The sequence below is a fragment of the Micrococcus sp. KRD026 genome, assembly GCF_017168445.1.
GTDB lineage: Bacteria > Actinomycetota > Actinomycetes > Actinomycetales > Micrococcaceae > Micrococcus > Micrococcus luteus.
On the sequence record NZ_JABFBA010000029.1, the window covers coordinates 46,410 to 89,373 of the forward strand.

40 protein-coding genes and 1 pseudogene are annotated in these 42,964 nt (G+C 73.0%); 20 read left to right on the forward strand and 21 right to left on the reverse strand.

All coding sequences use genetic code 11. The features are described 5' to 3' along the window. Both J1M40_RS10395 and J1M40_RS10400 read left to right on the forward strand, forming a co-directional pair. The coding region (locus J1M40_RS10395) for an IclR family transcriptional regulator C-terminal domain-containing protein (RefSeq protein ID WP_342356902.1) at nucleotides 1-818 on the forward strand (818 nt) is incomplete at its 5' end. A gap of 117 nt (nucleotides 819-935) precedes the next feature. Next, nucleotides 936-1,457 carry an HPP family protein gene (locus J1M40_RS10400; protein WP_070709037.1) on the forward strand — a complete coding sequence of 174 codons (522 nt, stop codon included), beginning with the start codon at nucleotides 936-938 and terminating at the stop codon, nucleotides 1,455-1,457. 10 nt (nucleotides 1,458-1,467) lie between these two features. Here the strand turns inward: J1M40_RS10400 and pcaC are convergent, their stop codons facing one another. The 9 genes and pseudogenes from pcaC to J1M40_RS10440 all read right to left on the reverse strand — a co-directional run bounded on the left by pcaC (nucleotide 1,468) and on the right by J1M40_RS10440 (nucleotide 9,828). Beyond that, nucleotides 1,468-1,878: a 4-carboxymuconolactone decarboxylase gene (gene pcaC, locus J1M40_RS12805; RefSeq protein WP_230278112.1), complete on the reverse strand. Its 411-nt coding sequence runs from the start codon at nucleotides 1,876-1,878 to the stop codon at nucleotides 1,468-1,470. Nucleotides 1,879-1,929: 51 nt separating this feature from the next. Continuing rightward, a pseudogene (locus J1M40_RS12810) lies at nucleotides 1,930-2,709 on the reverse strand (alpha/beta fold hydrolase); the annotation flags it as partial. 105 nt (nucleotides 2,710-2,814) lie between these two features. Next, nucleotides 2,815-4,245 (reverse strand): lyase family protein, encoded by a 1,431-nt coding sequence (locus tag J1M40_RS10410; RefSeq protein WP_102708668.1) that lies wholly within the window; start codon nucleotides 4,243-4,245, stop codon nucleotides 2,815-2,817. After that, the gene (pcaG, locus tag J1M40_RS10415; protein ID WP_070709255.1) at nucleotides 4,245-4,892 is read right to left on the reverse strand and encodes a protocatechuate 3,4-dioxygenase subunit alpha; all 648 of its coding nucleotides are present in this window, start codon (nucleotides 4,890-4,892) and stop codon (nucleotides 4,245-4,247) included. The genes J1M40_RS10410 and pcaG overlap by 1 nt, the downstream gene beginning before the upstream one ends. Next, complete coding sequence (gene pcaH, locus J1M40_RS10420; RefSeq protein ID WP_070709253.1) at nucleotides 4,892-5,707, reverse strand: protocatechuate 3,4-dioxygenase subunit beta; 816 nt, start codon at nucleotides 5,705-5,707, stop codon at nucleotides 4,892-4,894. Before pcaH ends, pcaG begins: the two co-directional genes overlap by 1 nt. A gap of 39 nt (nucleotides 5,708-5,746) precedes the next feature. Then, the gene (locus tag J1M40_RS10425; protein WP_070709251.1) at nucleotides 5,747-6,955 is read right to left on the reverse strand and encodes a 4-hydroxybenzoate 3-monooxygenase; all 1,209 of its coding nucleotides are present in this window, start codon (nucleotides 6,953-6,955) and stop codon (nucleotides 5,747-5,749) included. A 131-nt stretch (nucleotides 6,956-7,086) separates the two neighbouring features. Next, entirely contained in the window at nucleotides 7,087-7,875 is a 789-nt protein-coding gene (locus tag J1M40_RS10430; RefSeq protein WP_036339040.1) for an IclR family transcriptional regulator, read from the reverse strand. 22 nt (nucleotides 7,876-7,897) lie between these two features. Further along, nucleotides 7,898-9,028 carry a histidinol-phosphate transaminase gene (locus J1M40_RS10435; protein WP_180971872.1) on the reverse strand — a complete coding sequence of 377 codons (1,131 nt, stop codon included), beginning with the start codon at nucleotides 9,026-9,028 and terminating at the stop codon, nucleotides 7,898-7,900. Between the two features lie 71 nt (nucleotides 9,029-9,099). Beyond that, a complete protein-coding gene (locus tag J1M40_RS10440) occupies nucleotides 9,100-9,828 on the reverse strand; it encodes an IclR family transcriptional regulator (protein WP_102708667.1) in 729 nt (242 codons plus the stop codon). Between the two features lie 197 nt (nucleotides 9,829-10,025). On the opposite strand from J1M40_RS10440, the gene J1M40_RS10445 reads away from it, so the two are divergent. Further along, entirely contained in the window at nucleotides 10,026-11,939 is a 1,914-nt protein-coding gene (locus J1M40_RS10445; protein ID WP_102708666.1) for an FAD-binding monooxygenase, read from the forward strand. A 34-nt stretch (nucleotides 11,940-11,973) separates the two neighbouring features. On the opposite strand, the gene J1M40_RS10450 is transcribed toward J1M40_RS10445, so the two are convergent. Further along, a complete protein-coding gene (locus J1M40_RS10450; protein WP_338401433.1) occupies nucleotides 11,974-13,473 on the reverse strand; it encodes a hypothetical protein in 1,500 nt (499 codons plus the stop codon). A gap of 29 nt (nucleotides 13,474-13,502) precedes the next feature. Continuing rightward, nucleotides 13,503-13,940: a hypothetical protein gene (locus tag J1M40_RS10455; RefSeq protein ID WP_170720771.1), complete on the reverse strand. Its 438-nt coding sequence runs from the start codon at nucleotides 13,938-13,940 to the stop codon at nucleotides 13,503-13,505. 259 nt (nucleotides 13,941-14,199) lie between these two features. Here J1M40_RS10455 and paaA point away from each other — a divergent pair, with 259 nt between their 5' ends. From paaA to J1M40_RS10490, 7 genes are all read left to right on the forward strand, one after another. Then, the gene (gene paaA, locus J1M40_RS10460; RefSeq protein ID WP_170720769.1) at nucleotides 14,200-15,207 is read left to right on the forward strand and encodes a 1,2-phenylacetyl-CoA epoxidase subunit PaaA; all 1,008 of its coding nucleotides are present in this window, start codon (nucleotides 14,200-14,202) and stop codon (nucleotides 15,205-15,207) included. Between the two features lie 3 nt (nucleotides 15,208-15,210). Next, complete coding sequence (paaB, locus tag J1M40_RS10465; RefSeq protein ID WP_020624884.1) at nucleotides 15,211-15,513, forward strand: 1,2-phenylacetyl-CoA epoxidase subunit PaaB; 303 nt, start codon at nucleotides 15,211-15,213, stop codon at nucleotides 15,511-15,513. After that, on the forward strand, nucleotides 15,510-16,343 hold the full coding sequence (paaC, locus tag J1M40_RS10470) for a 1,2-phenylacetyl-CoA epoxidase subunit PaaC (RefSeq protein ID WP_036316649.1): 834 nt from the start codon (nucleotides 15,510-15,512) through the stop codon (nucleotides 16,341-16,343). The genes paaB and paaC overlap by 4 nt, the downstream gene beginning before the upstream one ends. Next, a complete protein-coding gene (paaD, locus tag J1M40_RS10475) occupies nucleotides 16,340-16,849 on the forward strand; it encodes a 1,2-phenylacetyl-CoA epoxidase subunit PaaD (RefSeq protein ID WP_338401432.1) in 510 nt (169 codons plus the stop codon). The genes paaC and paaD overlap by 4 nt, the downstream gene beginning before the upstream one ends. Beyond that, nucleotides 16,849-18,018, forward strand: coding sequence for a 1,2-phenylacetyl-CoA epoxidase subunit PaaE (gene paaE / locus J1M40_RS10480; RefSeq protein ID WP_170720766.1), 1,170 nt, complete (start codon nucleotides 16,849-16,851; stop codon nucleotides 18,016-18,018). The genes paaD and paaE overlap by 1 nt, the downstream gene beginning before the upstream one ends. A 31-nt stretch (nucleotides 18,019-18,049) precedes the next feature. Continuing rightward, nucleotides 18,050-18,835, forward strand: coding sequence for an enoyl-CoA hydratase/isomerase family protein (locus J1M40_RS10485; protein ID WP_049146507.1), 786 nt, complete (start codon nucleotides 18,050-18,052; stop codon nucleotides 18,833-18,835). A gap of 226 nt (nucleotides 18,836-19,061) precedes the next feature. Next, nucleotides 19,062-20,420 (forward strand): MFS transporter, encoded by a 1,359-nt coding sequence (locus tag J1M40_RS10490; RefSeq protein WP_070709171.1) that lies wholly within the window; start codon nucleotides 19,062-19,064, stop codon nucleotides 20,418-20,420. A 100-nt stretch (nucleotides 20,421-20,520) separates the two neighbouring features. Here the strand turns inward: J1M40_RS10490 and J1M40_RS10495 are convergent, their stop codons facing one another. From J1M40_RS10495 to J1M40_RS10515, 5 genes are all read right to left on the reverse strand, one after another. After that, complete coding sequence (locus J1M40_RS10495; RefSeq protein WP_170720764.1) at nucleotides 20,521-21,138, reverse strand: flavin reductase family protein; 618 nt, start codon at nucleotides 21,136-21,138, stop codon at nucleotides 20,521-20,523. Nucleotides 21,139-21,261: 123 nt separating this feature from the next. Next, nucleotides 21,262-22,683, reverse strand: coding sequence for an aldehyde dehydrogenase family protein (locus J1M40_RS10500; RefSeq protein ID WP_170720760.1), 1,422 nt, complete (start codon nucleotides 22,681-22,683; stop codon nucleotides 21,262-21,264). Nucleotides 22,684-22,738: 55 nt separating this feature from the next. Then, entirely contained in the window at nucleotides 22,739-24,268 is a 1,530-nt protein-coding gene (locus J1M40_RS10505) for an APC family permease (protein WP_081374418.1), read from the reverse strand. Between the two features lie 133 nt (nucleotides 24,269-24,401). Next, nucleotides 24,402-25,367, reverse strand: a complete 966-nt coding sequence (locus J1M40_RS10510; RefSeq protein ID WP_170720757.1) for a helix-turn-helix domain-containing protein — start codon at nucleotides 25,365-25,367, stop codon at nucleotides 24,402-24,404. 109 nt (nucleotides 25,368-25,476) lie between these two features. After that, entirely contained in the window at nucleotides 25,477-26,070 is a 594-nt protein-coding gene (locus tag J1M40_RS10515) for a TetR/AcrR family transcriptional regulator (RefSeq protein WP_170720754.1), read from the reverse strand. Nucleotides 26,071-26,255: 185 nt separating this feature from the next. Between J1M40_RS10515 and J1M40_RS10520 the strand changes: the two genes are divergently transcribed. Continuing rightward, nucleotides 26,256-28,223 carry a primary-amine oxidase gene (locus J1M40_RS10520; protein WP_073116990.1) on the forward strand — a complete coding sequence of 656 codons (1,968 nt, stop codon included), beginning with the start codon at nucleotides 26,256-26,258 and terminating at the stop codon, nucleotides 28,221-28,223. A 147-nt stretch (nucleotides 28,224-28,370) separates the two neighbouring features. Continuing rightward, a complete protein-coding gene (locus J1M40_RS10525; protein WP_127446119.1) occupies nucleotides 28,371-28,715 on the forward strand; it encodes a hypothetical protein in 345 nt (114 codons plus the stop codon). Between the two features lie 57 nt (nucleotides 28,716-28,772). Here the strand turns inward: J1M40_RS10525 and J1M40_RS10530 are convergent, their stop codons facing one another. After that, nucleotides 28,773-30,326: a GMC family oxidoreductase gene (locus J1M40_RS10530; RefSeq protein WP_256598148.1), complete on the reverse strand. Its 1,554-nt coding sequence runs from the start codon at nucleotides 30,324-30,326 to the stop codon at nucleotides 28,773-28,775. Nucleotides 30,327-30,349: 23 nt separating this feature from the next. Further along, the gene (locus J1M40_RS10535; protein ID WP_073116987.1) at nucleotides 30,350-31,996 is read right to left on the reverse strand and encodes an amidohydrolase; all 1,647 of its coding nucleotides are present in this window, start codon (nucleotides 31,994-31,996) and stop codon (nucleotides 30,350-30,352) included. 268 nt (nucleotides 31,997-32,264) lie between these two features. Here J1M40_RS10535 and J1M40_RS10540 point away from each other — a divergent pair, with 268 nt between their 5' ends. The 5 genes from J1M40_RS10540 (at nucleotide 32,265) to J1M40_RS10560 (ending at nucleotide 36,152) form a co-directional block, all read left to right on the forward strand. Continuing rightward, nucleotides 32,265-33,482 (forward strand): thiolase family protein, encoded by a 1,218-nt coding sequence (locus tag J1M40_RS10540; protein WP_036383428.1) that lies wholly within the window; start codon nucleotides 32,265-32,267, stop codon nucleotides 33,480-33,482. A 4-nt stretch (nucleotides 33,483-33,486) separates the two neighbouring features. Then, entirely contained in the window at nucleotides 33,487-34,272 is a 786-nt protein-coding gene (locus tag J1M40_RS10545; RefSeq protein ID WP_144862426.1) for an enoyl-CoA hydratase/isomerase family protein, read from the forward strand. A gap of 8 nt (nucleotides 34,273-34,280) precedes the next feature. Then, on the forward strand, nucleotides 34,281-35,168 hold the full coding sequence (locus J1M40_RS10550; RefSeq protein ID WP_170720752.1) for a 3-hydroxyacyl-CoA dehydrogenase family protein: 888 nt from the start codon (nucleotides 34,281-34,283) through the stop codon (nucleotides 35,166-35,168). A 121-nt stretch (nucleotides 35,169-35,289) separates the two neighbouring features. After that, a complete protein-coding gene (locus J1M40_RS10555; protein WP_144819555.1) occupies nucleotides 35,290-35,673 on the forward strand; it encodes an MmcQ/YjbR family DNA-binding protein in 384 nt (127 codons plus the stop codon). Then, nucleotides 35,673-36,152 carry an SRPBCC family protein gene (locus J1M40_RS10560; RefSeq protein WP_206450778.1) on the forward strand — a complete coding sequence of 160 codons (480 nt, stop codon included), beginning with the start codon at nucleotides 35,673-35,675 and terminating at the stop codon, nucleotides 36,150-36,152. Before J1M40_RS10555 ends, J1M40_RS10560 begins: the two co-directional genes overlap by 1 nt. A 38-nt stretch (nucleotides 36,153-36,190) precedes the next feature. Here J1M40_RS10560 and panD read toward each other — a convergent pair whose 3' ends face one another. Beyond that, a complete protein-coding gene (gene panD / locus J1M40_RS10565) occupies nucleotides 36,191-36,628 on the reverse strand; it encodes an aspartate 1-decarboxylase (RefSeq protein ID WP_070708802.1) in 438 nt (145 codons plus the stop codon). A gap of 185 nt (nucleotides 36,629-36,813) precedes the next feature. Continuing rightward, nucleotides 36,814-37,806 (reverse strand): DUF559 domain-containing protein, encoded by a 993-nt coding sequence (locus J1M40_RS10570; protein ID WP_073116981.1) that lies wholly within the window; start codon nucleotides 37,804-37,806, stop codon nucleotides 36,814-36,816. A 277-nt stretch (nucleotides 37,807-38,083) separates the two neighbouring features. Here J1M40_RS10570 and paaZ point away from each other — a divergent pair, with 277 nt between their 5' ends. The 3 genes from paaZ to J1M40_RS10585 all read left to right on the forward strand — a co-directional run bounded on the left by paaZ (nucleotide 38,084) and on the right by J1M40_RS10585 (nucleotide 42,341). After that, nucleotides 38,084-40,204 (forward strand): phenylacetic acid degradation bifunctional protein PaaZ, encoded by a 2,121-nt coding sequence (paaZ, locus tag J1M40_RS10575; protein WP_073116980.1) that lies wholly within the window; start codon nucleotides 38,084-38,086, stop codon nucleotides 40,202-40,204. A gap of 138 nt (nucleotides 40,205-40,342) precedes the next feature. After that, nucleotides 40,343-41,275, forward strand: coding sequence for a 3-hydroxyacyl-CoA dehydrogenase (locus J1M40_RS10580; RefSeq protein WP_036313915.1), 933 nt, complete (start codon nucleotides 40,343-40,345; stop codon nucleotides 41,273-41,275). 115 nt (nucleotides 41,276-41,390) lie between these two features. Beyond that, entirely contained in the window at nucleotides 41,391-42,341 is a 951-nt protein-coding gene (locus J1M40_RS10585; protein ID WP_073116979.1) for a hypothetical protein, read from the forward strand. A gap of 14 nt (nucleotides 42,342-42,355) precedes the next feature. On the opposite strand, the gene J1M40_RS10590 is transcribed toward J1M40_RS10585, so the two are convergent. Continuing rightward, on the reverse strand, nucleotides 42,356-42,964 hold a 609-nt coding region (locus J1M40_RS10590; RefSeq protein ID WP_241252222.1), incomplete at its 5' end, for a TetR/AcrR family transcriptional regulator.

The following is a 42,964-nucleotide window of genomic DNA, read 5'->3' on the forward strand; positions in this document are numbered from 1 at the left end:
GCACGGCCAGTCCGGTGGCCAGGGCGCGCCCGGAGGCCCCCGTGCGCGCCCTGGCCACCGGACTGGCCGTGCTGCGGTCCTTCACCCCGGGCCGTCCGGCGCTGACCGTCTCCTCCGCCGCAGAAGCCGCCAGCATCACGCGCGCCACGGCGCGCCGTGTCCTGCACACGCTCGTCCACGAGGGCTTCGCGGTGCAGGAGGGCCGCGAGTTCCGACTCACTCCGCGGGTGCTCGAGCTCGGCCACGGCTACTGGACGGGCACATCGCTGGCGGAGCTGCTGCGGCCGGTGCTGGCCCGGGCTTCCCAGGCCCTCGAGCAGTCCTGCTCCGCCGCGGTGCTGGACGGGGCCTTCCTGCTCTACATCGCCCGCGTGCACACCGAGCGGATCATCCGGGTGAACCTCGACGTCGGCACGCGGCTGCCGGCGTTCCTCACCTCCATGGGCCGGGTCCTGCTCGCCGACCTGCCGCCGGCCGCCGCGCGTCGTCTGCTCCAGGGCACCCCGCGGACCCCGCGGACGCCGGAGACCGTGACGGACGTGTCCGCGCTGCTCGCCGAGCTGGCGCGGGTGCGGGAACAGGACCACGCCGTGGTCACGGCCGAGCTGGACCCCCATCTCAGCTCCGTGGCCGTGCCGGTGCGCGGGCCGGACGGCGCCGTGGTGGCCGCGATCAACACGGCCCTGCCCCACCGCTCCCCCGGTGCGGCCGGACCGAGCGCGGCCGAGCAGACGCGGGCCGCCGTCGACGCCGCCCTGCCGGTGCTGCGCGAGGCCGCGCGGGACGCCGAGGACGCCCTCGTGGCGCTGCGCCGCTGATCGGCCGTCACAGACCCGGCCTCTCCGCCCCCGGGCGCCCCCGGACCCCGCCCGCGGCCTACCCTGGAGGAGCCCGACCCGGGCCGCGACCGAGTCACGAGGAGATGAGACGAGCGCATGACCCGCCTGCCCGGTCTGCGTCCCCCGCGGTTCCTGGACCCGTGGCGTCGCCCGCTGGCCCCCCGTCTGCCCTGGCACGTGGTCCTCGCGGCCTCGATCGCGGGGGCACTGACCATCGCCACCCTCAGCCTCGGCGAGGACCTGGCCTCCGTGCCGCTGCTGGTGGGCGCCTTCGGCTCGTCCTGCGTGCTCGTGTTCCTCGTGCCGCACGGCCCGCACTCCCACCCCGCCAACGTGCTCGTGGGGCACGTGGTCTCGGCCGCATGCGGGATCGCCGTGATCTCCGTGCTGCCTCTGGCCTGGTACTCGCTCGCGGCCGGCATGGGCCTGGCCATGGCCGTCATGGCCGGGCTCCGTGTCATCCACGCCCCCGCGGGCGCCACCGCTCTGACGGTCATGCTGAGCAACGCGGACTGGCACTACCTGGTCACCCCGGTGCTCGCCGGGGCGCTGGTCCTCACCGCGTGCGCGCTGCTGTACCGCCGCCTGATGTGGCGGGTGATCGGGCCGGCGGAGTGAGCCTCCAGGCTCAGAGCGGCCGGCCGGCCGCCAGGTCCTCGTCCACCTCCGCGAACACCCGCTGGGCCAGTGCGAAGGCGATGTTCGCGGCCGGGACCGAGGCGTAGATCGCGGTCTGCAGCAGGATCTCCCGGATCTCCTCCCGGCTCAGCCCGTTGCGCAGGGCGGCACGCAGGTGCATGGCGCACTCGTCCCAGTACCCGCCCGAGACCATCGCCGTGATGGTCACCGCCGAGCGCATCCGCCGGTCCAGGCCGGGCCGCGTCCAGATGGTGCCCCAGGCGTACCGGGAGATGAGGTTCTGGAAGTCCTCCGTGGTCTCGTCCTTCTTCGCCTCCGCGCGGTCCACGTGGGCGTCCCCGAGCACCTCCCGGCGCACGGCCATGCCGGCGTCGAGGACCTCCTGCGCCGTGCGGTCCATCTGGTGCCCGATCGGGGCCTGGCCGCCGCTCACCGCACCCGCCAGGAACGCGCGCAGGGCCTCGGCCGTGGCCTCCGGCTGCTCGAGGGGGGCCTGGTGCGCGGCGTCGTCGAACGTGACCACCGTGGTGCCGTGGACCGCCGCGGCGATCTCCTCGCCGGCCGCCGGCGGCGTGACCGTGTCGTGGGCGCCGTGCACGGTGAGCACGGGGACGGTGATCGTGGCGAGGCGTTCGCGCACGTCGAAGTCGCCGAGCGCCTCGCACAGCCGGGCGTAGGAGTGCCGGTCGGCCTCCTGCAGCGTGTGCAGCAGGGCCGTGGCGCGCTCCGGATGGCGCTCGATGAACCCCGGGGCGAACCAGCGCTCGGCCGAACCGGCCACCATGGTCGGCGTGCCGGCCCGCTCGACCAGCTCGGCACGCTCCCGCCAGGCCTGCGGCTCGCCGATCCTGGCGGCCGAGCAGATGACGGCCACCCCGGCGATCTCGTCGGCGTGGTCGAGGGCCAGCTGCAGCGCCACACAGCCGTTGAGCGAGACACCGGCGAAGAACACCGGCACCTCCGCCGGGATCGAGCCCTCATCCCGCAGGCGGGCCACGGCGGCGACGACGGCGTCCGCCAGCTCGGCGATCGTGCACGGCTCGGCCTGGGGGGCGGAGGCGCCGTGGCCGGGCAGGTCGTAGCCGACGACGAAGGTGTCCTCGCCCATGCGCTCTGCGGCGAGGGACCACAGCGCGTGCGCGCCGGTGCCGAGGCCGGCGCCCACCACGAGGACACGGGCGGGCGACAGCGCGGCATGCAGGAGGGTGGTGGTGACGGTGGGCTGGCCCATGCGACATCCTTCCGGTCGGGGTCGGGCTCCCCGCGGCGGGCGGGGCTCTGCTGATCGATCCTGGCAGGGCGGTCCGCCCGACGCAGGGGGGTGACGTCTCGCGGCTCAGTCAGCCGCGAGGTCGGTATGGGCGGCCACAATGCGGTCCACCAGCGCGGCCGCCTCGCCGGTGTAGCCGGCCGGATCGCACAGCTCCGCGAGGCGGTCGTCTCCGACGGACGCGGGCACGGCGGCGCGCAACAGCGCACCGAACTCACCGCGGCCGGCCAGGGCGTCGTCGACGACGGCGTGGATCGCGTCCCGGCCCGCGCCGGGCCGCCCCGCGGCCGCGTCGATCATGGGGGCGAGCTCGGCCACGAGCCGCTCGGAGACCAGCGCCGGTCCCGTGCGGCCGAGGTTCTGCCGCATCCGGTCCTCGTCCACGCGCAGACCCGCGGTGAGCTCACGGGTGAGCGCGGCGGCCCCGCCGGCCAGCCGGAGCAGCTGCCGCAGCGCGGGCCACTCCGCGTGCCACGCGCCGGACGGGCGGTCGTCATCGGCGGCGCCGGCGGCCGTGTGGACCTGCGCGAGCACGCCGGGCGCGGACAGGGCCGCCGAGCGGACCAGCACGGACAGCACCGGGTTCTGCTTGTGCGGCATCGCCGAGGAGCCACCCCGCCCGGGGGCCGTGGGCTCGCCCAGCTCGCCGATCTCGATGCGCGCCGCGATCAGCACGTCGTTGGCGATCCGGCCACACGCGGCGACGACGTCCGCGAGCGCGGCGGCCACGCCCGTGACGGCCATCCGGTTGGTGTTCCACGGGGCGGGCGGAGCGCTCAGGCCCAGCTCCGCGGCCAGGTCCTCGACGAGGTCGAACGCGGTGACCTCGTCGGCGAGCCCACCGGCGCGGCGGGCTCGCTCGACGTGACCGGCGAGCGAGGCCAGCGTGCCGGCGGCCCCACCCCACTGGATCGGCAGGTCCGTCGTGGCGCGCTCGAGGCGCCGGGTGGCCTGCGCGAGCCCGTCGAGCCAGGTGGCGGCGCGCAGCCCGAAGGTCGAGGGCAGGGAGTGCTGCGTGAGCGAACGGGCGACCATGGGCGTCGTCCGGTGCGTCAGTGCGAGCCGGGACAGGGCGCCGGCGGCGGCCCGCAGGTCCGCCGTCAGGTCGCGCGCGGTGCGGGCCACCATCAGCATCAGGGCCGTGTCGACCACGTCCTGGCTGGTGGCCCCGAGATGCACGGTGGCGGCAGCGCCGGCCGGCAGTCGTGTGCGCAGCGCCCGCAGCGTGGGGATCAGCGGGTTGCCGCCGCCCTGCGCGGCGCGGGCGATCGCCGCCGGGTCGTACTCCGCCGGGTCGCAGGCGGCTCGCACCTGCTCGGCCTCGGCGGTGGAGGCGAGCCCGCGCCGGGCGAGGACGTCCACCCACGCCGCCTCGACCTCCAGCAGGTGGCCGAGGACGGCGCGGTCCGACGTCGTCTCCGCCACCGTGCCGGCCGCCCAGACGGGGCTGAGCAGGCCGATGTCGGCGGTGGGCCCCAGGGGGTCGACGGCCGCCATCAGCCGTGCCTCGGGTACTCGATGCCGGGGAACTGGAGGAAGACCGTCTCCTTGTCCGCGTGCTCGCCGCGGCCCTGGATCCAGATGTCGAACTTCAGGGAGCCGTCGTCGAGGCGCTCGGCCACGAGGGTGCGGCGCCGCTCCTCGGGCAGGGAGGCCAGCAGGGGGTCCCGCTCGAGGGCCTCGGCGTCCTCGGGCAGGTAGACGCGCGTGTGGAGCTTGTTCAGCAGGCCCCGGGCGAACAGCACGAGGTGGATGAAGCGCGCCGTGCCCTCGCCGGTCGCCCCGGGTTCGACGGTGGAGAACGTGTACGTGCCGGCGTTGTCCACGGTGGCCCGGCCCCAGCCGGTGAACGTGAAGCCGTCGCGCAGGAGGGAGCCCTCCTCCTGGGCGATGGCGCCCTCGGCATCCGGCTGCCAGATCTCCAGCATCGCGTCCGGGATGGGGTCACCGTTGCCGTCGTAGACCGTGCCGGTCAGGCGCAGCGCGTCCGCGCGGCCGGGCGGGACGAGGTTCTGGCCGTCGCGGAAGGGCAGGTGCACCTGCTCATAGCCGTCCGCGTACCCGAAGAACGGGCCGATGGTCTGGCCCGGCGTCGGGATGAGCGTGCCGTCCGGGGCGCGTTCGGTGTTCTCGTCGATCCGCATCAGTGATCGCCCTCCTCGTCTTCCATCCACGTGCGCTGGCTGCCGGTCAACACGATGTCCCACCAGTAGCCGGTGTTCCACTCGTGGCTGGTCACGGAGTGGTCGTAGGTGGCCACGAGGCGGTCGCGTGCCTTCTGGTCCGTGATGCCCTGGTAGATCGGGTCCAGCGGGAACAGCGGGTCGCCCGGGAAGTACATCTGGGTGATCATCCGTTGCGTGAAGTCGGTGCCGAAGAGGGAGAAGTGCACGTGGGCGGGGCGCCACGCGTTGTGGTGGTTCTTCCACGGGTAGGGCGCCGGCTTGATGGTGGTGAATTCATAGCGGCCCTCGGCGTCGGTGAGGGTGCGGCCCACGCCCGTGAAGTTGGGGTCCAGGGGGGCCGGGTGCTGGTCGCGCTTGTGCACGTAGCGGCCGGCCGCGTTGGCCTGCCAGATCTCCACGAGCTGGTGACGGACCGGCCGGCCGGCGCCGTCCAGCACGCGGCCGCGGATCTTGATGCGCTCGCCGATCGGCTCGCCGTTCTGGCCGACGGTCAGGTCCGCCTCGAGCGGGTGCACGTCGCGGTGGCCGAAGGCCGGGGACCACAGCTCCACGGTCTCGGGGTCGGCGTGCACGAGCGACTTGGTGGGGTGGCGGAACACAGACGAGCGATAGGGCGGGAAGTCGAGCCGCGGCTGGGTCTCGCCCTGGGCCTGGGCGTGGGCCACCGCGATCTCCTCACTGATCTGCCCCTGCGAATCGCGGGTGGCGGCTGGGTCGAGCACGTGGGCGCTGTCGAACGTGTCGTCGTCCTTGGCCTGGGCGGCGATGCTCACGTCGGCTCCTTTCTCTGCGGGGTCGGGGATCGGTCGGGCTCAGGCGGAGGGCCAGCCGGTGTACTGCTCGGCGAGGAACTGCCGTCCGTAACGGGACTGGACCACGTTGCGGAGCTCACCGCGCACGCGCATGTCCTCGAACTCCGAGGCGTCCGGGCGGGCGTGGAGCATGGTGGTCATCCAGTAGGAGAAGTTCTGGGCCTTCCACACGCGGGCCAGCGCCGTCTCCGAGTAGGCGTCGAGCAGGTCGCGCGAGCCCGTGGCGGCCCACGACTCGAGCGCCTCGGCCAGGACGCGCACGTCCGCGAAGGCGAGGTTCAGGCCCTTCGCGCCGGTGGGCGGGACGGTGTGTCCGGCGTCGCCGGCGAGGAAGACGTTGCGGTGACTCAGCGGTGTGCGCACATAGGAGCGGAACCCGAGCACCGTCTTGTCGATGATGGGGCCGGTCTTGAGGGTGAAGCCGTCCGGCCCGGCCACGATGCTCTGCAGCCGGTCCCAGATCCGGTCGTCGGACCAGTCCTCCACGCGGGTCGAGGGGTCGCACTGGAAGTACATGCGCTGCACGGTCTCCGAGCGCTGCGAGATCAGGCCGAAGCCATGCTCGGAGCGGGCGTAGATCAGCTCCGGCGAGGACTTGGGCGCCTCGGCGAGGATGCCGAACCAGGCGAAGGGGTACGCGTGGAAGTGGTCCTCGCCCTCGGTGTCGCGCTGGAGGGCCTTGCGCACGGTGGAACGCGAGCCGTCGGCGCCCACGAGGATGTCGCAACGCAGTTCCTCGACCGGCCCCTCCTCGCCACCGGCCACGGAGCGGAACCGGACGCCGGGGGTGTCCGAGTCGACGTCGAGCACCTCGAGCACCTCGGTTTCGAAGCGGACGTCGCCGCCGTCGCGCCGCCGCGCCGCGGCCAGGTCGACGAAGACCTCGTTCTGCGCGTACAGGGTGACCGTGGCACCCACGAGCTCCGGGAAGTCCAGGGCGTGCGACTCGCCGTCGAAGCGCAGGATGATGCCGCGGTGCTCGTCGCCCACCGTCCTCACCCGGCCGTCGACGCCCATGTCCGTCAGCATCTCCACGCTGGGCTGCTCGAGGATGCCCGCGCGGTGGGTGTGCGCGATGGTCTCGGGGTCACGGGACTCGAGGACGACGTTGTCGATCCCCTGCCGCGCGAGCAGGTGGGAGAGCATCAGGCCGGCGGGCCCGCCGCCGACGATGCCGACGCGGGTGCGGGTCACGGGGGGCTGGGTCATGGCGTCCTTTCCGGGGGACGTCACCGGGTCACCGGTCGGGCCGGGCGGGTCGGGCCGCGCTGCCGGGGCCGGCGGCGGAGGTCCCGACCATCCTGTGGCGCAGGACACGGCCCGCGCCCGGCCGTTCTCACTCAGTGAGAATGGCCGCCGAGTCCGCGGGCGATCCCCCGGGCGGCCGTCATCAGCAGGGGCGGCACCCCCGGGGTGTACGGCGCCTCGCGGGGGACGACGACCCCGAGCGCGGCCGCCGCCACGCCGTCGGCCCCGCGGACCGGCACGGCGACCCCCCGGGACTCCTCGTCCAACGCGCCGTCCACGGCCGCGTACCCCTCCCGCCGCACATCCGCCAGAAGCGCTCGCAGCCGCGGCTCGCTGGGCGTGGCCACCCGCGCCCGCACGCCCGCGGGCACCGCACGCCCCGACTCGAGGGGATGGTGATCCACGACGGCGCCGAGCCGGTCCCGGTGCCGGGCGATGAACCGCTCCGCCGTCTCGACCGGGGCGTGGGCGAGCAGCACGAGTCCCAGGGCGGTGGTGAACGGCGGCAGCCGACCCGCGACGTCCGCCTGGTTCACCACGGCCCCCTGGGAGGAGAGCCGGGCGAGCACGAGGACGCCGTCGTCGTCGAGGACCGCGAGCTGCGTGTGCTGCCGCAGGACCGACTGCACGTCCACGAGGAACGGCATGGCCGTCCGGGCCAGGGACATGCTCGGCGCGCTCCGGGAGGCCATCTCCCACAGCCGCAGGCCGGGCCGGACCACGCCGTCCTCGTCCTTCTGCAGCAGCTCGGCGCGCACCAGCCGGTCCACCCACCGATAGGCGGTGGCCAGGGGCAGCTCGGTGCGCCGGGCCAGGGCCGCCACGGTCAACACCGGACGCTCCGCGTCGAACGCGAAGCGGACCCGGATCAGCCGGTCCAACGTGCCGCTCGCGCCGGCCCGCTCACGTCAGGAAGTCGCGCGCGACCTCGAGGAAGCGGTCGTTGGCCTCCTTCTCGCCGATGCTCACGCGCACGCCCTCGCCCGCGAACGCCCGGACGGACAGGGCCTGGGCCTGGGCGGCCTCGGCGAACGCCTGCGTGCGCTCGCCGAGCGGCATCCACACGAAGTTGGCCTGCGAGGAGGGCAGGTCCCAACCGGCCTCGGCCAGGGCGGCGGCGACGCGCTCGCGCTCGTCGACGACGACCTGCACGCGCTCGAGGACCTCGTCCAGGTGCTCGAGCGAGGCGATCGCGGCCTCCTCCGCCACCGTGGACACCGCGAACGGGGTGGCCACGGTGCGCAGGGCCTTGGTGATCTCCGGCTGCGAGACCGAGTAGCCCACGCGCAGATTGGCGAGGCCGTGGGCCTTCGAGAAGGTGCGCAGCACGACGACGTTCGCGTGCTTGCGGTACATCTCCAGGCCCTTGACCGCGTCCTCGTCGCGGACGAACTCCACGTACGCCTCGTCGATGACCACGAGGATGTGCGCGGGCACGCGCGCCAGGAAGTCCTCGACCTCGGCGGTCGTGAGCACGGGGCCGGTCGGGTTGTTGGGGGTGCAGAGCAGGATCACGCGGGTCCGCTCCGTGATCGCCTCCAGCATGGCCGGCAGGTCGTGGCGGTGGTCCGCGGTGAGCGGCACCTGCACGTCCACGGCACCGGCGGTGCGGACCACGATCGGGTAGGCCTCGAAGGAGCGCCACGCGAAGATCACCTCGTCGCCCTCCCCCGCCTCGCCGTGGCCGGCGAAGGCGGTGATGACCTGGGCCAGGGCGCCGAGGGAGCCGGCACCCGTCACGACGTCGTCCGCCGGGACGTCCAGGTGCGCGGCCAGGGCCTGGCGCAGGCCGGTGGAGAGGGTGTCCGGGTAGCGGCAGAGGGTGCTGGGCGCGCCCTCCGGGCCGGTCACGACCTGACGCACCCGGTCGATCACGCCGGGCACGGGCGCGTAGGGGTTCTCGTTCGAGGAGAGCTTGTAGGGGTGCAGGCCCGGGACGGCGACCGGCGGCTTGCCGGCGGCGTACGGCGGCAGCATGCCGACCTTCTTGTGGGGCGCGACCACGGCGGGCGTCTGCTGTGCGTCATCAGTCATGGCCACCAGGGTAATGCGGGCCGCGGACGCTGTGATCCGCCGCACGGGCCCCGGACGCGGCGCCCCGGGGTTCAGGCTGCGCCGAAGGCGACGGCGACGGCCCGGGCCGCCTCACCGAGCCGGTCTCCGAGGCGCGCGGGGTCCTCCGGCCGCGTCGCGTAGACCACGGCGAGGGCGGCGGGCAGCTGGCCCGGGACCCGCAGCGGCACGGCGACCGAGGAGACGCCGGTGATGACCTCGTCGGAGCTGACGGCCCAGCCGCGCTCCCGCACGTCGTCGAGCTCGGGCCGCTCGGGCGGGGCCCCGCTGGGCAGCCGCGCCCACTCCTGTCCGGTCAGGGCGACGGCGATCGCCATCCCCGGCGCACCGACCCCGAGGGGGTGCCGGGTCCCCGGCCGCTGCGTGACGAGGTTGCCGCTGGGCGGCTCGGCCGTGGCCAGGGTGAGGCAGTGGGCCCCGTCCCACACCACCAGGAACGCGGTCATGCCCAGGTCGGTGGAGACGGCGGTCAGGTGCGGCATGGCCGCCGCGCGCAGATCCTGCTCCACCCGGCGGGCGAGGACGGCCAGGCCGGGGGCGGCGTGGACGCGGCCGAGGCCGTCGCGGCGCAGCAGGCCGTGGGCCTCGAAGGTGCGCAGCATGCGGTAGGCGACCGAGCGATGGACGCCCAGGCCGTCGGCGAGGTCGGCGATGGTGGGCGGCTCGGGCGCTTCCACGACGGTCTCGAGCAGGGTGAGCGCGCGGGAGAGCGTCTGGGAGGGTGCGCCCTCCCGGACCGGGCCGTCGTCGTGCTCCGCCATCCGTGCTCCTCGCCTCGCGTGCCGGACGTGACGCACCCGGGGCGCGGTCGGCCCGCGCGCCGGTTGTGAACCCGATCACGTCCGCGTACAGTCTGGCACACATGTGTTCCCAGGGAGAACACCGTGTTCTCTGAGAGAACACACCGTCGGGTGGCACGTGCCGCGCAGCGACATCCCCCCGCAGCGAAAGGACCCCCATGCTCTTCCACCACCACGGCTACGTCTCCACGAACCCGCGCGTCCAGGTGGCGGCCGGCATCGGCCTGGACCGCCCCGCCGAGCTGCCGGACGAGATGGACGTGCTGATCGTCGGCTCTGGCCCGGCCGGCATGATCGCCGCCGCCCAGCTCGCGATGTTCCCGGACGTCCACACCCGCATCATCGAGCGCCGCCCCCACCGCCTCGAGATCGGCCAGGCGGACGGCATCCAGGCCCGCTCCGTGGAGACCTTCCAGGCCTTCGGCTTCGCGAGCGAGATCATCGACGAGGCCTTCGACCTGACCTCCATGGCGTTCTGGAACCCGGCCGAGGACGACGCGGACACGATCGTGCGCACCTCGCTGGCCGAGGACGACCCGGAGGGCGTCTCCGAGTTCCCGCACCTGATCGTGAACCAGGCCCGCATCCTGGACTGGTTCGCCGAGTACATGAAGAACTCCCCCACCCGCGCGCGGCCGGACTACGGCTGGGCCTTCGAAACCCTCGAGGACACGAACGACGGCGAGCACCCCGTGCTCGTGACCCTGCGCCGCACCGTGGACGCCGAGGGCAACGCCCTCGAGGACCCCGCCTCGGGCCCGACCCGCCAGGTGCGCGCCAAGTACGTGGTGGGCGCGGACGGCGCGGGCTCTCGCGTCCGCAAGGCGATCGGCCACACCCTGACCGGCGACGCCGCGAACCACGCGTGGGGCGTCATGGACGCGCTGGCCGACACGGACTTCCCGGACATCCGCACCAAGTGCGCGATCCACTCGTCCAGCGGCTCGATCCTCCTGATCCCCCGCGAGGGCGGCCACCTGTTCCGCATGTACGTGGACCTCGGCGAGGTCCCGGCGGACGACGACCACAGGGTGCGCCAGACCCCGCTCGAGGAGATCATCCGCCGGGCCCAGCAGATCCTGCGCCCCTACACGCTGGACGTGAAGGAGGTCGCCTGGCATTCGGTGTACGAGGTGGGCCACCGCCTCACCTCGGGCTTCGACAACCGCGAGCGCGTGGCCCACCCCAACGTGTTCCTGCTCGGCGACGCCTGCCACACCCACTCCGCGAAGGCCGGCCAGGGCATGAACGTGTCCATGCAGGACGGCTGGAACCTCGGCTGGAAGCTCGGCCAGGTGCTCTCCGGGATGGCCCCGGTCGAGCTCGTGCCGACCTACTCGGAGGAGCGCAAGGAGATCGCCAAGAACCTGATCGACTTCGACAAGGAGTGGTCGACGCTCATGGCCAAGCCCACCTCCGAGCTGGGCGACCCGAACGAGGTGGCCGAGTTCTACACGAAGACCGCCGAGTTCCCGGCCGGCTTCATGACGGAGTACCGGCCCTCCCTCCTCACCACGGACGCCACCGGTCAGGCGCTGGCGCAGGGCTACCCCATCGGCAAGCGCTTCAAGTCGGCGCTGGTGGAGCGCTCGTGCGACACCAACGTCAAGCACCTGGGCCACCTGCACCGCGCGGACGGCCGTTGGCGCGTGTACGTGTTCGCCGACGCCGCCTCCCCGCGCGCCGAGGATTCGAAGGTCGCGGCGTGGGCGAAGGCGATCGTGGAGGACCCGCGGTCCTTCCGCAACCGCCACACCCCGTCGGACGGGCCGGAGGACGCCTGCTTCGACATCAAGGTCGTGTACCAGCAGAAGCAGACCGAGTTCGCCCACCCGGACGTGCCGTCGATCTTCCGGCCGACCACCGGCTCCCTCGGCCTGCACGACCTGAACAACATCTTCGCCACGTGCCGGCCCACGCACGGCGAGGACATCTTCGAGGCCCGCGGCATCAGCCGTGACGGCGCCGTCGTCGTGGTCCGCCCGGACCAGTACGTCTCCGGCGTCTTCGGCCTGGACGAGGTCGACCGCCTGAACGCGTTCTTCGCGGGCGTGCTGCTCGACGCGAACTGAGCGGGCGGCGGCGGGCGCCCCGCCGCCGGCGCGCTCACCGGGATCCCGGGGGCAGGTGGTCCCGCTCGGGCGGCGTGCGGCGCAGGCGCACCGCCCGGCTCGAGGCCACGGTGCCGGCGGTCAACCCGGCCAACGCGGCGGAGAGCCCGGCGACCTCCGCCCGGGACGCGGGCTCGGCGGCCTCGAACTGCCGGATCAGGTCCACCTGGGCGTCGAAGTCGTGGGCGGCGCCCAGGTCGTCCTCGACCGCCAGCGGAGAGGCGGTCCGGAAGCCACCCCCGGGCGCATCCCATCCGTGGCCGGCCGGGTGGAAGACCACCTCGGCCCGGCGCGACGAGACGGGGGTGGGCGCCCCGTCCGCGGCGACGGCCAGGTCCCCGTCCGAGGAGAACTCCAGCACCGCGGTCCGCCCGGTCTCCACCGCGTTGCCGGACGGAGCCCCGATCGTCATGACGCCGGCCACGGGATACACGGACGTGAAGTCCTCGCGCCCGGCCAGGTTGACGGCGTGCACCCCGCCCTGGGAGTAGCCGGCCAGGACGAGCGGGGCGCCGTGCGGGACGCCGGCCGCCTCGAGCGCCGCCCGCACCGCCGGGGCCGTGACCTCGGACCCGGAGCCGAGGGCGTCCAGCAGCCCGCCGGCGTCCCACGGGTCGGTCGACTCGGGATCCGGGATCAGGCCGCCGCGGGTGCCCGGCAGGCCCACCACCCAGGCGCGGCTCCCGTTCTCTCGCACCACCTCCGTGACCGTGAGGTCGCCATCCCCCTCCTCTCGCGGGATGAGCGAGGCCAGCCCCGTGGCCGAGCCGTCCAGCAGGGCGGGCGCCGTCGGCCGGTCCTGCGGCGCCCCGTGCGGGGTCACCGCGCCCCGGGGCGCCGCGCCGGCGAGGGTCAGGGCGTCCGCCGCCACGGTCCACGCCTCGTCCGGGGAGACCCGCAGCGCCTCGGTGAGGTCCGACGCGGCATCCGTCCCCTTCTTCGCCGCGGAGGAGACGGGCCGTTTCAGCACCCGCTTCTGCGCCCTCGTCAGCATCTTCACGTCGATCCGCGCCAGGGCCGCGAGCAGGGGGAACCCGGCGGCCGTGAGCAGGGCGGCCACGATGGCCTCGGGCACCGCCTGGGCGAGGTCCTGCACGAGCCGCTCCGCCTCGCGGGTGGTGAGGCCGTCATGGCCGTCCCGCCAGAGCAGCGCCGGCAGCTCTCCCAGGGAGGCGTCCTCGGCGGCCGTGATGCCGGCCGCCGCGCGCTCGGCCTCCTCGTAGCGGGCCGCCGCCGAGAGCAGGTCACGGTGCAGCTCGGCGCACTGCTCCGACAGGCTCCGCACCCGGCCGACCGCCTCCACCAGCCGGTCCTGCAGCAGGGCGGCGGAGGCGAGCCACGTGGCCGTCCGGCCCAGCCCGAAGGCGGCCGCGTCGACCTGCCACGAGGCTCCGGCCGCCTCGTCGGCGGCGTGCTCGTGCCGCCCGGCCACGACGCGCATCTCCTCGACCTCCGCGTAGATCGAGCCCGGTCCGCCGTGCGTGCTGAAGGCCACCGCCCCCGGGCCCGCACCTCGCCCGCCGGTCACGCCGCCACCGCCAGCGAGCGCAGGACGGCCAGCGCGGTCTCCTCGGCCGCGCGCTGACGGGCCTCCGCGTCCCGGCGTGCGTCCTCCGCCTCCCGCTCGGCGGTGGCCCGCAGGGCGAGCCACTCCCCGGCCTCCCGTTCGAGCTCCGCCGCCAGGGTCGCCGCCCGCCGCACGGCCTCCCCATAGGCGCCGGCGGCCTCCCCGCGCCATGCCGTGTGCATCGCCGAGCGCACGTCCGTGGCGGCGCTGACCAGCCCGCCCAGCGCCGTGCGCAGCTGCGTCTGGGCCACGGCGAGGTCGGCGAGGGCCTGCTCGGCGGTCTCCCGCTCGCGCCGGGCGGGGTCGGCCCACGCGGCCAGGCGGGCGGCGTCGTCGTCGAGTCCGGCGGCCCGCAGGGCCGTGGCGATCTGCTGAGGTCCGATGAGGGGTGACATGCGGCCACCGTAGGGAGGGCCCGGGTCCCGCGACCGCGGCAAGGGGCGATCCGGGGATGGGGGACGCCGTGGGGACGCCTGTGCAGGAGCGAACCGTCCCGCACCGTCCCGAGGGCCGCGTCGCACCCGGGTCGTGCCGGCTCCGGTGTGTTGACCGAGGTCACACCCTGGCCTATCCTGAACGAGCGGTCAGTAATTCGATGCGCCCCGGCGTGCCCTGACCACGGAACCAGCCCGCACTCAGCGTGAGGTGATCCCCATGACGCAGACCAGCTCCCCCCAGCACCTGGCCTCCGTCCCGTCCCCCGAGGATGCGGCCGGCCAGGAGAACTTCGATCGCCTGATCGCGGAGGACTCGCGCATCGAGCCCCGCGACTGGATGCCCGAGGCGTACCGCAAGTCCCTGACCCGCCAGGTCTCCCAGCACGCGCACTCCGAGATCATCGGCATGCAGCCGGAGGCCAACTGGATCACCCGCGCCCCCTCCCTGAAGCGCAAGGCGATCCTGATGGCCAAGGTCCAGGACGAGGCCGGCCACGGCCTGTACCTGTACTCCGCCGCCGAGACCCTCGGCACCCCGCGGGACGAGCTGAACGAGCAGCTGCTCTCCGGCCGCGCGAAGTACTCCTCGATCTTCAACTACCCGGCCCGCACCTGGGCGGACATGGGCGCGATCGGCTGGCTCGTCGACGGCGCCGCGATCTGCAACCAGGTGCCGCTGTGCCGCGCCTCCTACGGCCCGTACGGCCGCGCGATGGTGCGCATCTGCAAGGAGGAGTCGTTCCACCAGCGCCAGGGCTGGGAGATCCTCTACGAGCTCTCGCACGGCACCCCGGAGCAGAAGCAGATGGCCCAGGACGCCGTGGACCGCTTCTACGGCCCGGCCCTGCAGATGTTCGGCCCGCCGGACGAGGACTCCCCCAACTCCCGCCAGTCCATGGCCTGGAAGGTCAAGCGCTTCTCCAACGACGACCTGCGCCAGCGCTTCGTGGACATGATCGTCCCGCAGGCCGAGGCCCTCGGCCTCACCCTGCCGGACCCGGACCTGAAGTGGAACGAGGAGCGCGGCCACTACGACTTCGGCGAGCTGGACTGGGAGGAGTTCATGTCCGTGATCAAGGGCGACGGCCCCATGAACACCCAGCGCATGGCCCGCCGCATCCAGGCCCACGAGGAGGGCGCCTGGGTCCGCGAGGCCGCCGCCGCCTACGCCCGCCGCCAGGCCGAGCAGAACGCGCCGGCCGAGACCCACCTGATCGGAGCCTGACCCATGAGCGAGACCACCGCCGCCTCCCACGCCTGGCCCCTGTGGGAGGTCTTCGTCCGCGCCAACCGCGGCCTCTCCCACGTGCACGCCGGCTCGCTGCACGCCCCGGACGCCACCCTGGCGCTGCGCAACGCGCGTGACCTGTACACCCGCCGCAACGAGGGCACCTCCGTGTGGGTCGTCCCGGCCGAGGCCATCGCGGCCTCCGACCCGGACTCCAAGGGCGGCTTCTTCGAGTCCGCGCAGGGCAAGTCCTACCGTCACGCCACCTACTACCAGCAGTCCGAGGGGGTGCCGCACCTGTGAGCTTCGCGACCAACGACTCCGCCACGAGGCACTCCGCGGGCGTGGCCATCACCGCCGAGGAGATCGCGGCGGGCGAGCAGAAGGCGAGCGACGACGTCGCCCGCTACGCCCTCGCCCTCGGCGACGACGCCCTGATGCTCGGTCAGCGCCTGTCCTGGTGGATCTCGCGCGCCCCGGAGCTCGAGGAGGACATCGCCCTGGGCAACATCGCCCTGGACCTCGTGGGCCACGCCCGCTTCCTCCTCTCCTACGCCGGCACCGCGTGGGGCAAGACCGAGGACGAGCTCGCGTACTTCCGCGACGAGGAGGAGTTCCGCTCCGTCCGCCTCGTGGAGGCCGAGAACGGCGACTTCGCCAAGACCATCGCCCGCCAGCTGTACTACTCCTTCTACTCGTACGAGCTGTACACCCGCCTGCGCGAGTCCACGGACCCCACGCTCGCCGCCATCGCGGACAAGGCCCTCAAGGAGGTCCTGTACCACCAGGACCACGCCGCCCTGTGGCTGCAGCGCCTGGGCCTGGGCACCGAGGAGTCGAAGCGCCGCATGCAGCGCGGCCTGGACGAGCTGTGGCCCTACGTGGCCGAGCTCTTCCACGACGACGACGTCGTCCGCGCCCTCGCCGAGCAGGGCGTCGCCGTGCTGCCGTCCTCGCTGGAGGAGCCCACGATGACCCGCATCCGCGCGGCCATCGAGGAGGCCGGCCTGACCGTGCCGACGACGGGCACCGCCCGCGGCGGCGACCGTTCCGGCGCCATGAGCGAGTACCGCGGGTACATCCTCGCGGAGATGCAGTCCCTGGCGCGCCGTCACCCGGGAGCGACCTGGTGACCACCGCCAGCGAGCTGCGCCCCGCCGATCCCGCCGACGCGCGGGTCTGGGATGCGGCCTCCACCGTGCACGACCCGGAGATCCCCGTGCTGTCCATCGCGGACCTCGGGATTCTCCGGGAGGCACGGGTCGAGGGCGAGAGGGCCGTCGTCGTCATCACGCCCACCTATTCCGGCTGCCCCGCCATGGACACCATCACCACGGACGTCACCCGCGCGCTGGAGCGCGCCGGATTCCCCGACGCCGAGGTGCGCCTGGTGCTCCAGCCGGCGTGGACCACGGACTGGATGACGGAGGAGGGCAAGGCCAAGCTCAACGAGTACGGCATCGCCCCGCCCGTCGCGCGCGCCACGGACGGCCCGATCAGGATCGGCATGGCCGTGAAGTGCCCGCGCTGCCACTCCCTGAACACCCGCGAGATCACCCGCTTCGGCTCCACCTCCTGCAAGGCCCTCTACACCTGCCGGGAGTGCCTCGAGCCCTTCGACTACTTCAAGGTGCACTGATGACCGAGACCACCGACGCCCCCACCACAGGCAAGCGCCGCGCCACGTTCAACACCCTCGAGGTGTCCGAGCTGCGCCGCCTGACCGACGACTCCGTGGAGGTCACCTTCGCGGTGCCCGAGGAGCTCGCCGACGACTACGACTACGTGCCGGGTCAGTACGTGGCCCTGCGCAAGGAGCTCGACGGCGCCGAGGTGCGCCGCTCCTACTCGATCTGCGCCGTCCCGAAGCGCGGCGAGATCCGCGTGGCCGTGAAGAAGGACATCGGCGGCAAGTTCTCCACATGGGCCAACGAGAGCCTCGAGGTCGGCGAGAAGATCGACGTGATGAACCCGCAGGGTGCGTTCACGTCCCGCACGCACGTCACCTCCCTCAACGACGCCCAGAAGGTGGCCGCGGAGAAGGTCGCGGAGAACAAGGACACGCACCTGGTCGCGTTCGCGGCCGGCTCGGGCATCACCCCGATCATGGCGATCGCCAAGGCCGTGCTCGCGGCCTCCGAGTCCTCGCGCTTCGACCTGGTCTACGCGAACCGCTCCGCCATGGACGTGATGTTCGCCGAGGAGATCGGCGACCTCAAGGACAAGTACCCGGCCCGGTTCACGGTGCACCACGTGCTCTCCCGCGAGCAGCGCGTGTCCCCGCTGCTCTCCGGTCGCATCGACGAGGACAAGCTCACCACCCTCCTGGACCGCGTGATCGACGTGCAGGGCACCGACGAGTGGTTCCTCTGCGGCCCGTTCGAGCTCGTGCAGCTCACCCGTGAGACGCTCGCCGCCCGCGGTGTGTCAGAGGACGACGTGCGCTTCGAGCTGTTCACCACCGGCCGCCCGGAGAACCCGCAGGGCCACTCCGGCCGTGTGGTGGAGGTGGACCCGAAGGGCGACAACGTGACCATCGAGTTCAACCTCGACGGCCTCACCGCCAAGGTCGAGTCCCCCAAGTCCGCCCACGAGACCGTCCTCAACGCGGCGCTGCGCGTCCGCTCCGACGTGCCCTTCGCGTGCGCCGGCGGCGTGTGCGGCACCTGCCGCGCCAAGGTCGTCGACGGCGCCTACGAGATGGACGAGAACTACGCGCTCGAGAAGGACGAGGTGGAGAAGGGCTACGTGCTCACGTGCCAGACCCGCCCGACCTCCGACTCGATCACGCTGGACTTCGACGCCTGAGCGCCCGCCCACGAGACCGAAGGAGCCCCCGATGATCGAGATCACCGTCGAGAACGGCGTCGCCGAGATCGTGCTGGACGCCCCCCAGAGGATGAACGCCCTGGACGAGGCCGCGCTGGCCGAACTCCAGGCCGCCTACGAGCGGGCCGCCGCCGGCGTCGAGTCCGGCGAGGTCCGGGCCGTGCTGCTGCGCGGCGAGGGCCGCGGCTTCTGCGCGGGCCGCGACATCTCCGCCGTGGTCCCGGCCGAGGACGACGCCACCGCCTACCTGCGGGACAGGGTCACCCCGGTGCTGCGGGCCATGTCCGAGATCCCGGTGCCCACCTTCGCGGCGGTGCAGGGCGCCTGCCTGGGCGTGGGCCTGGGCCTCGCGATCGCCACGGACGTGGTGTACGTGGCCGAGGACGCGAAGATCGGCTCGCCGTTCGCGAACCTCGGGGCCACCCTGGACTCGGGCGGCCACTGGCTGTTCACCGAGCGCCTGGGCGCGCACCGCACCCTGGACCTGATCTACACGGCCGAGCTCCTCTCGGGCGCCGAGGCCGTCCAGGCCGGGCTGTTCTCCCGGGCCCTGCCCGCGGACGAGCTGCTCGAGTTCACCCGTGCCAAGGTCGCTCAGGTGGCCTCCGGCGCGACCCTCGCGTTCCGCGCGTCCAAGGAGCTCGTGGCCCAGGTCCGCGACCACCGCGTGGGCCTGTGGGAGTCCCTCGACGCGGAGAACATCGCCCAGGGCGAGCTCTGCGGCACTGCGGACTACGCCGAGGGCTTCCAGGCCTTCCAGGAGAAGCGGAAGCCGGAGTTCACCGGCCGCGGCTGAGCCGCCGCACCCCGCCACCGACGACGGCGCCGCACCCTTCGCGCGAGGGGCGCGGCGCCGTCGTCGTCCCGGCCTCGTCACATTCCCGTCATCAGCTCGGACCGTGGCGTGAGTCACAGAGGATCGTATACGGTGACGGGTGTCACTTCCCGACCGATCGGTCGGGCACCACACCGTCCCGCCGCCGTCTCACGGCCGGCCGCCGCCCCGCATCCCAGGAGCATCCATGAGCCACACCGTCGCATCCCCCGCGGCGCCCGCCCCCGCGCGCGATCGCCGCGAGGAGCGCAAGGTCATCGCCGGCACCGTCGTCGGCACCACCATCGAGTGGTACGACTTCTTCATCTTCGCCCAGGCCACCGCACTCGTCTTCGCCGCCCTCTTCTTCCAGCCGATGGGCGAGAGCGGCTCCCAGATCGCCGCATGGGTCACCCTCGGCATCTCCTTCCTCGTCCGCCCGCTCGGCGCGATCATCGCCGGCCACCTCGGCGACCGCTTCGGCCGCAAGCTCGTGCTGTCCCTCACGCTGATCGGCATGGGCCTGGCCACCACCCTCATCGGCCTGCTGCCCACCTACGCCCAGATCGGCGTGTGGGCCCCGATCCTGCTCGTCGCGCTGCGCCTGCTGCAGGGCCTGTCCGCCGGCGGCGAGTGGGGCGGCGCGGCGCTGCTGTCCGTGGAGCACGCCCCCCACGGCAAGCGCGGCCTGTTCGGCTCCGCCCCGCAGATCGGCGTGCCGCTGGGCATGATCCTGGCCACCGGCGTGCTGTTCATCGTGCGCTCCACCATGTCCGAGGAGCAGTTCCTCACCTGGGGCTGGCGCATCCCGTTCCTGATCTCCGTGGTGCTGATCGTCGTCGGCTACCTGATCCGCAAGGCCGTGGAGGAGTCCCCGGTCTTCAAGGAGATGCAGCAGCTCAAGGTGGACGAGTCCGCCCCGCTGGGCGAGCTCTTCCGGCACCACACCAAGGAGGTCATCCTCGCCGCCGTGATCTTCGCCGCGAACAACGGCGTCGGCTACCTGCTCATCGCGTGGTTCTCGAAGTACGGCGGTCCGAAGGGTCTGGGCATGACCTCCTCCGAGGTGCTCATCGCGAGCCTCGTCGGCGGCGTCGGCTGGTTCATCTTCACCCTGCTCGGCGGCTGGGTCTCGGACAAGATCGGCCGCAAGCTGACCTTCGTCCTCGGCTACGGGTTCCTGATCGTCTGGGCCTTCCCGCTGTTCGGGCTGCTCAACACCGCGTCTCTGCCGCTGTTCTCGCTGGGCCTGTTCGTCCTGACGCTCGGCCTGGGTCCGTCCTACGGCCCGCAGTCGGCGATGTACGCCGAGATGTTCCCGGCCCGCGTCCGCTTCTCCGGCGTCTCCATCGGCTACGCGCTCGGCACCATCATCGGCGGCGCCTTCGCCCCGCTGCTCGCCGACCAGCTCGTGAAGACCGGCTGGGAGAACGTGGCCTGGTACATCATCGTGATCTCCGCGATCTCGCTCATCGCCGTCCTGTTCGTCCCCAAGGGCATCCAGGACCGCGAGCTGCACGACGAGCAGGTCGTCGCCACCCGCTCCCACCCGGTGGTCCCGGCCTGATCCGGCCCGCCTGACGGGCTTCGCCCGTCCCCACCCCACGACGACGGCGCGTCCTCCTCCGGAAGGGCGCGCCGTCGTCGTGCGCGGCCGGACCGCGGGGTCAGGCCCCGGGCCGGTCGAATGCGAACACCTCGCCGAGGCCGCCCCACTCGTTCCGGCCGAGCCGCGTCACCGGGTCCAGACGCCGCGCGTCGGGCAGGCGGTGGCCGCGCGCGTCGGTGACGAGCACGTCCTCGGCCACGGCCAGGTGCACCACGCGCCCGAACATCACGACACCGTCCCCCGCCTCGACCGTGCGGTCCAGGACACACTCGAACACCGCCGGGGAGGCGGCCACCCGGGGCGCGTCGACGGCGACCCCCGGCTCCGCCTCGAGCCCGCCCAGCGCGAACTCGTCCACCTCGGGGCCGACGACGGCGGACGTCGCGTTGGCGGCCTCGGCGAGCGCGCGGTCGATGATCGAGACGGTGAACTGCCCCATGGCCTCGACGTTCGTCAGGGTGTCCTTGCGCCCCGTGGAGGAGACCACGAGGATCGGCGGCTCGTTGGAGACCATTGTGAAGAACGAGTGCGGGGCGAGGTTCGCCACGCCCTCGGCCGACCGGCTGCCGACCCAGGCAATGGGCCGCGGCACGAGCATGGTCTTCATGAGGCGGACGGCGTCGCCGGCGGGCAGGCCGTCGACGGGGAACTCGGCGCGGGGGCGGGTCTGGCTCATCGCCCCAGTATCCCCCGCGGGGTCCGGCCGGACCGGGTCCGGACGGCGCGGAGGCCCGCAGACACGCCGTTGCGTCGGGGACGAAGCGGCGCGTCTGCGGGCCTCCTCGAAGGGCGGGCCGGGTCAGACGCTGATCGACTTGGCCTCGGCCATCTCCTTCAGGCCCAGCTCGCCGAACTCGCGGCCCATGCCGGACTGCTTGACACCGCCGAACGGCACGCGCGGATCGATGGCGCCGTGCTTGTTGATCCACACGGAGCCGGCCTCCAGGCGCAGGGCGACCTCCTTCGCGCGCTCGACATCCGGCGACCACACCGACGCGCCGAGGCCGACCTCGAGCCCGTTGGCCCACGCGATGGCCTGCTCGAGGTCCGTGTAGCGCACGATCGGCAGGGCGGGGCCGAACTGCTCCTCGGCCACGAGCGGGTTGTCGTTGTCGATGTCCGCCACGAGGGTGGTGGGGTAGAAGTAGCCCGGCGCGGACCCGTCCGGATCGCCGCCGAGCAGGACCCGCGCGCCGCCGTCCTTCGCCGCCTGCACGAGGCGGGCGACGATGTCGTACTGCGCCTTGTTCTGCAGCGGGCCGAGCACGTTCTGCTCCTCGAGCCCGTTGCCCATCGGCATCGCCCGCGCCACGGCCACGAGCTCCTCGCACACCGCGTCGTAGAGGGCGTCCGGCACGTACAGGCGCTTCAGGGCCGCGCAGGTCTGGCCCGTGTTGATGAACGCGCCCCAGAACAGGCCCTCCGCGATCGCCTTCGGGTCGGCGTCGTCCAAGACGATGCCGGCGTCGTTGCCGCCGAGCTCGAGGGTGATGCGCTTGAGGTCGTCGGCGGCGCCCTTCATGATCGCCTTGCCCGTGGCGGTGGAGCCGGTGAAGGTGATCTTGTCGATCCCGCCGTGCGCGGTGAACGCGCGGCCGAGCTCGCCGTCGCCGGCCAGGACCTGCAGGACGCCCTCCGGGAGGGCCTGGTTCATCACGTGCGTCAGCGCCAGCACGGACAGCGGGGTGTACTCGGAGGGCTTGAGCACCACGGTGTTGCCCATGCGCAGCGCCGGGGCGATCTGCCAGACGGAGATCATCATGGGCCAGTTCCATGGGCCGATGCCGCCGACGACGCCGATCGGCGCCCAGTGCAGCTCGGCGCGGCCGGACTCGTCATCCACGAGCACCTCGGGCTCGATCTCGAACGCGGCGGTCGCACGGGTCCAGGCGACGCAGCCGCCGACCTCGAAGGCCGCGTTGGGGCCGTTCTTGACCGGTTTGCCCTGCTCCCGGGAGAGCAGCTCGGCGAGGGCCTCGGCGCTCGCCTCGATCGCGTCCGCGGCGCGGTTCAGGGCGGCGCTGCGCTCGGCGTGGGGCAGCTTCGCCCAGTCGCGCTGGGCGGTGCGGGCCCGCTCGACGGCGGCGTCGAGGTCCGCCGTCGTGCTTTGCGGGGCGTGCCCGATCAGCTCGCCCGTGGCGGGGTCCTTGATCTCGGCGCCGGCGCCCTCGGGGGCGGCGACGGCGGCGAGGAGGTCGGCGTAGGTCAGGGTCTCGGTCATGGGGTTGCCTCTCGTACGGGGTCGGAGTGGTCTGTGGTCGAGGTCAGTGTGGGGCTCAGGAGAGCTCGCCGCCACGGGCGATGCCCGCGTAGGTGGCGGGTCGGCGGGCCTTCAGCCAGAGGGCCCAGGCCGTGCCGAGCGCGCCGGGCGCCACAACGAGCGCCGGCAGCAGCCAGCTCAGCGGGGTGGGGCCGTCCGCGCCGAGCAGCACGGGGAAGTTCACCATCGTCAGCACGAACAGGGCGAGCAGGCCGACGGCGGCGAGCGCGGGGGCGACGACCCGGGTGAACACGCCGAACTCGTCCCGGTGACGCCGCAGGTAGCCGATGACGGACACGGAGGTCAGTGCCATGAGCAGCACGAGGCCGAACGCGCCCATGTTGGTCAGCCAGGTGAAGAGGGTGACGACGGGGAACAGGGGGTCGTCAGAGCGGGAGCCCGCCACGGCGAACACCACGAGCACCACGAGCGCGGCCCCGGACTGGGCCAGCGAGCCGCCGACGGGGGCGCCGGTGCGCGTCGAGGTGTGGGCCAGGAACGCGGGCAGCACGTGCTCCCGGCCGAGGGCGAAGGCGTAGCGGGCCACGATGTTGTGGAACGCGAGCAGCGCGGCCAGGAGGCTGACGATGAAGAGGATGTTCGCCAGGTCCGTGAACCACAGCGGGGTGTGGGCGCCGAGGAACGCGAAGACGACGTCGGGGCCTCCGGCCTGGGCAGCCGCCACGACCTGGCCTGGCCCTTCCGTCATGACCATCGCCCACGCGGAGAACGCGTAGAACACCGCGATCAGCACCACCGAGATCAACGTGGCCCGGCCCGCAGTGCGCTTCGGGTCCTTGACCTCCTCGTTGTAGATGGCACCGGATTCGAAGCCCATGAACGCGGCCACGGAGAACACCAGGGCGGCGCCCACACCGGAGGTGAACAGCTGGTCCGGCAGCAGGCCGGCCGCGCTCACCCCCTCCGGGGCCGCGCGCAGGCCGAGCACGGTGTAGACGCACACCACGAGGAACTCGAGCGCCACGACGCCCATCAGGACCTTGGCAGAGAAGTCCACGCGGTAGAGGCCGAGCACGCCGACCAGCACCCACGCGCCCAGCGCGCTGGCCCACCACGGGACGGCGATCCCGAACGTCCCCTCGAGGAACGACGAGGTCGCGAAGCCGAACATGCCGGCGATGCCGACCTGCATGCACGCGTAGGACACGAGCGCGACGAGGGCGGCGCCCACCCCGGCGGGCTTCCCCATGCCGCGGGCCACGTAGGCGAAGAACGCGCCCGCGTTGTGGACGTGTCGCGACATCGCCGCGTACCCCACCGAGAACAGCAGCAGGACGGCACCGAGCACGAGGAAGGACAACGGGACGCCGAGCAGGCCGGTCACGGCGAAGTTGCTCGTGATGCCGCCGGCCACGGCGGTCAGGGGCGCGGAGGCCGCGACGATCATGCAGACCAGCGCCGGCACGCCGATGCGGCCCGCACCGAGGCGGTCGTCGCCGCTGCTCGAGGGGACGCGGGCGGACGGTGCGGCGGGTGACGGGTGAGGTGTGGCCGGCGTGCCGGCGGCATCGAGGACGGAGCTCATGCGGTCCCTCCTGAGACGGGAGGCGAGGGGATCCGCCTCGGGGTGATCTGACTCACTCGAGGGTGGCCGATCCAGCGGGCCGCGGATTGACGATCCGCGAAGAGGCGTTGCCGCCGCGCGCAGTCCCGCCCCGTTAGGCCGCCTGCCGCCGGTACCCGCCGGGCGTCACGCCGAAGCGCGCGCGGAACGCCCGCGAGAAGTGGGCCGGGTCCGCGAACCCCCACCGCGCTCCCACGACGGCGACCGGGCGGCCGGCGTTCCCGGGGTCGCCCAGCTCGTCCCGGCAGCGCTCCAGCCGGCGTCGCCGGATGGTCGCGGCGACCGTCTCCCCCGTGCCTTCGAACAGCAGGTGCAGGCTCCGGACGGACATGAAGTGCGCGGCGGCGACGCTGGCTGGGGACAGCGCGGGGTCCGCCAGGTGCTCGTCGATGTGCCGGAGCACGGCGGCGCGCTGCCGGTCCCGTTCGTCGTCGGGACCCCCGACGGGCGCGGGCCGGACGCCCTCGGCCGGACGGGGCGGCAGGCCGAGCAGATCGGCCACGAGGGTGCCGACGAGATCGACGACGTTGTGCGCCAGCCGGCCGCCGATGGCCGGGTCGAGCACGGGCATGGCGTCCGCCGCCTGCGTCAGGAACGCGCTCACGGCCGGGCCCAGTCGATGACCCTCGTCGAGGGCCGTCGCCGTGACCTGCGCCGCCTGGCCGGGGGCGATCCCGAGGGCCGCGTGGGGGAACATCAGGACGTGGCTCGTGAAGTCGCGGTCGAATGAGAGGGTGTAGGGCTGAGACGTGTCGTAGATCGCGAGCCGGCCGGGCTCCAGGAGGACCTCACGGCCGTCCTGGAGGAGCAGGCCGCGGCCGGAGAGCTGCAGGGACACCTTGAACATGCCCCCGCCGCCCGCCGCGGCGAGACGCTCGGTCCGGTGCACTGCGTGCGGCGCGGCCGCGAGAGTGGTGAGGCCGATCCCGCCGAACTCGCTCACGTCGAGCCGGCCGGAGAACGACCGGCTCGGACGGAGTAGTTCCGACTCGAGGGGGACGAAGGAGCGGGAGATCAGCTCCTTCCATTCGGCATGGTCGTCGACGGTCCGCCGGAACACGCGAGGCCCTCCCTTCACGCTGCTTCGCTGTAACCTGGCTCACCATTCTCCCACTGGAGAAAGACCAGGCAACCCCGTGCGGCGCGTCATGACGGCCCGCCACACCCGGTCACATCCGGCGGATCGCCGCCGTCAGCAGCGCGAGCTGGGCCTCCAGCGCGGCCCGGTCGTGCCGATCCGCATCGACGACGGCCGTCACCTGCGCGCCGAACAGCCACGTCAGGATCAGGTCCACGAGGGCGCGTCGGTCGAGGTCGGGACGCAGTGCGTCGTCGTCGTCGGCCTCGCCGAGGGCCGCGTCCAGACGCGCCCGCCACGCCTCGAGGGTCGCAGCGGCCACCCGGGCCTCGGCCTCGTGGCGGGCGGCCTGGTCCCAGAACGAGATGACGAGTCGCGCCTCCACGAGGAGGTCCTCGTCCACGGGCAGGACCTCGAGGCACAGGCGGCGCAGGGCCTCCAACCCGCGCACGCCCGCGAGCGCCTCGTCGATCCGCGCCTGCGTCCGGCCGAAGACGTGGGCGTAGGTCGCGTCGAGCAGGTCCGTCTTGGCGGGAAAGTAGGGCTTCAGAGCCCCGTGCGCGTATCCGGCCTGCTCGGCGATCTGGCGCATGGTCGCCCCCGTCAGCCCGCGGCGGGCGACGACGCGCCACGCGGCCTCCACCAGCTCGGACCGACGGCTGTCATGGTCCACGACCTTGGGCATGGCGCTCCTTCGCGTAGAGGTGTCGGGCGCGGCCGGATTGACCACGCGCGCAGACGACGGCCGACCTGTGCACGGATGTCCTATGACCCGCGTCACGCTAATGCCTACCGTACGTGGCACGGATAGTTCTCCACCTGGAGAAGAACACCCCACCAGTGCCGTCCGCGGCAAGGAACGAGGATGCCATGACCACCGAGACCGCCGGCGACTTCCGCCTGCAGACCCCCGAGGAGATCGAGGCCGTCGTCGCCGTCCTGCGCGACGACGGGATGCTGGGCGAGAACGCGCGCATCGCCTACCTCGGGCTCCTCGACCCGCCGCGCGGTGCGGAGCGCGCGGAGGCGTCGCGCGACCGCCGGTTCCGGGTGTTCGTCCTGGACGTGGCCGGCGGGCGGCCCGTCGAGGCCGTCGTCTCCGCCACGCGCCGCGAACTGCTGTCCTTGCGCGAGCTCGACTCCGCCGTGGACGGCGAGTTCCCCGTGATGGAGGAGGAGTTCGCGGTCGTGGAGGCGGTCCTGGCCCAGGACCCCCGCTGGCAGGAGGCCATGCGGACCCGCGGCATCCCCGTGGAGGAGGTGCGTGTGGCGCCCCTGTCCGCGGGGGTCTTCGAATACGAGGAGGAGAAGGGCCACCGCATCCTGCGCGGCCTGGCCTTCCACCAGAAGCACGAGGCGGATTCGCCGTGGGCCCACCCGATCGACGGGATCGTCGGCTACGTGGACGTCACGGCCAAGGAGGTCACCCAGGTGATCGATCTGGGCGCGATGCCCGTGCCGCAGGAGCACGGCAACTACACGGACCCCGAGCTCACCGGCGACCTGCGCACCACGCAGAAGCCGATCGAGATCACCCAGCCCGAGGGGCCGTCCTTCACCGTGGACGGCGGCAACCACGTGGAGTGGGAGCGCTGGAGCCTCGACATCGGCTTCGACATGCGCGAAGGACTCGTGCTGCAGAACATCGCGTTCGACGACCCGCACACCGGCCGCCGCCGCACGATCCTGGACCGCGCGTCCATCGCCGAGATGGTGGTGCCCTACGGCGACCCCTCCCCCATCCGGTCCTGGCAGAACTACTTCGACACGGGCGAGTACCTGGTGGGCCAGTGGGCGAACTCGCTCGAGCTGGGCTGTGACTGCCTCGGCGACATCACCTATCTCTCCCCCTGGGTGGTGAACAACGCCGGTGAGCCGCGCCAGATCAAGAACGGCATCTGCATGCACGAGGAGGACTGGTCCATCCTCTCCAAGCACACCGAGATGTGGACCGGCATCTCCTACACGCGCCGCAACCGCCGGCTGGTGATCTCCTTCTTCACCACCATCGGCAACTACGACTACGGCTTCTACTGGTACCTCTACCTGGACGGCACGATCGGCTTCGAGGCAAAGGCCACCGGCATCGTCTTCACCTCGGCCGTCCCCGAGGGGACCACGGACTTCGCGTCCGAGATCGCCCCGGGACTGGGCGCCCCCTTCCATCAGCACCTGTTCAGCGCGCGGCTCGACTTCGCGCTCGACGACGGCACGTGCCGCGTGCTGGAGGAGGACGGCGTCCGTCTGCCGTTCTCCGAGGAGAACCCGCGCGGCAACGCGTTCACCCGGCGCCGGACCGTGCTGGCCACGGAACAGCAGGCCCAGCGCGACGCCGACATGTCCGTCGCCCGGACCTGGGTGGTGGAGAGCGCGGAGCACAAGAACCGCCTGGGCGCCCCCGTCGGCTACAAGCTGCACCCCGAGGGCCTGCCGACCCTCATGGCGGCCGAGGGGTCCTCCATCCACCGGCGGGCGACCTTCGCGGCCAAGACCCTGTGGGTGTCCCAGTACCACGAGGACGAGCGCTACCCCACCGGCGACTTCCCGAACCAGCACGGGGGCGGCGCCGGCCTGCCCGAGTGGACGGCCGCGGACCGCAACGTGGACGGCGAGGACCTCGTCGTGTGGCACACCTTCGGCCTGACGCACTTCCCGCGCGTCGAGGACTGGCCCATCATGCCGGTGGACCACGTGGGCTTCCGACTGCGCCCCGAGGGCTTCTTCGACCGCTCGCCGGTGCTCGACGTGCCGGAGCCGCGCAAGGGCGCCTGCCACGCCGGTGGCACCCCCGGCGTGGCAGGCGGCGGGTCCGACGACGCCTGCGGCTGCGGGCACTGACGGAGGCCCTCCATGACGGCCCTCGCCCCTCGCACAACTCGACGCCCCTCGTCCTTCGCAACGCCGCGCTCAGCCCCCGAGGGAGGCGGGGGCCGTCTGCCGGCCGCGCTCGCGCTGCTGGCTGCACCGTTGCACGTGGCGGTCCTCGTGATGCATCCCCACGGCCTCGTCACGACCGTGGTCCTGCTCGCGATGACCGCGTGGTGCGCGCTCTGCGGGGCGCGGCTGCTGCGCGGACACGGCACCGCCCCGGCCAGCGAGGCAGCAGGCACCCTCCGCATGCTGCTGGTGTCCGCGGCCGCGATGGTGCTCGCCCACGCTGCCATGGTGGCGGGCCTGCCGGGGATCGGTGCGGGCCATCACCATGACGGCGGGGCCGCGGCGACGGCGCACGACGCGGGCGCGACCCGCGCGATGCTCGGCATCGTGGTGCTCGAGCTGGGCGTCGGGCTGACCTCGGCCCTCGCGCTGCGGCGGACGAGCCGAGACTGAGACCCCGTGCGCGGCCCGTCACCCCGACGGACCGCGCACGGGGTCGTCTCATGCTCCTTAGAAGGGCTCGACACCCGTGATCATCGCGGCGGCCCGCTCCCCGATCATCACGGACGGCGCATTGGTGTTGCCCGACGTCACCTGAGGCATGATCGACGCGTCGGCCACGCGCAGCCCCTCGACCCCGTGCACCTGCAACGTCGCCGGATCGACGACGGCGTCCTCGCCGACGCCCATCGCGCACGTGCCCACCTGGTGGTGGTACGTCGTCGTGGTGTTGCGGATGTAGGCGATCAGCTCCTCGTCCATGTCCCCGACGTTCGGGCCCGGGTGGATCTCCATGGCACCCCAGTCCTCTGCGAGGGCGGGCTGGGCGGCGATGCGCCGGCACTGGCGCAGGGAGTACAGCATGGCTTTGAGATCCTCCGGCGCGGTGTAGGCACCGATGTCCACCCGCACGGGGTCCTGCGGCGCGGGGCCGGAGAGGGTGAGGCTGCCGCGCGAGAGCGGGCGGACGATGCCCGCCAAGAGGGAGAAGCCGGTCTCCGGCCCCACCATCGGGTCGCCCGCCGTGTTGGTGTACATCGGCACCGAGAAGTAGATCGGCTGGGTGTCCGCCACCGGCAGCGCCGGGTCGGACTTCGCGAAGTAGTGCACCTGGGTCACGGCCACCTCTGGGGCCGGCGCCTCCCTCTCGGTGACGCCGACGACCGGCACGAGCAGGTGGTCGTGCAGGTTGCGCCCGACGCCGGGCAGTTCGTGGGCGACGTCGACGCCCACCTCGCGCAGGTGGCCCGCGGGGCCGATGCCGGAGCGCAGCAGGATCTCCGGGGACCCGAGGGCGCCGGCGCAGAGGACGACCTCGTCGGCCATGATCCTGAGTGTCTCGCCGCTCCGATCGAACTCGGCGCCGGTGACGCGCGCGCCGTCCAACACGAGACGCCGGGCCTGCGCGCCGGTCACCAGGGTGAGCCCCTCGTGGTCCGCCACCGGCTTGAGGTAGGCGCGCCACGTGTTGAACCGCTTGCCGTCGCGGACGTTGAGCTGCATCCATCCGACGCCCTCGACGTCCCCGGAGTTGTAGTCCGGGTTCTCTGGGACGCCCTCCTGGACGGTGGCGTCGTACATGGCCTGTTGGATCGGATGATGCGGGTAGTCGGTGCTGACATCGAGCAGCCCGTCGCGGCCGCGGGTCGTGGGGTCGCCTTCCGGATAGGCCTCGATGGCTCGGAAATAGGGAGCGACGTCGTCCCAGGCCCAGCCTGCGCAGCCGAGCTCGCCGGCCCAGGTGTCGTAGTCCCAGCGGTCGCCGCGCACCCAGATGGCCGCGTTGAGCGCGTGCGAGCCGCCGAGGACTTTGCCGCGGGGCAGATGGACTCGGCGGCCGTCGAGCTCCGGCTGGGGCGTGGTGCGGTAGTTCCAGTCGACGTCGGTCTCCCACAGGAAGCCGAGGCGGGAGACGTCGTCGATGTCCGGGTTGACGTCGTGCTCGCCGGCCTCGACGAGGGTGACGCGCCGGCCGGCGTCGAGCAGGCGACGGGTCAGGACGCAGCCGGCCGAGCCGGCGCCGATCACGAGGACGTCGGTGTGCCGGGTCTGGGGGGATTCCACGATGTGGCTCCTGTCTGTGGTCATCACTGGGTCTCGTGGACGCGGCGGCCCGCGAACCACGTCTGCTTCGCCGTGATCCCCGGGATGCTCTCCAGCTCGGCGGTGAGCGGGTCCGCGCTGAGGACGACGAAATCGGCGGAGCGGCCGGCGTCGAGCGAGCCGATGGTGTCGTCGAGCCCCATGGCGGCCGCCCCGGCCGTGGTGTAGACGCGCAGGGCCTCCTCGCGGGTCAGCGCCTGCTCCGGCCAGAGTTCACCGGGGAACCGCCCCGTGGGGTCCTTCCTCGTGACGAGGCCGTAGACGGACTCCCATACGTTCGGCGACTCGCTGACGGGCCAGTCCGAGCCTCCGGCCACGAGCGCCCCGGCATCGACGAGGGCACGGTTCGGGTGCAGTCGCGATCCTCTCTCCTCGCCGAGGACGGTCTGGATCGCCTGGGTGATCACACCCGGATACCAGAGGGCCGGAGAGATGTCGGCGACGACGTCGAGACTCGCGAACCGGGCGACGTCGTCTGGATGGATGAACTGGCCGTGCGCCACGTGATAGCGCGGCGTCACGTGCCCCGCGGCCCGCACGCGGGCGACCGCGTCCAGGACCATGCGGACCGAAGCATCACCCGTGCAGTGGACCTTCGCCGAGATCCCGCGGGCCGCCGTCGTGAGGAGCCACCGCTCCAGCTCCTCCGGGCCCATGGTGGTGTGCCCGTGATGACAGGCGGGGAAACCGGCCCCCTTCAGGTACGGCTCGAGGAACGCACCGGTACCCGCGGGCGGGACGCCATCCAAGAAGATCTTGATGAAGTCCGGGCGATGGTGAAGGGAACGGGTGCGCTCACGGCCGGCGATGATGTCCTCGCCGAGAGGGTCCGCACCGAAGATGAAGTCGTTCGCCAGCATGCTGGTGACGACCCACGCGTGGAGTCCGCCCTGCTCGTCGAGCTCGTGCAGCGCCGTCATTAGCTGCAGTGAGGCGGCCGCATCCTGGAACGCGGTGATCCCGTGCGCGTGGAGCATCTCGATGCCCCGGGCTGAGGCACGCGCGAGGTCCTCCGTGGTCGTCCGGAACAGGCGCTCTCTGACCTTCTCCACGTGCGCCCCTGCGGCTTCGATCATCACGCCGGTGGGCTGCCCGTCGGCGTCCCGGAGGATCATCCCCCCGTCCGGATCCACGGAGTCCGCGCTGATGCCGGCCGCGGTCATGGCGGCGGAGTTGGCCCACCGGTTGTGCTTGGAGTCATCCTTCAAGAGGACAGGGTGTCCCTGGCCGGCGGCGTCGAGGCGGCGCAAGGCGTCAGGGCTGTCCAAGGCGTCGAGGAGACCAGAACCCCAGCTGCCGCCGACGACCCACTCCCCGGCGGCGAGAGTGGCGGCGTGGTCGCTGACGGCGTCCAGCACGGCCTCCAAGCTTGCCGTGGGCGGGAAGGACAGTTCGAAGAGGTCCATCTGCCCGGCGAGCGAGTGATGGTTGTGGACGTCCACGAGGCCGGGCATCACCGTCGCGCCTTCGAGGTCCAGCACCGCCCGGGCATCGGGGATCAGCTCCTCCACCTCCCTGCCGACGGCGACGACGCGACCGGCCTGCACCGCCATGCTCTCCACGGTGCCTCGCTCGCCCATGGTGTGGATCCTGGCCTGAGTGACCACGAGGTCGACGGACGTCCCCGTCATGAGAATTCCTCCCTGCACCGCACTTGCCGTGACATAGCGCACACTAGCCGCGTCGCGCCCGTCGACCTTGGACCTCCGCGCACGCCGATTGGCGCCTCGCGCATGCCTCGACTCCTGGGGAGCCGCCCCCGGGCGCTTCACCCCACCCCGTCACCGTCACACCCGCCCCGCAGTTGACCCCCGTCACACCGGCCCGGAATACTGAACCTGAACGCACGGTCGGTAATTCGCCGCGCCCGCCCCGTCGTCGGTCACTCAAGGAGTCTCCATGTCCGCACAGTCCCAGGCCCTGCTCGTCGGCGGTCGCCGCACGCCCGTCGGCAAGTACGGCGGCGCCCTCTCCTCCGTCCGCCCCGACGACCTCGCCGCCCTGACCATCAAGGCCGTGATCGAGGACGCCGGCATCGACCCGTCGGTCGTGGACGAGGTCATCCTCGGCAACGCCAACGGCGCCGGCGAGGAGAACCGCAACGTCGCCCGCATGGCCTGGCTGCTGGCCGGCTTCCCGGACACCGTCCCAGGCATCACCGTGAACCGCCTCTGCGCGTCCGGCATGTCCGCGATCGGCATCGCCACCGCGATGGTGCGCTCCGGGATGGCCGACGTCGTCGTGGCCGGCGGCGTGGAGTCGATGTCCCGCGCCCCCTGGGTGATGGAGAAGCCGACGACGGCGTTCGCCAAGCCCGGCGCGGCCTTCGACACCGCGATCGGCTGGCGCTTCGTGAACCCGCGCTTCGCGGACGGCGAGTTCGGGGAGAAGTTCACCTTCTCCATGCCGGAGACCGCCGAGGAGGTCGGCGAGGTGGACGGCATCACCCGCGAGGACGCCGACGCCTTCGCCGCCCGCTCGCATGAGCGTGCGCTGGCCGCCATCGGGGCCGGCCGCTTCGCGGACGAGATCGTGCCCGTCGTCGTCACGGGCCGCAAGGGCGCCGAGACGGTCGTGGACACGGACGAGGGCCCCCGCCCCGGCTCCACCCCCGAGGTGCTCGCCAGCCTGCGCCCGATCATCAAGAAGGACGGCGTGGTCACCGCCGGCAACTCCTCCTCCCTCAACGACGGCGCCTCGGCGATCCTCGTCGTCTCCGAGCGGGCCGCGCAGAAGTACGGCCTGACCCCGCGGGCCCGCGTCGTGGAGTCCACCTCGGCGGGCCTGGCCCCCGAGATCATGGGTCTGGGCCCCGTCCCGGCCACCGAGAAGGCCCTCGAGCGCTCCGGCTGGTCCGTGGCGGATCTGGGCGCCGTCGAGCTCAACGAGGCCTTCGCCACCCAGTCCCTGGCCTCGATGCGGCGCCTCGGCCTGGACCCGGAGACCGTCAACGCCGACGGCGGCGCGATCGCCCTGGGCCATCCGCTCGGCTCCTCGGGCTCGCGCCTCGTGGTCACGCTGCTCGGTCGGATGGAGCGCGAGGGCGCGGACAGGGGCCTGGCCACGATGTGCGTGGGCGTGGGCCAGGGCTCCGCGATGCTCGTCGAGAAGGTCTGAGCGCATGGACGACTTCAGCCACTTCACGGCACTGCGCGTCGAGGAGCGTGAGGACCGCGTCCACGCGCGCATGGACCGCCCGGGCGTGCGCAACGCGATCGACCAGACCATGGTCGACGAGTTCCACGAACTCTGCACCCACCTCGAACGCGAGCCGAAGATCCTGATCATCTCGGGCACGCAGGTGGAGTCGACGCGCGAGCCGGGGACGTTCTCCGGCATCTTCGCCTCCGGCGCGGACATCGGACAGCTGCGCGAGCGCCGCCGCGACGACGCCCTGCGCGGCGTGAACTCGCAGGTCTTCGACCGCATCCACCGGCTGCCCATGCCCGTGATCGCGGCGATCGACGGCTTCGCCCTGGGCGGCGGCGCGGAACTGGCCTACGCGGCCGACTTCCGCATCGCCACCCCGGCGCTGAAGATGGGCCAGCCCGAGACGAGCCTGGGGATCACCGCCGCTGCGGGCGCCCAGTGGCGGCTCAAGGAGCTGGTGGGTGAGCCGGTGGCCCTCGAGCTGCTGCTCGCCGGACGGATCCTGGACGCGCAGGAGGCCCTCGAGCTCAAGCTCGTCACCGAGCTGCACGAGCCGGACGCCCTCCTCGACGCCGCCGACGCCCTCGCCGACCGCATCGCGCAGCAGGACCCGCTGGCGGTGCGGCTGTCCAAGCGCGTCTTCCACCTCCCTCGCGAGGCCCACCCCCACGTGGACGAGATCGCGCAGGCCATCCTGTTCGAGTCCGAGGCCAAGTTCGAGCGCATGCAGGCGTTCCTGGACCGCAAGAAGAAGTGAGGACTGACATGACCGATCAGCAGCACACCCCTGATACCGCGCCGTCCTCCGTGCCCGCCGTCGTCGGCGTCCTCGGCGGCGGCCGGATGGGTGGCGGCATCGCCCACGCGTTCCTCGTCTCCGGCTCGTCCGAGGTGGTCGTCGTCGAGCGCGACCCGCAGTCGGCCGAGGCCGCCAAGGGGCGCATCGAGGCCGACCTGGCCGCCTCCCTCGAGCGCGGCAAGATCGACGGCGACCTGGACGAGTGGGCGCAGCGCCTGACCGTCTCCGTGGACCGCGCCGACTTCGCCCGCTGCGACCTCGTGGTCGAGGCCGTGTTCGAGGACATGCAGGTGAAGATCGAGGCGCTCACCGACGTCGAGGCCCACCTGCGCGAGGACGCCTGGCTGGCCAGCAACACCTCCTCCCTGTCCATCGACGAGATCGCCACGCACCTGCAGCGCCCCGAACGCTTCTGCGGCCTGCACTACTTCAACCCGGTGCCCGCCTCGAAGCTCGTGGAGGTCGTGATCGGCGAGCAGACCGGTGCGGAGCTCCAGGCCCTGTCCACCGAGTGGGTCCGCGGGCTCGGCAAGACCCCCGTCGTCGTCAAGAACGCCCCGGGCTTCGCCTCGTCGCGCCTGGGCGTGGCGATCGCGCTCGAGGCCATCCGCATGGTCGAGGAGGGCGTGGCCTCCCCCGAGGACATCGACGCCGCCATGGTGCTCGGCTACAAGTTCCCGGTCGGCCCGCTGGCCCTGACCGACATCGTGGGCCTGGACGTGCGCCTGGGCATCGCGGAGTACCTCGAGTCCCAGCTGGGTGAGCGCTTCGCCCCGCCGCAGCTCATGCGGGACATGGTGGCCCGCGGCGAGCTCGGCCGGAAGTCCGGCAAGGGCTTCTTCGACTACCGCTGAGCCCCCGGGGCGAGCGCTTTCGAACGTGAGATAGGCCCTATCTCCCGTTCGAAAGCGCCCATTCCCCCGATATCACGTTCGAAAGTGCGGGGGCGGGGCGGGCGCGGCTAACGTGGCGGGCATGGACGAGCCCACGCTGCTGCGCATCGCCCGCGACCGCGCCCTCGAGCTGCCGGGCAGCGCCGCGTCGCACCCCTTCGGCCCGGACACCGAGGTCATGAAGGTGCAGGGGAAGCTGTTCGCGGTGTTCATCGACCACGACGGGCGCCGCCTCGTGAACGTCAAGGCCCGCCCGGAGGACGGCGCCCAGCTGCGCGCGGCCCTGCCCGCGGCGATCACGCCCGGCTATCACATGGACAAGCGGCACTGGCTCAGCCTGGCCGCGCACCCGGACCTCGACGAGCAGCTCGTCCGGGACCTCGTCACGGAGTCGTACCTGCTGATCGTCGCGAAGCTCCCCCGCACCCGGCGCCCCGTGGACCCCGAGATCTTCGGCCGGGCCTGATGTCGGCCGACCGCCCCTTCCGCTTCACCCACCGCTGGGCCGTCCCCGCGGACGCCCGGTCCGTGCTGGCCCTGCTCGCCGACCCGGCCGGCTACCCACGCTGGTGGCCGGCCGTCCCGCGCGCCCATCGCCTGGGCCCCGGCCGCGCCGCCGTCCGGCTGCGCGGGTTCGTGCCGGTGCGTCTGACGATGGAACGTCTCATCGACGACCGCGCCCGCGGCCTTCTGGTCGCGCACCTGAGCGGGGATCTGACGGGCACCGTGCGGGTCACCGTCCACGACGACGGCGCCCCGGCCGGACACGCGACGCACTGCATCGTGGTGTGGGAGCAGGAGGTGGTGCTGACCTCGTCGTGGATGCGCGCCGTGGCCCGCGTGCCGGGCGCCCGCGCCGCGATGGGCCTCAGCCACGCGGCCGCGATGCACTCCGCGCGTCGGGCACTCGGGGCCAAGGCCGTGCCGACCGCTGATCCCGCTTGAACGGCTCGTCCATGACGGCCCAGCGCCCTCGGGCCGGCTCAGACCTCGGCCTGGGCCTCGTCCCACTCGCGGGACAGCGGCGGGCGGGCGACGCCGTCGAGCAGCCCCTCCGCCGGGTCCGCGCCGAGCTCGACGATCCTGTTGTCCGCGTCCACGTGGACGACCTTGGGCTGGAAGCGGCGAGCCTCGTCGTCGTCCATCTGCCCGTAGGCGATGAGGATGACGACGTCCCCCGGATGCACCAGGTGGGCGGCGGCGCCGTTGATGCCGAGCACGCCGGAGCCCCGCTCGCCCGCGATGGTGTAGGTCTCCAGTCGCGCACCGTTGGTGACGTCCACGATGGACACGAGCTCGCCGGGGAGGATGTCCGCGGCGTCCAGCAAGTCCTGGTCCACGGTCACGGAGCCCACGTAGTGCAGGTCCGCCTGGGTCACGGTGGCCCGGTGGATCTTGGCGTGGAACATGGTGCGCAGCATGCAGCGAAACTCTCCGGATGAGGGGGTGGGGCGGGTCCGAGGGGACCGGTGCTCGATTCTACGCCGGTCCGGAGACGAGGGGCAGGGGGGTCGACGCCGGCCCCAGGCTCCCGCCCCTCTCGCCGAGGCCCGCAGACACGCCGCTACGTCCTGGCCGTAGCGGCGCGTCTGCGGGCCTGGGCGGGTCAGATCCACGACGGCGGCACTCGGCCCGGCGGCGTCCGCGCGGCCACCAGGCCCCGCAGCTGCCGCACGAACAGCTCCCAGTGCCCCGGCCGGAACACGTCGGCGGTCACCCGGATCACCTCCCACCCCTCCGCGCGCAGGGCCGCGTCCCGCTCGCGGTCCTCACGCCACTGCCGGCGATCCGTGCGGTGCTGATCGCCGTCGTACTCGACCGCCACCTTGGCCTCCGCCCACACCAGGTCCACGCGGAGCCGCTGTCCCGTGGCGAGCCGGATGCACGGGTTCACTGCGGGCTCGGGGACGCCGTCCAGGACGAGCCGCGCCCGCAGCCGGCTCTCCTGCGGCGAGTCGGCCCCGGGGCGGACGAGCTCCAGCGCCTCCCGGGCCGCGCGGATCCCGCGCACCCGTCCGCGTTCCTCGACGGCGGCGCGCAGCTCGGCCACGTCCGTCACCCCGGGAGGCAGCCGACGGCGGCGGGCCTCCGTCGGGGCGGTCCGAACCATGCTGTCCCCCAGCGCGACGAGATGGTCGAGCGGCCCGGCGTGCGCGGCGAGGTCCACGAAGGTCCACCCCGGCGCGGTCACGCGCACCCCGTCCACGATCCGCACCGGTGCGTCGGCGCGGAGGCGGTGTGAGCGGATCCCGGCCCGGCTCGACGCGGTGCCGTGGCCGCGCGGGGTCGCGATGTGCACGGACCGGTCGGCGGCGAGCGGCCCGGTCAGCCACAGGCCGAGCACCCGGGCGGCCGTGACGTGGCTGAACACGCCCTCGGGGTGCAGATCCTGCAGCGCCCGCAGATGGTCCATGGGGTCCGGTTCGACGCCGCGCCGGCCCCAGAGCCCCCAGCCGAGGGAGACCACGTCCCCGCGCCGCAGCCGGGCCGCGCTCACCCCCGCCTCGCGCGCGGCCGGGGTCGAGAACACGGTCGGAGCGCGGAGGCGGCCGTCCAGTCCGCAGCGCATCGGGGGCAGGGGCGCGGGCGAGCGGGGCATGCGCCGAGCGTGCCCGATCCGGGCGGGCCGCCGTCGTCGTCCGCCGGGATCTGTGGACGACGCCCCGCCGAGGCCCGCAGACACGCCGCTACGTCCTGGCGGTAGCGGCGCGTCTGCGGGCCTGAGCGCCACGGCTCGGCCGGCGAAGCCTTCTCCACGACGACGACGTCACCCGCCCGGCTCCCCCTCCCGCGTGATCCACGTCTCGGCTAGGGTGAGGACCAATAACCGACCGATCGGTCGGGACCCGTCCGTGCCCCCGACACCAGGAGACCTCGTGACCGTCACCGCCCCCTCCCTCCCGGAGATCCTCCCCAGCTACGTCGCCGGCAGCTGGTGGACGCCGTCGCACCCGTCCAAGGTCACCGACGTGACGGACGCGAACACCGGCGCGCGCCTCACCGGCGTCTCCACCGACGGCCTCGACACGGCCGCCGCCATCGAGCATGCCCGCACCGTCGGCCAGCAGGCCCTGGGCGCGCTGACCATCCACGAGCGCGCTCTCAAGCTCAAGGAGCTCGCCCTCTACCTGAACTCCCGCGTCCAGGAGCTCTACGACGTCTCCTTCGCCACCGGCGCCACGCAGCGCGACCACGCCTTCGACGTCGACGGCGGCATCGGCACCCTCTTCACGTTCTCCGGCAAGGGCCGCCGCGAGCTGCCGAACTCCAACGTGATCATCGACGGCGACGTGGAGCCCCTCTCCCGCGACGGCTCCTTCATCGGCGAGCACATCTACCAGCGCATCCCGGGCGTGGCCGTGCAGATCAACGCGTTCAACTTCCCCGTGTGGGGCATGCTGGAGAAGTTCGCCCCGGCCTTCGTCGCGGGCGTTCCCACCGTGGTCAAGCCGGCCACCCCCACCGGCTACGTCACGCAGAAGTGCGTCGAGCTGATGCTCGAGTCCGGCGTGCTGCCCGAGGGCTCGATCCAGCTGATCTCCGGTTCCGCCCGCGACCTGCTGGACCACCTGGACTACCGCGACCACGTCGCGTTCACCGGCTCCGCCGCCACCGCGGCCACGCTGAAGAAGCACCCGAACGTGCAGGAGGGCGGCGTCCGCTTCACCGCGGAGACCGACTCCCTCAACGCCGCCATCCTCGGCCCGGACGCGGACCCGGAGTCCCCCGAGTTCGAGGCGTTCGTGAAGGCCGTCTTCCAGGAGATGACGGTCAAGGCCGGCCAGAAGTGCACGGCCATCCGCCGGGTGATCGTCCCGCAGGACCGGGTCGAGGCCGTGACCGCCGCCCTCACCGAGCGCCTGGCCGCGAAGGTCGTCCTGGGCGACCCGCGCGTCGAGGGCACCACCATGGGCGCCCTGGCCTCGAAGGAGCAGCAGGGCGAGGTCCGCGGCGCGGTGCAGCGCCTGGTCGACGCCGGCGGTCAGGTCCGCCTCGGCGGCCCCGAGGGCTCGACCGGCGACGCCGACGCCGAGTCCGGCGCGTTCTTCGCCCCCACGGTGCTCACCTTTGAGGACGCGCGCACCCCCGAGGTGCACAGCGTCGAGGCGTTCGGCCCGGTCACCTCGGTGATCGGCTACACGGACGTGGCCGACGCCGTGGCCCTGGCCGCCCTGGGGTCGGGTTCGCTCGTGGCCACGGTGGCGACGAACGACGGTGAGACCGCCCGCGCGTTCGCCGCCGGGATCGGCGCCCACCACGGCCGCGTGCACGTCCTGAACCGCCAGACCGCCACGACCACCACCGGCCACGGCGCCCCCGTGCCGGTGCTGGTCCACGGCGGCCCCGGCCGCGCCGGTGGCGGCGAGGAGCTCGGCGGCGTCCGCGCCGTCAAGCACTACATGCAGCGCACGGCGATCCAGGGCTCCCCGGACATGCTCACGGCCATCACCGGCGTGTGGCATCCGGGCGCCGCGGCCCACACGGTGACCCGCGAGGACGTGGAGGCCGGCACCGCCGTGCACCCGTTCTACAAGTCCCTGGCCGAGCTGACGGTGGGCGACCAGTTCGCCTCCGGCCTGCGCACCGTCACCCTGGAGGACATCACCGCCTTCGCGGAGGAGACCGGGGACAGGTTCTACGCCCACACGGACGAGGAGGCCGCCATGGCCAACCCGTTCTTCCCGCGCCGGGTGGCCCACGGCTACCTGCTGGTCTCGTGGGCCGCGGGGCTGTTCGTGGCCCCGGATCCGGGCCCGGTGCTGGCCAACTACGGCCTGGAGAACCTGCGCTTCATCACGCCGGTGACCTACGACGACGCCATCCGCGTGACCCTGACGGCCAAGCGCATCACCCCGCGCGTGAGCGACGAGTACGGCGAGGTGGCCTGGGACTGCCGGATCCACAACCAGAAGGACGAGCTCTGCGCCCAGTACGACGTGCTGACGCTCGTGGCCAAGACCTGGCCGATGGCCCCGTCCGAGACCTCCCAGGGCTGAGCCCCCCTGCTTCGACGGGCCGTCCCGTGCGCCCGCTGCGCGCCGGGCGGCCCGTCGTCGTCCCCGGGAACAAGGAGCGTGCCCGGGACGTTCACCTGTACGTCCCATTCGGACCGCGAGAGAAGAAGGTCGACATATATGTCCGAGTTCACCCGTTTTGATCAGGTCACCGTGCTGGGCACCGGTGTGCTGGGTTCGCAGATCATCATGCAGGCGGCGTACCACGGCAAGAAGGTGATGGCCTACGACGCCGTCCCCGCCGCCCTCGAGGGGATCGAGCGCCGCTGGGCGTGGATCCGCCAGGGCTACGAGGCAGACCTCGGGGAGGGCTACGACCCGCAGCGCTTCGACGAGGCCATCGCCCGCATCACGCCGACCTCGGACCTCGGCGAGGCCCTGGCGGATGCGGACATCGTGATCGAGGCCGTCCCGGAGAACCTGGAGCTCAAGCGCAAGGTGTGGGCCCAGGTGGGCGAGCTCGCCCCCGCCACGACCCTGTTCGCCACGAACACCTCCTCCCTGCTGCCCTCGGACTTCGCCGACGCCAGCGGCCATCCGGAGCGCTTCCTGGCCCTGCACTACGCCAACCGCATCTGGGCGCAGAACACCGCCGAGGTCATGGGCACCGCCGCGACCTCGCCGGAGGCCGTCGCGGGAGCCCTGCAGTTCGCCGAGGAGACCGGCATGGTCCCCGTGCACGTGCGCAAGGAGATCCCGGGCTACTTCCTCAACTCCCTGCTCATCCCGTGGCTGCAGGCCGGCTCCAAGCTGTACATGCACGGCGTGGGCAACCCGGCGGACATCGACCGCACCTGGCGCGTGGCCACCGGCAACGAGCGCGGCCCGTTCCAGACCTATGACATCGTGGGCTTCCACGTGGCCGCCAACGTCTCCCGCAACACGGGCGTCGACTGGCAGCTCGGCTTCGCTGAGCTGCTCGAGAAGAGCATCGCCGAGGGCCACAGCGGCGTGGCCGACGGCCAGGGCTTCTACCGCTACGGGCCGGACGGGGAGAACCTCGGCCCGGTGGAGGACTGGAACCTGGGCGACAAGGACACCCCGCTCGGCTGACCTCCTCGACTGACGGATCAGGGGCCGTCCGGTGCGCACCACGCATCGGGCGGCCCCGACGCATGCCCCCGCCGCTTCCTTGTGGCATCCGTCACAGTGCACGTAGAGTCGGGCCATGACGACCCCCCGACTCCCCCTGCTCGGCGCCCTCGCCGTGGGCGCGCTCGCCCTCGCCGGGTGCGCGGGCGGCGGCGGCGCGGAGCCCTCCTCCCCCGCCTCCTCGTCGGCGTCGTCCACGACGACGGCGGCCTCGTCCGCGTCCACGTCGCCCGCGGCCAGCAGCTCCACGGCCCCCACGTCACCCGCGGCCAGCGCCTCCACGGAGAGCACGGCCAGCGCCTCCGCTTCCAGCAGCCTGTCCCTCGAGATGCCCGCCGCGCTGGATGGGCAGCGGACCCTGGCGGTGCAGGCCGCCGTGCAGCGGGCCGCGGGGCCGGGGTCCGAGGTGGGGCTGAGCGCCGTCTCGCCGCTGGAGCGGCAGACGGAGCTGCGCCAGCGGGCCGCCGGTCTGGTGCAGACGGTCGACGCCGGCGCGAGCCCGGCGCCCACCCGCAGCGCGGAACAGCAGGCCTGCCTGGACGCCGCCCGCTCCGCCCTGGAGCGGGACGCCGAGGCCGGGGCGGCGGACCTGGGGCTCACGGCCCAGCCGGAGACGGCCGCCACCACCGGCGGCGGGCCCACCACGACGCCGGCGCCCTCCTTCACGGCGTCCCCCGACGCCGAGGTCACTCCGCTCGGCGTGCGCGTCACCGTGTACCCCACGGAGGAGGCCGCCCGCGCCGCCCTGGAGGACGCCCGAGCGGCGGCGCAGGCCTGCACCGGGGTGGACCTGGCCGGGCTCGGCGTGGAGAGCGTGACGCGGACCGAACACGAGGGCGGCACCGCCTACACGGCGCTCCCGGCCCCCGGGGGGTCCGTCTACTCCCACCTCACTGCCGTGCAGGACGGCGCCCGCACCGTGGCCGTGGCCCAGGCCGACGCGGACGGCGGGGTGCCCGCGGACGCCGAGGACCGTGCAGCCTCGATCGTGGCCGAGGTGCTCGCCGCGCTCGACGGCCAGGGCTGAGGACAGCGGGCCCCTCAGCCCCGCAGGCCCCCGAGCACCACGCCCGTGACGGCGTCGATCATCTGGTCCGGTCCCTGCTGGCCGGGGACGCCGCGATCCGGCCGGTACCAGTCGACGATCGAGTTGATCATGCCCAGCGCGAGGCGGGCGAGGTTGCGCGGGGTCACGTCGGAGCGCGCCGCACCCGCGGCCTGGGCGGCCTCGAGCAGGTCACCGAAGCGCCGGGTGATCTCACGACGACGCTCGACGGCGGCCACCTCGACCGCCGAGTTCCCGCGCAGGCGCAGCAGCAGGGTCACCTCGGGCTGCTTCTCCGCCAGCACCCCGAGCGTGCCGCGGATGGCCGCCTCGACCTGCGCGCCGGCGTCGGCCCCGCTGGCCACCACATCGTCCAGGCACGCCTCGAGGGCGTCGAGCGCCTCCGTCACCGCGTGGTCGAGGATCGCCTCCTTGGACTCCACGTGGTGGTAGATCGCGGACTTGGAGATGCCCAGGTGGGTGGCGAGCATGCCCATGGACGTCGCCTCGTAGCCGTGCCGGTTGAAGAGCTCGACGCACTCGGCCAGCAGCGTCTGCCGGTCATAGCCGGGCCGGCCGCGGCGCGGGGTGGGGCTGCTCTGGGG

Coding starts and splice junctions, on each gene's coding strand:
- J1M40_RS10400 (WP_070709037.1), top strand. CDS start 936: ATGACCCGCCTGCCCGGTCTGCGTCCCCCGCGGTTCCTGGACCCGTGG.
- pcaC (WP_230278112.1), bottom strand. CDS start 1,878: ATGGACCGCACGGCGCAGGAGGTCCTCGACGCCGGCATGGCCGTGCGC.
- J1M40_RS10410 (WP_102708668.1), bottom strand. CDS start 4,245: ATGGCGGCCGTCGACCCCCTGGGGCCCACCGCCGACATCGGCCTGCTC.
- pcaG (WP_070709255.1), bottom strand. CDS start 4,892: ATGCGGATCGACGAGAACACCGAACGCGCCCCGGACGGCACGCTCATC.
- J1M40_RS10425 (WP_070709251.1), bottom strand. CDS start 6,955: ATGACCCAGCCCCCCGTGACCCGCACCCGCGTCGGCATCGTCGGCGGC.
- J1M40_RS10435 (WP_180971872.1), bottom strand. CDS start 9,028: ATGACTGATGACGCACAGCAGACGCCCGCCGTGGTCGCGCCCCACAAG.
- J1M40_RS10440 (WP_102708667.1), bottom strand. CDS start 9,828: ATGGCGGAGCACGACGACGGCCCGGTCCGGGAGGGCGCACCCTCCCAG.
- J1M40_RS10445 (WP_102708666.1), top strand. CDS start 10,026: ATGCTCTTCCACCACCACGGCTACGTCTCCACGAACCCGCGCGTCCAG.
- J1M40_RS10455 (WP_170720771.1), bottom strand. CDS start 13,940: ATGTCACCCCTCATCGGACCTCAGCAGATCGCCACGGCCCTGCGGGCC.
- paaA (WP_170720769.1), top strand. CDS start 14,200: ATGACGCAGACCAGCTCCCCCCAGCACCTGGCCTCCGTCCCGTCCCCC.
- paaB (WP_020624884.1), top strand. CDS start 15,211: ATGAGCGAGACCACCGCCGCCTCCCACGCCTGGCCCCTGTGGGAGGTC.
- paaE (WP_170720766.1), top strand. CDS start 16,849: ATGACCGAGACCACCGACGCCCCCACCACAGGCAAGCGCCGCGCCACG.
- J1M40_RS10485 (WP_049146507.1), top strand. CDS start 18,050: ATGATCGAGATCACCGTCGAGAACGGCGTCGCCGAGATCGTGCTGGAC.
- J1M40_RS10490 (WP_070709171.1), top strand. CDS start 19,062: ATGAGCCACACCGTCGCATCCCCCGCGGCGCCCGCCCCCGCGCGCGAT.
- J1M40_RS10495 (WP_170720764.1), bottom strand. CDS start 21,138: ATGAGCCAGACCCGCCCCCGCGCCGAGTTCCCCGTCGACGGCCTGCCC.
- J1M40_RS10500 (WP_170720760.1), bottom strand. CDS start 22,683: ATGACCGAGACCCTGACCTACGCCGACCTCCTCGCCGCCGTCGCCGCC.
- J1M40_RS10505 (WP_081374418.1), bottom strand. CDS start 24,268: ATGAGCTCCGTCCTCGATGCCGCCGGCACGCCGGCCACACCTCACCCG.
- J1M40_RS10515 (WP_170720754.1), bottom strand. CDS start 26,070: ATGCCCAAGGTCGTGGACCATGACAGCCGTCGGTCCGAGCTGGTGGAG.
- J1M40_RS10520 (WP_073116990.1), top strand. CDS start 26,256: ATGACCACCGAGACCGCCGGCGACTTCCGCCTGCAGACCCCCGAGGAG.
- J1M40_RS10535 (WP_073116987.1), bottom strand. CDS start 31,996: ATGACGGGGACGTCCGTCGACCTCGTGGTCACTCAGGCCAGGATCCAC.
- J1M40_RS10540 (WP_036383428.1), top strand. CDS start 32,265: ATGTCCGCACAGTCCCAGGCCCTGCTCGTCGGCGGTCGCCGCACGCCC.
- J1M40_RS10545 (WP_144862426.1), top strand. CDS start 33,487: ATGGACGACTTCAGCCACTTCACGGCACTGCGCGTCGAGGAGCGTGAG.
- J1M40_RS10550 (WP_170720752.1), top strand. CDS start 34,281: ATGACCGATCAGCAGCACACCCCTGATACCGCGCCGTCCTCCGTGCCC.
- J1M40_RS10555 (WP_144819555.1), top strand. CDS start 35,290: ATGGACGAGCCCACGCTGCTGCGCATCGCCCGCGACCGCGCCCTCGAG.
- J1M40_RS10560 (WP_206450778.1), top strand. CDS start 35,673: ATGTCGGCCGACCGCCCCTTCCGCTTCACCCACCGCTGGGCCGTCCCC.
- panD (WP_070708802.1), bottom strand. CDS start 36,628: ATGCTGCGCACCATGTTCCACGCCAAGATCCACCGGGCCACCGTGACC.
- J1M40_RS10570 (WP_073116981.1), bottom strand. CDS start 37,806: ATGCCCCGCTCGCCCGCGCCCCTGCCCCCGATGCGCTGCGGACTGGAC.
- J1M40_RS10580 (WP_036313915.1), top strand. CDS start 40,343: ATGTCCGAGTTCACCCGTTTTGATCAGGTCACCGTGCTGGGCACCGGT.
- J1M40_RS10585 (WP_073116979.1), top strand. CDS start 41,391: ATGACGACCCCCCGACTCCCCCTGCTCGGCGCCCTCGCCGTGGGCGCG.